Raw genomic sequence first — 51333 nt, forward strand, 5'->3', positions numbered from 1 at the left:
CCCGCTGTTTCGCAATCGCGTGATCAATGGCAGTATCGCCAGTGAGATTAGTGCTTCGACGTGAAGGGCTAGCTCGCTTACAGAAGGTTTACGGTATGACGCAGGGCAGTGTTAAGTGGTTCAACGGCGAAAAGGGCTTCGGCTTCATCGAGCAGGATGGTGGCGGACCTGACGTGTTCGTTCACTACTCGGAGATCCAGGGATCTGGCTTCAAGACGCTCGACGAGGGTCAGCGCGTGGAGTTCGAGGTTGGACAGGGCCAGAAGGGTCCTCAGGCAACGGGCGTTCGCGCTATCTGATCCCCTCAAGGATCGCCACCCGAAATTGCTGACGGCTTGACGCTGTCTTCAGTTCAGGTACCCGAAGAGGCCGGGCACACGGAGTTCGCTCCGAGTGCCCGGCCTCTTTGCGTGCCGACTTCGCTGTGGTGGCATTGTCATCGGGGACCGAATGAACCGTTCGGTCACTCCAAGTGACCGAACGTCACGTTCGGTCACCTCAGGCGATGAACCGACGGGGGACAGACGATGACGACGCAGAGTGCGCCGGTCGAGATCAAGCCGTGGCCTGCGCTGTGGGCGCTGTGTCTCGGCTTTTTCATGATTCTCGTCGACACGACGATTGTCGCGGTGGCGCAGCCGGCGATTCTCGACGGTTTGCAGACCGATATCAACAATGTCATCTGGGTGACCAGTGCGTACCTGTTGGCTTATGCCGTACCGCTTTTGGTGACCGGTCGGCTCGGGGATCGGTTCGGACCTCGGAATCTCTACATCGCGGGCCTTGTGGTGTTCACCCTGGCGTCGGTGTGGTGTGGTCTGTCGGGTTCGATCGAGATGTTGATCGCGGCTCGTGCGGTGCAGGGTGTGGGCGCAGCGATGATCACCCCGCAGACCATGGCGGTCATCACGCGAATCTTCCCTGCGGACAAGCGCGGGACGGCGATGGGCGCCTGGGGTGCGGTGGCCGGGGTCGCGACGCTCGTCGGGCCGATTCTCGGCGGCGTGCTCGTCGATTCGCTCGGGTGGGAGTGGATTTTCTTCATCAACGTGCCGGTGGGGGTCGTCGCCATCGTGTTGGCGCTGAGGTTCGTTCCGGTGTTGCCGACCAACGAGCACAAGTTCGACATCCTCGGTGTGGTGCTCAGCGCGGTGGCGTTGTTCGCCATCGTGTTCGGGATCCAGGAGGGGCAGCGGTTCGACTGGGACGGCCGCGTCTGGTCGTTGATCGCCGCCGGGACAGTGGTCTTCGCGGTGTTCGTGTACTGGCAGGCCAAGAACCGCAACGAGCCGCTGGTTCCACTAGCGCTGTTCAAGGATCGTAATTTCTCGCTGTCCAACATCGGTATCGCCGCAATGGGTTTCGCGACGGCCGGAATGATGTTGCCGTTCATGTTCTATGCGCAGAGTGTGACCGGACTGAGCCCGACGCGCTCTGCCATCCTGTTCGTTCCGATGGCCGTGCTGACGGGGGCTCTGGCGCCGAACGTCGGAAAGCTCGTGGACCGAACCCATCCCCGCTACATCGCGGGCACCGGTTTGTTGTTGCTGGCGATATCGCTGCTCGCATTGGCCGTACTCATGACGCCGACCACGGCAATCTGGAAGCTTCTGATTCCCATTGCGCTGATGGGTGTGGCGAACGCGTTGATCTGGTCGCCGTTGGCGGCCACGGCGACTCGTAATCTCCCGCTGTCCCAGGCAGGCGCAGGCGCCGGTGTCTACAACACGACGAGAATGATCGGATCGGTCCTGGGCAGTGCGGGTATCGGCGCCCTCATCCAGTCTCGGTTGGCTGTGGAAATTCCGGGTTCCGACGCGGCCGGTGCCAACGAGTTCAGCGGTCGTGTACCGGAAATGCTCCGTGACGGGTTCTCCACGGCCATGGCGCAGTCGTTGATTCTGCCGGCCATCGTGCTGCTGCTCGGCATGGTGGCGGTCTCGTTCTACGCCAGGCCTGCGTTCAAGCCTATGTGAGTGGAAATGACAGTCCCATCGGGTCGCTCCGCAGGCTCCGCTCCTGCCCCAGGGCCTACATTTCCACTCACACAAGCATTTCGACTCACACAGGTCAGAGCCCGAGATCGCGGCCGATGAGCTCTTTCATGATTTCGTTCGACCCGGCCCAGATCTTGCTGACGCGGGCGTCCTTCCATGCCCGGGCGGCGCGGTACTCGTTCATGAAGCCGTAGCCGCCGTGCAGCTGCACGCAGTGGTCCAGGATTTCGTTCTGCACCTGGGACGTCCACCACTTGGCCTTGGCCGCGTCGATGGCGGTGAGCTCGCCCTTGCCGTGCGCGACGATGCAGTTGTCCACGAATGCCTGTGCGACATCGAGTTTGGTGACCAGCTCGGCGAGCAGGAATTTGTTCCACTGCAGTGATCCGATGGGCTGACCGAATGCCTTGCGGTCCTTGGCGTACTGGATGGTTTCCTCCAGGATCGGCCGTGTCTGCCCGAGGTTGGCCACGGCGCAACTGATGCGCTCCTGCGGCAGCAGCTGCATCATGTGGATGAATCCACCGTCGAATTCGCCGATCATGTTCGACGACGGCACGCGGACGTTCTCGAAGAAGAGTTCCGCGGTGTCGGATTCCGGCTGGCCGACCTTGTCGAGTTTGCGGCCGCGAGAGAACCCTTCGGTGCCGTTCTCGACGGCGAAGAGCGTGATGCCCTTGGCCTTCTTCTCGGGCGTCGTGCGGGTAGCGACGATGACGAGGTCGGCGCTGTTGCCGTTGGTGATGAACGTCTTGGAGCCGTTGATGATGAAGTCGTCGCCGTCCTTGACGGCGGTGGTCTTCAATGCGGCGAGGTCCGATCCGCCGGACGGTTCCGTCATCGCGATGGCGGTGAGGAGTTCACCGCTGCAGAACCCGGGGAGCCAGCGCTTCTTCTGTTCCTCGGTGGTGAGCTTGACGAGGTACGGCGCGACGATGTCGTAGTGGATCCCGAAGCACGACGCGACCGCCGCGCTCGATCGTGCGAGTTCCTCGCCGAGGACCGCGTTGAATCGGTAGTCGTCGGCGCCGCTGCCGCCGTACTCTTCCGGTACTTCGAGGCCGAGGAAGCCGTTGCGTCCGGCTTCGAGCCAGATGTCACGGTCGATGAAGCGCTGCTCGATGAGCTTCTCTTCTCGGGGCGCGATCGTGCGGGTGACGAATTCTCGGGCGGATTCGCGGAACGCGTCGTGGTCGTCCTCGAACAGGGAGCGCTTCATGTGTGTTCCTTCCGGTAACGGTAATTCTCGTCTGCACAATACTCGCCGGTATAACGATCCAACAACACGCCTACTCGGTAAAAACCGCAGCTCAGGGCGCCCCTTCCACCGCGGGACACGATGTGGAAACGATGGAAAATAATTCTGGTGTGACGTCAAAATCCTCAGGTAAAGGTTTAGACATGAGCGATTCAGCGATCACCGGACACCTCGCCCACCTCCGCCGACAAGGCGCAAGCGAAGAGACCATCTATCAGAGACGCCGCATCCTCGGCCGCGTCAGCGACTACATCGGCAAGCCCATGGTCGACGCGACGTACGAGGATCTGGACCGTTGGCAGAGGAGTCTTCGCGTGTGCACATCGAGCATCGCCACCTACACGTCTCACGTGAGGGCCCTGTACGAATGGCTGTCGGACATGGACCACATCACGGTCAACCCGACCCGCAACCTCGTGATGCCGAAGATCAAACCACGTGTTCCTCGGCCGATACCTGAGAAGGATCTCGAGGTTGCGCTAGCCACTGCGCGTCACGACCATCAACTGTTTTGCTGGTTTCTTTTGGCAGGCTACAGCGGACTCCGTGCCGGCGAGATCAGCAGAATCGACCGCGGGGATCTACGCGAGGCCGACGACGGTGGCGCCTACCTGAAGGTCCACGGCAAGGGCGGCTACGAGCGGGTTGTGCGGATCGCACCCGAGGTGTACGCCGAGCTCGCACTCATCAGCTACCAGCGTGGTCGGCTGTTCCGGGGGCGTGACGGCGAGGTGCTCCGACCGCATCGGGTCTCCCAGGTTTCGTCTCGCCACCTCGCAGGCGTCGGTTTGCCGTACACGCTCCACACACTCCGTCACCGCTTCGCGACCGCACTGTGCGATCTCGGGGCCGACGTCCGAGACGTGCAGCACGCGCTCGGACATTCGAGCCTGGCGACCACGACTCAGTACGTCGCACACAGCGCACGGCGTGGCGCCGGCGACGTCGACAGGTTGGGCGCCGGTCTGGCGGCCATGAAGAAACGACAGACGGCGACGCGCAAAGCGAACGTGCCAACGTAGTACTCCGCGTCGGTTACGGTCGGCGCATGAAACGGACATTTATCGCGGCCGGGTTTGCGGCCCTCACGCTCGTCGCCGGATGCTCCTCGGGCTCGGACCGGAGCGTTGCCGAGGATCTCGCGAAGGCGAACGGGATGAGCGACGCGGAGTTCCTCGCGTGTGAGGACTACATCAACGGCCGCGATGACGTGAACGCCGACGACACGAGCTCGCGTGTCGATTTCGCGCGGACGGTGAACGAGTGGGCGGCACAGTCACGCCCCGACTTGAAGGACGCCGGTGAGGTGCTGGCCCGGGCGGCGAACACGAACGCCGAGGGCTGGCCGATGGGAACGGGCACGTTCGAGCAAGCGTGCCTGCGCGCGGGCTGGCCGACACAGCAGCAGATCGACGACGCGAAGTAGGGCAATCCGGGAAGGCGGTCTGCTTTACTGGGTCGTTACTGTCCGACCCAAGAAAGTGACCCCTTCAGTGAAAGCCGTAGTAGCAGTCATCGCCGCCGTCATGCTGATGTTCGGTGGCGCGTCCGTCGCCGCCGCAGAGCCCTTGCCCGCACCAGCCGCGGGTAGCAGTGTCCAGGTCAACCCGGTTGCTCTTCCCCCCGGCGACACCCTCGAAGCCCGCGCCGGGATAGGTGCTGCGATTGGTGTAGTGCTCGGCGGCCTCGCAGGCCTGCCGTTCGCTGTCGTCGGCGCCATCCCAGGTGCTGTAATCGGCGGCCTCGCTGGCGCTGGCATCGGCGCTGCATCGTGGAACATCGCGAACGCGTACTTCGGCTAGTTGCCCTGTACGCTCGACGAGCCCCGACGGGTTGGGTTTCCCTGACAAGTTTCCTTGTCCCGTCGGGGCTTTGTCGTGTCTAGCGTTTGATGTCTGTTCGCGCGCCGCGGCCGGGGCGGTTGGCGTGCCACTCGTCGATGCGCTCCTCGGTCCAGCCCTGCACGGTTCCTCGGGGCAGGGTGCCGTCGTCGTTGACGGGTCCGATGGTGACGTTGGGTGATGGGAGTTTGTATCCGCTGAGTGTGTGGTCGGCGGCTCCGATGCGTTCGGCGAACTGCCGTTTGGATAGGTAGCGCTTGGTCATGGGCGTGATCGTAACCCAGTTCCGGACGGATATATACCTATTCGTTGGCGCCGTGCGAATCACGTTCTGCCAGTTGTTGATAGGTGTTGCACTTATCCGTATTACACGGTAATGTTCTTGTTGTCAGGGAAACAGAAACAAGGAGACAACATGAACACCACCGCCCCCCGCACCGCCGCCCGCCTCACCACCTTCCTCTACCGAGCAGCAGCCGACCTCGACGCCGCCGCCAAGAACGCCCGGACAGCAGCCGAGACGGAGCACGCCACCACCGGACGCGAACTCTGCACCGCAATGTTCGCCCGCCTCGCCCCCAGATAGGGGGCGGGGCCTCCGGGCCGGAGGTGGCAACCCCAAGAGCAAGATCCACGACGCGAAATGAGGCAAAGGTACGGTGCTGGACATGAACCGACTACGTGAAGCTGTCCGTGTTGTCGTCGAGTCAGTGCGAGCTGTGGGCGGAGTGTTGTCCTTCGAGCTCGCGAAGGCGCGACGTCCGAGCCGGGAGATCTATCGCGGCGACTAGACCCAACTGCAGACGCGCCGAAAGCGCCCCACCCTCGGTTGAGGGTGGGGCGCTTTCGTCATGCTCGGATGATCTCGAGGAACGCATCAGCCGTGACCGTGCGGCGCGAAGCGGTTCCGTTGCCGAGGGCCTCGACGCGAACTATGCCGCCAGTGCCGACGAGACCTGTGAGGGTGATCGCCCCCGCGGTGCTGTAGCCGGTGTTGTAGACGACGGATCCGGGGATCTCGACGCCGTCGTTCGTCAACCGTGAGTACGTCCAGTTCGACGGCCCGGGCTGGGCGTCGAACGGAACCCGGTACGTGATGTTCACCGTCACTCCGGCGGGGACGCGTATGCCGTTGTCCTCGATCAGCGTCGTGCCGAACCCGGCGCGAATCGACCACGGCGTCAGGAGCGTGTACGCCATCGCCGACGAAGACGTGGACGCAACGAGCTGGGTTCCGTTCTTCGTCATGCCGCTGTTGTCGAACGCGAGACGCGCTGTAGCTGTCGGTGTGACTGTGATGTTGAGATCGGCCTTGACCGGCACCCGGACAGTCGCTGTGGCCGCGATCGCCACGTCCTGGACCGCTGCGGCGCGCATGCGGATGAGTCGTTCCGCTGTCGCGTCGACGGTCACGGTCGCGGCGGCGGCGCGGTAGATCCGTGCGAGCGCTGTGGCAGACGGTGTGACGGTCAGGTTGAGGACGGCGTCGACGGGGATCGATCCGCCGATTGCGACGATCTCGGCTGTCACTGTCGAGACGATGTTCAGCGCGGCCGCCACGTTGGCTTGTGTGTACTGCGTAGCGGCCGCTGTGACAGCGAGTGCGAGGTCTGCGCGTGCGAGTGCCACTGCGCGCGCTGAGGGGTCGACTGCGACGTTCACGGCCGCTGTGCGCCGGTACCGGACGCGGACTGTCGCCGAGACGGTGACGGTGACGGTGAGGTCTGCGTCGACGTCCTTCGTGCCGCCATCCGCGCGTGCCGTCGCCGAGGCGTCGACGTCGACAGTCAGGACTGCTGCGACGCGGGCGACGACCCGGAGCTCGACCTCTTGCCGGACGACGACGGCGAAGTCCGCTGCGACTTGGAACCTCAGCGCTGGCAGTGGTGGCAGGACGTCGCCGTACAGGACGCGCCGCGACGGTGTCGGTGGACCGCTTCGTCCACGTGACACCGTCGGCAGCCGTGCTCCACCGTTCCGTGTCGGCGCGGGCAGGGTGGCGATCATCGCCGTTACCCGGTCGCGTTGACCGTCGGTGTCACGACGATCTCGCCGGTGGCGCCGAGCTGCGTCGACGCGATGGGGATCGATCCGACGAATCGGCCGCCCGTCTGAGCTGACCAGATCCCGGCCCACGCGTAGGTGCCGGCCGCGACGGGAATGGTGACGGCGGATCCTGCGAGGGTGCCGTCGACTGCGCCGCCCGTCCACGTCGTCTGCTTGCGGGCGTATCCGCCGCCGGTGGCTTCGTTGGCGCCGGAGGTGCCGGGGTCGGCTGTGTGCAGCGAGATCCAGGTGCCGATCGTGCCGGTGTAGATCGCGATGTCTTCTCGGGTCTGTGGTGTCAGTGGCATTGCTGTGTCGTCCTTTTCAGTCGGTGCGGCGGACTTGGCCGAGGAACCACAGCCAGTCGTCGGTGAGCCCGCCTTCACGCGGGAGGGTGAGGTAGGCGCGGTACTCGGTGCCGTCGGGTACGAGTACCGCTGTGGTGCCGGTCGATTCGACGCGCCAGGTGATGAACCTGCCGGCGACGGTCGCGGACCAGACGGGGCCGTTGGCGAAGACGATGCGCGCCGAGGTGCCCGCCGGCCACTGCGTCGTCGGGTGTTCCTCCTCGTGGATGAAGTCCTGCTGCGCGGACAGGTGCAGTGGCAGCCCGCGTGGTGGTTGAAATCCGAGTCCGGTCGTCATGGGGTGGGACCTCCTACTCGTCTCTCAGGTCGTCGGGCTTGTCGGGTAGTGCGATGTTGTTGTCGGCGAGGCGGCCGGTGAGGCGGGCGACGTAGGTGCGGAAGGCGAGCACCAGTCGGTCGAGTTTGTTGATTCGCCGGTTGCGGTCGTCGACGTCGGCTTCGAGTTCGCGGACCCGGCCGCGGAGTCGGTCGATCTCGACGTCGTGATCGGCCCGCATTTCGGCGCGGTCGACCTTCCGGGCTTCCTTCTCTGCGGCGAGCTCCTCGCGGGCTTCGTCGCGTTCCTTGATCGCTTGGGCGAGGGCGTCGAGCTTGTTACGGCTGCGAGCTCCGATGATTGTCGCGACGCCGGCGAATACCGCCGTGATGAGCGCCGAGGCGACGCCGACGTTCTCGGCTGTCAGTACGGGCTCCGCGGCGATAACCACCGACGACGCGAAAAGCGCAATCACCTATATCCCCTCTCTGCTGCACCGAAGGCCAGTGCAGCGTTCATTAGTCCGACGAACACCGCGATGGTGGCTGCGAGGATCGGTGTCGGTGGTTCGGAGAACCAGGCGCCGGCGAAGATCGCGCCGCCGTAAAAGATCCACACGATTACGGACAGTCCGTGCGCGATGACGAACCCGGTTTTGCGGACTGCGCAGACGATGAGCCAGAGCCCGGTGAGTGCGAACAGGAGCACCCACCAGGGGCCGGCTTGCTCGACGTAGACGACGAGGTTGATCTGGTCGGGCGGGAGTGGGCGGCGGACGAGCTGCGACGGCCCGAGGTAGAGCGCGCCGACGCAGATCCCCATGATTCCGGCCGTTCCCGCCGCCAGTCGGGTGCCGAGCATCAGTTGTCCGCGGAGTGGCGGCCGCTGTCGTCGTACGGGACCGGGCCGCCGGGCTCGCCGAGGGTGCCCGCGTTGTACTCGGTGTCGGTGACAGTCTCAGGTTCGACGTCAACCACTACCGGCAGTGCGACGGGTGCTGTCGACGGGAGTCCTTTGGTGGCGCCGAGGTTGAACGATGCGAGTGAGGTCAGAGCCGAGATGACCGCTGCGGTAGCGGCGATTGTGAGCGCGTCTTTCCAGGCGACGTCGGCGAAGCCGCCGGTGGCAGGAATCGCGGCGACCAACGATCCGGCGAAGGTACGGGCAACGCGGTCGCCGAGGTCGATGAGGAAGTTGCCGGACGTGAGCTGTGTTGACGCGACGAACGCGAGCAGCACGGACACGAGGGTCGCGAGGCCGGCTGCGGACAGGGCCGTCGGCCACGCGACGGACACGAGGGTCGCGCCGGCGCCGAGGAACACGAGGACGTTCTGCAGGAACGTCTTGACGCCGCGGTCGAGGAGGTCGAGCCAGAACGCGCGGGTGTCGATCGAGATCGATCCGACTTCGGCGTGGACGGTGACCGTGGTTTCGGAATCAGGCATTGTTCGCTTCTCTCTCTTGAGTTGTGCCGGGTTGTGGATGCTGGGGTCAGACGGATTCGGCGGGCTGCTGCCGGGTGTCGCCGGATGCGAACCGGGACTGCAGTGACTCGACGAGCTCGCGTGTCTTGACGGCTTCGGCGTGGGTCTCGAGGACCCAGAACACGAGCGACGCCACGCGGTCGTCGCCCTCGACGTGAGACTTGTAGCCGTCCCACTTCACCTCGTTCCACACGTCGGCGAGCATCGCCCGACCCCATGCGTCGTTGCCGTCCTTCACCTCGGCGTGGTCGCGGTCGTTGATCTGGCGGACCTTGTGCGGTGCGCCCCACTGCAGTGCGGCGGCTTCTGCTGGTGTCATCGGTGCGTTTCCTCCTGGTGTGGTGGGTGTTCCGAGGCGCATGATCAGCGCCCACGTCTTCGGTCCGACGGTGCCGTCCGGCGTGAGCGTCGGGTCGGTGCGCTGCAGCGCCGAAATTGCGGGCTGGGCGTCACGCCAGCGGCCGGTCTGCGGTATCCCGAGCTTCGCCTGCATATGGCGGATCCCGGCGATCTGGTATTCGGGTTCGCCGGCCTCGCCGGACACGGACTGTTCGGGCCCTTCCTTCGGCCCGTACCACCAGCCAGCGGGCAGCGGGAAGTCGTCGGGGTTGCCGGCGCCGACGACGGCCGGCAGATACCAGAAGTCGTGGAACAGTGGGTCGTTCCACGCTCGGGCAGTGCCGGCGACGACGTGCCCGGAAACGTTGCGGTACATGCCGCGGGACTCGAAGTTGAGGCCGTCGAAGGTGCCGGCGACGTGAGAGTTGTAGCCGCCTCCGCCGTGCATGAATCCGAGTTTCACGAGTGCGTTCGCGGGGACGTCGGAGGCCTTCGCGACGTGGATGAGTCCGAGCTGCGCTGCGTCTCCGGTTGCGGTGGCGCCGTACCGGCCGGGGCGGTTGCAGTTCTCGGTGGACCCGTAGCGTCGGTTGGCTTTCATGCCCTGCACGTGCGCTGCGACAGCGAACGCGAACCAGGAGCAGTCACCGCCGGGGTTGCCGCTGCCACCGTAGGCGTAGGGCAGGCCGTTCTTCGACCAGATGTAGGCGCGGGTCGCGTCGACCTGCGTCCGTGAGATTGTGCGCATCAGTCCTCCTGTGCGGGGGTGGGTTCGACGACCTGGTAGCCGAGCTCGGCTAGCGCTTCGTCGTGCGGGGTGTCATCCGGGTAGTGGGCGAGAATCCACCAGCGGCCGGTAACGGGGTTTGGCAGTGCGCCGCCGGTCTCGGTGGCCGCGAAGACGTTTGTGTCGTCTGCACAGTGCGGCTCGGTGGACACGCAGACGGCAACGAATTCGTTTCCGTACAGGGGCGGGTCCAGACGATAAAGGTCTGTTGTTCGTTGCCAATTCGGAAGCGCCCTTGAGAGCAAGTACGCAGTTTTCATTGCTACCCTTACTTGTAGCTCGTGATGAATATTGCTCCGTGAGCACCATTTCCGCCCTGTCCGGCGAATCCGAAGGTGTTGAACGCCCCGCCGCCGCCACCCGGACCTCCGGGATTTGCGCCGTTTCCTCCGTTTCCTCCGTTGCCTGTTCCGCCCTTGCGTGCTCCACCGCCGCCACCTGTGCCGTACTCGGCGAGGGTCTCTGGGTTTGGACGATTACCTGGACCACCTGGATTGCCGGAATTGTTCGGCATTCCAGCGGCGCCACCGTTGGCGTAATCGTGTCCGGTTCCAGGACGCGCGGCATAGTCTTGTCCAGCAGTCACGAACCCGCCTGTTCCGCCGCGCAATTGACGAGTTTTCGCTCCGTAGCCAAACGCATTAGGAAGCGCACCACCTGCAGATCCGAACGGGCCGAAGCTGCTCAGTCCTCCGCCAGCGCCAGCTTGGTTGTCGGAGGTGGCACCTAAACCACCCATTCCGACAACGCAATTGACGGTGGCAGGCAAATCCGCGTCGAAGAATTCGAACTCATTGCATCCACCTGCGTAACCGCCTGCTCCCTCACCGCTTCCTCCGGCACGAACAGCAGGGTCCGTATCAAACACGCCATTGCTTCTCCCGCCACCTGACGCGGCGCCAATGATTTTCACGATATGTCTTGAATATCCTTCCGGCTTTGTCCAGGTTCCGTCCTGGAAAAAAGCAGCGCGGACAGCAGAGGATCCTCCCTCCGAGAATTGATCGATGCGATTATCTAATCGCGGGATTTCTTCGTTGACGACGTTTTCGACAGCGCCCGTCAATCCGCCCATCATCGTGGACAGTCCGCCGAGGTTGAAGAATCGGCCACCTGTAATTGCACCGACGATTTGGCCAAGCAGGCCACCTTCTCCCCGAAGATTGTCTTGAGCCCTGCCGTACCCGTTGAGCGGTGGATTTCGTGTCTTCTGTCGAACGCCGTCGGGGGTTTCGTCCTGGCCCCATCGTTGACCAGGGCGGACGGTGTACGAGCCGCCGGGTACCGGGACTCCGGGTGCACCTGTTGTCATTTTGCTACCTCCCGGGGTACTTCCTGAGGATCGACGTCCTCGGTTTCTTCGACGTCATCTCAAGGGCGAGCACTCGCCGGATCTCGGTCTCGTCCGCGTTGTGGAGGTAGCCGAGGACGTAGTTGACGTTGTGCTCTTTCGGGTTGAACGCCGGCCCGTTCCGCACGGCCGGCTCAGCGAGTTTCGGTGCCGAGCCAGGGTCGTGACTGATGCCCATGTTGTAGAGCTGCTCGGCGTGGAATTGGTTTTCGTACGCCGAGAACTGCGACATGTCGACTAGCTCCGTCGGCTCCGGATCCGGCTCGTCCTTGTCGACCCACCCGGCGGTGTAGTTCATCAGGTGCTGCGGGCCGCGGGGCGGTGGCCGGAACTTCTTCGTCGCCAGTTCCGGATGCCACCGCACGCCGCGTTCGTACAGCGTCTCCGACCAGTTGCCCATCGTGCCGCCCTCGGGGCCGTCGATCGGCGGGGTGATCGATTGACCCATCATCGGCAGATCGATCAGGACCGGCTGCAGTGCTTGCCGCGGGTTGTCCGGATCGATGTTCTCCGGTGTCGGCAGGGGGGGCTGTGTCATGCGTAATCTCTCCTGTGCGTGAGTGATTGACGGGTTAGAGCACACCGAGGTCCTGCAGGATCCCGAAGAAGTCCTGTAGGTCTTGGAATGCGCGGAGTATCGGATCCTCGGGTTCGCGGGATCCGATCTTGATCTGCCATGCCGGCGTCGTCTTCCGATCCCACGCGAGGGTGAGCTCGGATACCTGCTCGACGAAGATGCGGCCGTACAGCGATTTCGGGCCTCGGATGGTGAATCCGACACGGTCGCCGATCGAGAAGTCACCGAACCCGCGTTCACCGATACGCCACGGGCTGCCGTCGGTGATCGTGAGGGTGCAGCGTGTCTGCTCGCGGGATTCGTACATCGCCGCACGCTGAGCGATGACGTACGCCAGGGTGTAGGCCTTGTCGGCGCCCTGCGCGAACCTCTCGTGGTAGTGCGACCACCCGAGCCGTTGCGCGCGCTGTGGGCTTTTCCAGGCCCCGAACGCGAAGAACACGTCGGTGTACAGCGGAGCCAACAATGCGTCCGCGACCCCTCCGAGTGGAGGGACACCGGGGATCATCGCGGTCAGATCGCCGATCATGGTCACTGCCGCTTTGATGGCCTCGTTGACGCCGGGTGCCGACGACCCGCCTGCGACCGACTGGATATCGGTTGCGGGCTTGTGCTTGAACGACGTTCGGAACGTGCCGGTCTTCTCGGACTCGTAGAACACGACAGCGGGCATCGACGGGTGCGTGCCGCGGTGCTTCGGCTCGAAGTACGAATCGGGGACGTTCGGATCGGGGATCTGCTCGACGTTCTCCGTCAGACCATCCGAGCCGATCTTCAGGATCTCGGAAAAAATGCCGGAGAAGATGTTGCCGCGGAACGACGTCCCGGTGTTGAACCCGGACTTGTCGACGAGATCCCACACCAGGCAGCCGTGACGGAGGTTCGCTCCGGGCCACGGCGGCGGGTCACCTTCGAGGTAACGGCGCGCGACCCACGACAACTGCGCGTCGGCGACGATCTTCCGGGTCGCCTCGTGGATTGTCTTGAATCGGGAGTGGCACAGCGCCGGCAGTGACCGATCGACCTCACCGGGCAGGGTCGGTTTGACGACCATGCTCCATGTCGATTGGTTGAAGTTGAACCACTGCGATGCGTCGAGCGGATTGTCCGGCAGCATCCACGCCGACGATTCGAGCCGCATGATGTTCGCGAGGAGCGTTGTCTTGCAGACGAACTTCGCGGAACCGAACGCGAGCCACAGGCGGGGGAACTGCACCTCGGCCGGCAGCCACGGATTCGACCACGCCAGAATGTGTTTCAGGTGTTCGTAGTCATTCTTGAAGATGACCTTCACGAACGACTTGCCGATCTCGTCGTGGACGAGCTCGAACTCCTCCATCATCCCCGACCAGCGGAGACCGTCCTTGTCGACGGTAATGAACACGTTCGTCGTGCCGCGGGCATCGACGTCGACGAGCCAGTCCGACAGGTAGTAGCCCTCGGGCAGTTCGATTGACCCGATGCCGGTTTCGTTGTCGATGAGTTGGAACGAGGCGGCGTTCTCCTGGGTGCAGATGCCGCGGAGGTTCCAATCGCCGTCCCATAAACGAACGAGCGCCGGCCGTAGCCGACGCTCTTGGTCCGATTTGAGGTTGTCCGTGATCTCTTCGAAGATCCGGTCGTAGTCGAGGTCGTCGACGACTGCTGCTGTCATGATTGCCCTCCCCACGGCCGGGGCCACGGCTGAGGCACGATCAGTTCGATCGACACGCCTGCCGGTGCTTTGCTGAATGAGACGGGTAAGTCGATCGGCCCCATGCCCTTCGGGAACGGGTAGCAGAACTGGATCATCCTCATCCGGTACGAGTAGGGCGTCTTGCTGGCGGTGTTGTACATGCCGCCCCACGCGGCCCGGTCGGTGTCGATCCTGAGGTGCTCGCCGGCGACGAGCTCGGCGAGCTCGACGTTGCGGTGCGCGTCTTCGACGGCACGGTTTTCGCGATTGTCACCGAACGACCAGTCCGGGACCGTCGGAATGCCGGGGGCGATGATCTGCCACACGGGCCACGTCTCGATGCACGAGTTGTTGCGGACCCTGCGGAGCAGGTCGGTGTTCTGCTTGTATCCCGTCTCCGTTGTGGCGTCGAGAGCGAGTGTCGACGTCGGCGAAGTCCATTTGTACCGCAACGGATCCGAGTACCAGTACGGGTCCCCGGAGATCGTGGAGACGATGCAGCCTTCGCCCTGTGTCTGCTCCGGGTCGTCGAGAAACTTGGTGAGCAGCTCCTTTTCGAGCTGAGCTGTCAACCACCGTCGAGACCTGCGTTTCGTGACCCACAGTTTCCCGGGCCGGTCGATCGCCCAGGCCTTCCCCCACTCCGAGTCGTTGGTCTCCCAATCGAGACCGTTGTAGTCGGAAATATCGACCGAGAATTTCATCCGCCGAGCCGGTACGCGGTGCCCGCCGAAGCGAGCACCGCGCCCGAATGCGGTTTCATTCCAGATCGACTCCATACCGACGTCGTAGAAATTCTCGATGTCGGAGGTGAGGATCACGCCCCGGTCCCCAGCGTTGGGGCCCGTGAGCGTGAACCATTGACCGTCCGGGCTTTCGTACTCGATGACGGTCTTGCTCTTCCGATTGTCGATGTACACGGGCGCTATCCCCTCCGTCCGGTGTTGTAGCCGAGCGCCTTCTCGCGCTGCGCTGATGTGTGCTCGCGCACCGCTTCTCGTGCACTGTCGACGTGGTAGTGCACGTGCTCTTCGACGATGGGTCGAAGCTCGTCGACGGCCGCGATGAGACCGCCGAGCAAACCGCCCGGGCTCGACGACAATCCGAGATCCGAGAGGAACTGGTCGACGTTCGCCTTCGCGAAGTCCGTCCCGATCGCCCCGACGTCCTCTCCTGTCGGCCCCTGGTACTGCTCGTCCACGGACCCGCCACCGAGCGGAGCACTGTCGGGCGGAGCGACGTCGGCGATAGACGTCGAATTCATCTGCGCACCGTCGGTGGCCATCGGATCCACCGGAGCCGAGAACGAACCACCTGATGCCGGCCAGTTCGTGACCCACACCGGCTGCGCGTCACCGCCGGCGATCTTCACCTCGCCGGCGGTGCCGCCACCGAACGTGCCGCCGATACCCGTCGCACCACCGCCGCCGCCACCGGACAGCGAGCCTCCGCTGCCGACCGAACCCGACGGCATGCCTGCGAACGACCCACCACCGGCGCCACCCGACACGTTCGGGTCACCGCCGAGAAAGAACTCGGGAGGCAGATGCGCGTGATCGGTGAACATCGAGTCGGCCGCGCCGGCAGCCATGCCACCGACCTGACCGTCACCGCGTGCGCCACCCATCTCGACGTTCGTTCCGTCGGGCAGGGTTCCGGCCGTGTGGCCGCCGTACGGTCCGCCGTTGTACCAACCGAGGTTGAACGAACCCGCCGGCCCCAGACCAGGCTTGAACCCGCGCGCGGCGAGCTCCTCGGCCTGGTTGCCCGTCGCGAACCTCGAACCGAACGGATCCCGTCCGACTGCGAAGTTCGCGAGTGCCGACATAGCGCCCGAGCAATCGCCCCAGTTGACACCGCCCCAGTCGTAAACCGCTCCTTCCAAACCGTTCTCGCGGGGGAACTTGTTCAGCTGGTCGGCTGTGACGAGGCCGCCGTCTGCGAATCCGAGGAGCGATCGGAGGTCCAGCACACCGGAGACGATCGGGTGATCTTCTTCGATGCCGACCTTCGACAGTGCTCCGTCGTAGTCGCCTCGGGTGGCGAGTGCACCGAACCCGCCGACCATCGCGTGGAGGAATCCAGGCGACGGCACCCACCCGCCTCGAATCGCTTCGAGGAGCGGCATGGTCGCGTCGTTGACACCCCGTGCCGGGACGACGAACTCACCGTTCGACAACCGAGCAAGGATCGAGTCGCTACGCGAGGTGCCCGGACCGGACACCGGACCGCCGTCACGGAAGTACGGCAGGTCCGGCAGCCCGAGGGTGAATCCGTCCCACTTGACCGGTCCCACGGAGAACCCTGGGATTCGGAATTCGAGGGAGTTCCACGCGCGGATGATCCAGTTGATCGCGCCCTTGAACGCGTTCTGTATTCCGTCCCACATGCCGGCCGCGGCCGAGGAGATCTTCCCCGGGAGGCTGGTGACGAACCCGACCATGTCGTTCCACTTGCCGACGATCCAGTCCTTCACCTCGCCGGCTTTGCCGCCGAGCCAGCCGAGGGCGTCACCGACCGCGGTGATCCCGGTCGACAGGGCGGCGTACAGCCAGTCCCACCCGGTCTTGATCGCTTCCCACGCGCCGGTGACGATGTTGCGTCCGATCTCGGTCTGAGTGAAGAACCAGATCAGGCCACCGACGAGGGCCGCGATCGCGATGGTGATCAGGCCGATCGGGTTCGCGTTGAGTGCGGCGTTGAACAACCACTGCGCCGCGGTCATCGCGCCGGTGGCGACGGTCGCCGCGACCATCGCGCCTCGGGTGATGAGGAACGATGCGGCGATCCGGGCGTTCGCTGCGACCCATGCGCCGGCGGATGCGAGTGCCGCACCCACGGCTTGCGCCTGAGCTGTCAGCCACAGCACAGCAGCTTCGACGCGGAGGGACACCCACGCGGCCGCGGTCGTCGCGGTGGAGGTAACCCACGCTGCGGAGCTCGCGATCGCGGCGCCGACTGCCTGAGCCTGCGCCGTCACCCACAGTGCAGCGGCTTCTACACGGAGCGAGATCCACGCGCCGGCTGTGGTCGCTGCAGAACCAACCCATGCGGCCGCGGTACCTGCCGCTGCCACACCTGCGGCCGCCGCCGATGTGACCTGCACGCCGACCATGACGACCTTGTAGGCCAGCCAGGCCGCGCCGAGTGCACCAACACCGATCGCGAGGCCCTGTGCGAGGCCCTGGTTTTCGGTGATCCATACGGCCGAGTTCTGCAGTGCGCCAATGAAACCGGACTCGAGCTGACGCTTGACGGTTTCCAGTGAGGTTGCCGCGTTGTCGTTCAGCGTGTTTCCCATGTTGTCGGCCGCGCCTGAGACGTCTCCCATGTAATCGGGGATGCCGCCGAGGGTCGACAGGAACGCGGGGATCTGGTCGACCGAGAGATCTTCGATGGGGGTACCGAACAAGGCGATCGCGGTGTTCGCGCGCTGCGCCGGGTCCTCGATACCGAGGATCGCCTGAGCCGTCTCCTGCAGTGCAGCTTGCGCGCCGGGGCCGCCTTCGGCGATTCGAGCAGACATGAGCTCGGCGTTCAGGCCGACGGACTCGTACGCGGCGATCGAGTTCTTCGACATGTCGGAGCCGCGGATCGTGAATTCCTTCAGCGCGTCACCGGTCTTGTCGAGCGCGAACTTGCCTTCGAGGCTCGCCCCGATCAGAAGATTGAAAGCGTCCTGACCTTCGAAACCCAGTGCGCGGAAGTTGGTTCCGTACTCTGCGATGATCTCGGGCAGTTCACCCCGCATCGACTCGGGGACTTTCTGGTATGCCGCGGTCATCATGTCGAACGCGGATTCTGCGTCGGGTGCGAGACCTTGGTAGATCAGGTTCCTCGCGGCCGACACCGATTCGGAGATATCGGAGTCGAAGGCCTGCCCGAAGTTCATAGCTTTCGCGGCGATCGATTCGACCGCGGCTTCACCTTCGACACCGAAGTACTGCAGCTCGGACACGACCGTGCCGACGGAGCTGGACACGTCGGCCATGGATTCGCCGTACGCGTCGCTGTAGAGCCGGCCGGCGATCGATCCGTACTGCGCGGCCATCTCAGGCGTAGCGCCCAGAGACGCTGCGAGCTTGTCGTTGACCTTCGCGTTGTCCATCGCGGACATAGCGAGTTCCATCGCCGAACCGACGCCGGCGGTGGCGACAGCCATGCCGGCGAGCTTCTTGACGTTCGAGTCGATCGAACCACCGAGGTTGGACAGTCCAGTGCGGAACCTGCCCTGGCTTTCCTCGGCGTCGTCGGTGGCGTCGCGTGCGCGGCGGGTCGCCTCGGCATGATCGTTCTGGGCGCGCGTCGCGGTCTCGGTGGTGCGGAGCGCGTTACGGTTTGCGGTCGCCAGACGCTCGACTGCAGCGGTGTACTGCGATCCGCTGGTGATGCCACGTTCGCGGAGCTCGTTGACCTTCTCCTCGGCCACGCGGACTTTGCCGGCGGCGTCGGCTTCCTTGTCGCGGGCTCGGGCGAGAGCCTCGGATGCCTTCTCGACGTCGGCGCGGGCCGACGCCACACCGGATGCTGCGGCGCGGCCGGCGTCCTGCCCTGCCTGGCGGCCGGCGGACACGAACGGCGCGAACCCTGCTGTGAGGTTCCCGCCGATACCTTGCATCGACGGGATGATCTGCAGGGGTACGTAACCGATCGCGTCCGACACGGGACCACCACCAATCTCTATTCAGTTGTGCCGCGGCCTTTCCGGCCCGCCAGCTCGCGTTTGCGTTTCGCTTTGATGCGTTTCGCGCGGATCCGCGCGCGGTCCGCGGTTTCGCGGCGGTCGACGCCCTGCAGATGCTTCGGCGGTTTCGGCGTCAGCGGGTATTTCTTCCGCGTGAGGGCCTGCCAGATGTGCGACAGAATGTAATCGTTGTCGGTCCATCGGGGCTTGCCGTCGTTGTAGTGCTTGACGATTCGGGACGTCGGCGGAAGTTCCTGAATTCTGACCCAGATTTCGCGGACCGTAAGCCGCCGGTAGCCGTCCTCGTCGAACCTCCACCGATCCGAGTAGCGGATCCGGTGGTAGCGGGACAGGTCCGCTTCCACCAGATCCGCGTGTTCCTCGAGGAATCGGAGGAGGTTGATCAGTTTCCCGTGGACATCTCCATGACGGCCTTGTTGATCGTCTCGAACAGGTCCCGGGCTTCGGGGTTCGTCAGTCGAGGGAACGCGGCCCGTAGCCGCATTGCCTGCTGTCCGCCGAGGAGTCCGATCAGGCCGACGGCCGTGTTACCGGAGGCGAGGGGCTGCGTGACAGTCCAGAAGTCCCACTCGTCGGGGTCGGCGATGATCTCGAATTCGAGGCCCTCCCACTCGACGGTGACCGTCTCGACACCCTCAGCTTCACGCTGCGCTGCGGACTTCTTCCGGTCCTGCGGCTGCTTCACCCCGGCGGGCTTGTGCGGCTGCGCACGCTTGGTGGCGGCCTTCTTCGCGGGTGCGCGGCGACGAGCGACGGTCGGCTTCGTGATCTCAGTGTCGACGTCCTCGAACTCGTCGGCGTCGATCACTTCGGTGCTCTTACGTGTGGTCATGGTGTGCGGGTTCCTTTCGTGTGCAGGCCTTGCCGGCGGACGAGCGCCGGTGCGACTGCGAGGGTGAGTGCGCGCACGTCCTCTTCGGACAGGCGGGACTCGGTGAGTTCGTCGTGGAACGCGAGAAGCTGCTCGGCGGTGGTGCCGTTCGGCTGCGCCTTCGCGGTCGCGGCGAGTTCCTTGTCGGCTTCGACGACGGCCGCGGCGAGCTTCTTACGGATGCTCGGCGGGTAGTTGCCGGCGTCGTCGGTTGCGAGCCCCAGGCGCAACGCTGCGGCGCGTAGCTCGGACTCGGGTGGGATTGCTGGCATGCGGGTTCGTTTCTGTCGGTGTGCGGGCTCTGAGAGGGAGACAGGCGGCGCGGTGAACCCGCACAGGAACCCCGCGCCGCCTGTCGTCTATGCGCCCCTCGGCTTGCGGGCGGGCTTGTCCTCGACGACGTCAGCGGCCGGTTCGACCACCTCGCCGTCGACGGTCTGGATCGGCGGCGGATCCGCGGTCACAGTCTCGGTGACGCCTTGCTCGGCGACCGGCGTCAGCTCCTCGGGGACCGGGACCTCGTCGGCGGGATTCTCCCGGTCGAGGTACTTCGCGACCTTCAGGTCTTCGACGAGGACCTTCGCGGAATTGTCGTCGACGGCGATCTGCTCGCCGGCCTCACGCTTACCGCGTGCCTCCGTGTATTCGATTCGTACAGCCATGATCTACGCGGCCTCCAATGCCTGGCGATCGAACACGTCGTCGGCGCCATCCGCGAACACGTTCGCGTTGACTTCCCACTTCGTGATGTCGGTTTCGTTGCGGTTGTTCGCCGGCACCCACAGACGGGACCGGCGTGTGGTGAAGAGACGTTCCTTGTCGTCGAGATCCGAATCGGTCTCGAACGCAAGCCACGCGTGAACGGGCTTGGGCATCTTGACCTTCGTCGCCGTCGAGCCCGGGAAAATGATCTGCTTCGTCACGGCGTTGTTCTCCAACGGCGAGAACGTCCGAGCGAGCTCGAACTGACTTGTACCGATGCGGATCAGGCCGATGCCCCAGCCGTAATGCTTCGTCTCGTTGGACGAGCGTTCCTCACCGAAACCGTCTTCGCCGTCGAGGATGCCGACCTCGGGCCAATCGGTTTCGTCCCAGTCGTCGTCGATCGTCAGCGGAAGGTCGGGTCGAGTCAGACCGAACGCGACACGGACGGACGCGTTGATCCAGATCTTGGTGTTGTCGGGATTGCGCACAGCAATAGTCCCCTCTCGGGTTGGGATGATGAATCGGGAATGTGCGGGTTCGACCCACCCGAGAGACGGGCAGGGGATCGAGCGAATTACACCGTCGCGGTGCGGATTCGCGTGCGGGCAGTGAACGAAACCATCTGCCCACCGGTTCGGGAGTCGCGGGCGTCGAGCAGTGATGCGCCGGGAAGTACCTGAGCGATTCCGGGGATGCGCTGTGTCAGGACCAGGCCGAGGCAGAGTCCGGCGATGCGCCGTGCCTCGTCGTACCCGGCCGCCCACACAGTCACGCGGAGCTGCGGCTGTGTGGTGATCGGCCAGTCCATCGGGCCGGAGTCGTCGAACACGCCGACGTGCGGCGGATGCGCCGTCGTCCACCCGTCGAGTAGCCCGTGCCCGACGGTGACTCCGGCGCCGAACTTCGGCTGGTGCTCGTCGTAGAACTCGACGATCGGGCGGATCAGTTGCCCTGGGGTGCGGAGCTCTTCGGTCATCGCTGGCGCACCTCGAGCCCGACCCGCGCGGCGGCGCGTGTGAGTGCACCGTCGCGGGCCTGCGCTTCGGCCGGCACCCACACACTCGCTGCGGAGCGGTCGGTGCTGTACTCCTGCACTTCTATGTCGTCCTCGTCGACGTCCTCGATCGCGCCGGCGATGCTCCGCGCCGTCTGGTTGACGAGCGCTGCGACCGACGGCCACTTGAGGATCTCGCCGACGACTGCGCGGTTGAGCTGGACGCGAGGGGTTGCCATGCGATCACCCACTCTCGTTCGATGCGAGGACGACCATTCCTCGGCGGCGCGTCCGCGGGGACCGCCAGTCGAGGACCCGCACCGAGTACTCCTCGCCGCGGATCTCGATCCGGTCGTCGTCTTGGACGTTGACGGCGCCGACGAAATACAGGGTGAACTTGACGGTCTCGCCGTTGCGGCCTCGGTCGCGGTATTCGTCGTTGGCGCCAGGTTCGACGGCGTGTGGGTGCAGTGGGACGCGGGACGTGTCGGCCGGTAGCGGGTTCTGAAATCGGTCGAGGCCTCCACCGCGGCGGACGCGCGTGACGAGTTCTCTCACGCGCGACCACCGACCACGTACTTCGCGAGGGCGGCCCGGGCGGCACCCGACAATGCGGTACCTCCCTGCGAACCCTGCCATTCGAACGGCCCGATCTTCTCGGGTAGCTCGTCCGGCTGTGTCGCGAGGTTCTGCGCGACCATGTCGAGAACGACGCCGATGACGACGTCGGGGATCTCGGGGAACCCGTGGGTGAGGTCGACCAGGACGGCGCGTTTCCGTTCGGTCCATGGCCGGCCGCTCACGAGCTCGCCGGTTTGTGACCATTCGACGTCGCCGACTTCGGTCTCTGTCGGGTCGTCGATTCGGAGGATCGTCCCGGACTCGGACACGAGGTGCACGTCGGTGACGTGCAGAGACGGCAGGAGCAGAGTCCGCCGGCCGTTGCCGTCGACGACGAGCGTCTGCCGGAACGATGGGGCGATGTGCCATCCGCAGTAGTCGCGGATCGCGCCGATTGCCTGGTCGAGTCGGTACTGCGTGAAGTCGTCAGCGTCCGTGAACGCTTCGAACTCTTCGACGGTGACGATCGGCCCCAGCACGGTGGGCTCTGCTCCTGTCATTACTTCGTCTCCACTCCCTGCGACGCGCCCGCGCCGCCGGTCTCGTCAGGCTGGCGGGCCTTGTTCCGTGCGGCCGGCGCGGTCTTTTTCGCCGGTGCCGCCTTCTTCGGTTCGGTTGCCTCGGTCGACTTCTCGGTCACCGCGGTCGCCTCCTCCTCGGTGTCGCCGTCAGCCTCGGTCACGTCGCCGGCTGCGGGCGGGGTGCCGGCCGACTCGGTCTCGGTGGGCTCCGATGCGGTCGATACGGGGATCGTGCCGGTCGTCGACAGCACAGTCGTGGCGTCTTCCTGCTCGACCTCTGCGACGACGGGAACGACCCGACTTGGCTTCGGGGCCTCGTCGGACCGGTACCGGATCCCGTCGATGACGACCATCTTCGGCTTGCGTGCAACCATCTCGATCAGACCTCCGCACCGATGACGACGAGACGGTTCGGCTTCCAGATCGCCTGCGCCGCCCGGAGTTCCGCACGGACGTAGACCATGTTCCGCTGCGCGTAGTCCTTGTGCTGGTTGAAGGCCTGCACCGTGAGGCCCTCGCGGTCGAGGAGCGCGATCTGCTTGAAATCGCCGAGGATGCCCTGCTCGATTTCGAGGCGATCCGAGGTGACGCGGGGGCGGCCCCAGAGGGTGCCGGGGCCGGCGCCGAACGGGCCCTGCCCGTAGAACCGCTCGTTGGCGTCCTGCAGGAGGTCGATCGCCTCTTCCATCTCCGGGGAGATCAGGACGGCGTCGACCTTGCCGCCGACACCGCGGCGGGTGACGCGGGTGATTCCGCGGCGTGCGGCCTTCACGAACGCCATCGCGGCGGCCGGCGAGATCTCTCCGCCGGCGACGTCGCCGGCGGCGTAGTCGACCTCCTGGACGCCGGTGGTGTTGAGCAGTCCGCGGGGGACGCCGTTGACACCGGTTCCGTTGAGCAGCAGTTCCTCGATCACGTTGTCGATCGAGTACTCGAGCTCGGAGTCCATGTACGACGCGAACGCCGGACCGTCGGACAGGAGCTGGTTAGTGACGTCGTAGCCGTCTGCGTAGGTGTAGACCTTCGCGTCCTCGATCGAGGTCTGGAAGTCCGACAGCGGCTTCAGTCCACCCTCTGCGACGATCGCGGCGTTGCGGGTGACGGACTGGACCTGGACGTACTCGAAGTTGCCGCCGGTCGTTCCGCGGGCGATCAGGTCGAGCAGCGTCAACCGGTTCCGGTCGACGAGATCGACCATCGGCATGCGCACGGGCTGGATCCGCGCCAGGTCGACGTTGAGCGTCGCCTTGCGGCCAGCGAAGTACTCAGCCATGCTGCCGACCTTGATGCGGCCGGTGTCGATCGGCGTGCCGTTGCCGACGCCCGACGGGTGCGCCTTCTTGAATGCCCTGAACTGGTCGGACTTGGTGAACCGCTCACCGTAGGACTTGCGGTCACGGACTGCGATACGGCGGCCGCTCTTCACCGCGTCAGCGGTCGACTGGTCGTCGTCATCGTCGTCACCGCTGTCGTCGGAATCGTCGTCGTCCGAGTCAGCGTCCGCGGCGTCGTCCGAGATGCCCTTGAGCTTGGCGGCGATCTCGTCCTGCTTCGCGATTTTCTCGCGGAGCTCCTTGATGTTGTCGGCGAGCTCGCCGGCCTCCTTCAGCTCCTCGTCGGTGAATTCGCGTTCGCCGCCGATCTTCTGGAGTTCGGACTTACGTGCGAGCGCCTGCTTGAGTAGTGCCCTGAGATTCATTGCGAGTAAGACCCTTTCGTGTGGTCAGTCGGAGAGTGATAGCCGTGCGAGCGCCTGGGCGGTTCCGTTCGACGACTCCTGGGCGGACGACTTGGCGGAGGGATCAGCTCCGCTGTCGCTGGCCGGGTCGTCGGCGGCGTGGCCGGTCTTGCGGGCGTTCTTGCTATCCGGCGTACTGCCGGAAGATTTGTCGTCGGGCGTCGCCGACGCGAGTACTGCACCGATCGAGTCGTAGGCCTTCTGCAGGCTGTCGAAATTGGTTTGCGACAAGACGCGGCCGGTTTTGAAATGCCGCGCGAGCTCGGCGGATTTGACCTCAATCAGCTCGGTCTCCTGGTTCGCACCGACCAGCGTCGGCCCGACCTCGAACAGGTGGAGCTTTCGGAGCTCGAAAACCTCGTACTTCTTGCCGGTTTCCTTGTCCTCCCGCTCAACCCACCCAGCGTCGAGAATGTCGTACGCGAAGGATGACTGCGTGACGCGCCGCCCCTTCAGGAGCCGGTACACCTGCTCCGCTTTGGGGTTGTTCTCGAGGTCGATCTGGTAGAGCGTCTCGAGTCCCTTCTCGGTCTCGGATGCTTCGAGCACCGTCCCGATGTGGGAGAACGGGTCTCGCCAATCATGCGACCAGATCGCCGGGATCGGATCGCCCGATTCCTTCCACGCTTTGAGGTCCTCGTCGAACGCTCCGGGCATGACGACGTCGCCGTAGCTGTCGACGTTGCCGAACACCGACACGACGGCGAGGACCTGGCCGTCCTTCAGCCCGTCTGCGCTGCCGGCGGCTTTCACCTTGGTCTGGAATTCCTTGACGTACATCAGACCTCCTCGGTCGTCGGTGGTGCCGAATCTTGCGGCGAGGCTTGCCCACCGACGAGAACGTTGAGCGGGGTGATCAGTTCATCGCCGCCCTCGATGGCCGGCAGATTCATTCGCGCGCGGCCCTCGTTGCGGGTGAGCCACGGACCGCCGATCGAGGACTGCATGATGCGGGCTTGCTCCTCGAACGAGCCCTTGAGCTTGGCCTCGATGTTGGCTTCGACGTACAGCGGCTTACCGTCGTTGAACCGCGGGACGATGTGCGCGTTGATCGACTGCTCCCACGCGAAGATCCACGGACCGAGCGAGTCGCGGTACAGCATTTGCCGGAACGACTCGACGTTCGAGTACGTGCCCTCCCGGGCGCCGACGAGCTCCGGGGCGATGAAGTAGGCGGAGGCTGTCTCGGCGTCGGTGAGCTTGCGGCCTTCCAAGTCGAGGGTGTCCTTGGGGCGGAACGACGTGACCTCCTTGACGGTCATGCCGTCTTCGAGGACCGGTGTTCCACCCTCGGCGCCGCCGCCCTTCTTGAACGACTCCCACTGCGACTTGAAGCGTTTGTAGCTCTCGTCGGTCCACTTCGCCTCGGCCGGCCGCTCGATCACCTGCGGGATCCGCGCTGCGTTCTTCCACACCGACCGTCGATATTCGACGGCCTCCGATGACTCGGCGAGGATCTCGCGGAGCGTCTCGATCGGCGAGAGCCCGTTGTCGCCGCGCGGTGAGTAGCCGACGTCGAACATGCAGTCCGCCGGATCGAACTCCGTCCGCTCGCCAGCCTTCGACGTGTAGCGGACGGTGTGAATGTTGCCGAACTCGTCGGCCTTGAACCGGACCCGGCGAGCGGGTAGCCGGGTAAGCACGAGCTCGCCGGTGTCGGGGTCCTCGTGGCAGGTGACGCAATAGCGGTCGTAGAGGAGTTGATCCATGATGACCGCCCGCCAGAACCGGATCGGCGTCATCCCGGCTGCCGGCCGGCTCAGCATCGCTGCGAGCTTGCCGTCTGTGATGCGCTTGCGGTCGTTGTCGTCGATCCGCTCGAACAGGTGCATCGGGATCGTCGAGATGTTGCGGGCGATGAACGTCGTCACCTTGCGGACACTCGGCTGATTCCTGAACGCGCGGCCGGGGTTCATCTCGCCGGCGAGATCGTCGAGGGGGAACCCGGGATCCATCACCTCGACTCCGCCGGCGCCGTACTCCCGCTCGAAATGCGAGCCGAGGGCGCCGAGGGTCTGGAATACCGCCATCAGTCACCCACCGCCTGCACGTACCGAACCGACGAGCGAGCGATGCGGAGATGCCCGTCGACGGCCTTCGGTGCGTCGACGCCGGCCGTCGCCTTGCGGATCACGAGATACGAGCGGCCGGTGCCGGCGAGAGTGCCGACGATCGTCGCATCTTCGAGCTGCACGACGACCTTCTCCCCGACCAGGTCTCGCAACTCGTCGCGGCGCCGGCCCCGGTACGCGAGCACTGCTGCAAGCACCAGGATTGACGCGGCGATAATGACGGCCTCGGCCATTTCGAACCCCTCACACGATCATCAGATCGTTGTTCTCGTAGTAACTTTCGTTGGGCGGAACCTCGTCGATCGCACGAGAGAGAGCCATGATGAGAGCGGCCACGGCGTCGATCTTGTCCGCGGCCTTCGCCTTCGACGGCTTCACGTTGCCGGCGTCGTCCATCGCTACAGCGAAGTTGTCGACCATCCAGCGGACGGCCATGTTGCCGCCGTGCCGAGTGACCGGGTTCTCCTCGGTGCCGAGCAGCACCAGGCGTTGCAGTTCCTTCGTCGGCGACGACATAGACGCGTAGCCCTGACCCATCTGGACCAGCGGCGCCCCGTCTTTCACGAGGTCGTTCGCGAGCTGTGTTGCGTTCCATCGGTCGTACGCGATCTCGCGGACGTCGAACTGGTCTCGGTCCTTCTGGATCGTCGCCCGGATGAAGTCATAATCGGCGACGTTGCCCGGGGTCGTCGTCAACCATCCACGCTTGACCCACATGTCGGCCGATCCGGCGGTGCGCCGGTTCAACCAGTCGAGGTTCTCCTCCGGGATCCACGTCCGCCACAACATGTCGTAGCCGCCGCGCTCCTCGTCCGGGAACACCCAGCACAGCGACGTAAGGTCCGACGTCGCGCCGAGGTCCAGGCCGCCGTACGCGGCGCGGCCCTTGAGCCGGACCTCGTCGACGATCGACGCGTTCCGATCCCACGCACCGAGGTTGATGTACTTCGCGGACTGCTTCGTGCGAATCCCGAGGTGCAAACGCAGGTACGACGACAGTTCGATCGGCGAGTTCTGCGCCTTCTTCGCGGCGGTCCGCAGGAACGAACGTGTCGGCGACACACCGAATCCCGGGTTGGCTTTACGCTGCGTCTCCTCCGAGAACGGATCGTCGGATTCCTCGGCGCCGAACACCACGCCGTACGTCGACGAGTCCGTGAGTACCCCGCGGGCGAGCTGCTCGACGATGGTCCGCTTCCGGTCGTAGGCGGTGTCCTTCTTGCCCTCGTCGGCCGTGGTGATGAACACGATCAGCGGTTGCGAGCGGGATCCGGTGCCGGTCTCGATCGCTTCGACGAGCTCGTACGTCTTGTGCAGGTGCAACTCGTCGACGACAGCGCCGTGCAGGTCGGCGCCGTGCTGCGCGTCACCGACCGACGCGACGACCTGAAAATACGATCCGGTCTTCGGGTGCGTGACCCGATCCTTGAGCGGCTTCACATGCGGACGGAGCGACGGCGACTTCTTGCAGATGTCCTTGATCGGATCGAACACGAACCCGGCCTGCGCTTTGTTCGTCGCCGCGGCGATGACCTGCGCGCCGGCCTCACCGTCGGCCGTGGTCAGGTAGATCCCGATACCGCCGGCGATCGTCGACTTCCCGTTCTTACGAGGCAGGTCGATGTACGCGTTTCGGATGATCCGCACGTACTGCTCGAGATCCTCGTCGTACCGGATCCACCCGAAGATCGGGGCCACGATGTAGGCGACCTGCCACGGGTCCGGGATCAGCGGCTTGCCGGCCATGCGGCCCTTCGTGTGGCGGAGCCGGCGGAACACGTTCATGACCTTGTCGACCCGGTCCACGTCGAACCTGGCTCCCGGCTCGTCACGCGGCTCGGGTGTCTTGATCAGCGGCGGGCAGTCAGGCAGCGGGATACCGCGCGAAACCAGGTAGAACGCGACCTCGGGCGAGATCTTCAGTGCGGCGAGCTCATCGGCGTCCGGGATCTCTACGTCACGCGAACGGGTTTTCGTCGTCATCGGTCGAGCCCTCGGTCCGACCCATCCCGCCGGACAGCTTGCCCTCCGCCGACGGCGTCAACCCGAACTCCTGCGCCCACCCTCGGAGCTGATACGCGGCGCGCTCGGCGACGGCCATAGCTGGATTCTTTGTCTGCCATACCGATTCGGTCCCGTCCTTCCGAATCGAGCGGTTCTGAACGACGATGCCGTTCTTCCGAACCTGGCGGATCGCGTCGACCCACGTCGCCCACGTCTCGCAGTACGCGGCGAGCGACGATCGATCCTCTTCCTTCGTCAGATCCAGACGCGACAGCCCCGGAACGATCCGACGCCACTCCGCCTTCGCCTCACGGGACAGCCACGTCGGCGGCTTCGGCGGGATCCGCCGGAAGTCCGGCGGCGGCGCAACCTTCCGGCCGCCCGAATCGAGGCCTTCACCGCGGCCGTTGAGCAACCGGAGCTGCGCCGGCGCCTGCGCTGGACCTGACATCGTGACCCCCTTCGGGTTGATACCCCCCCATGCGCCCCAACCTGAGCGCGCACACGAAGCGCCACCGAGTCGGGCTCCGCTGGTCGATCGCGCTGTGGCGCTGACGCCCCTACCCCTGGGTGGGCTTGTGGGGCGCTGTGATGAGCCAGTGGCTTCCGCCTGCGCCGGTGACGTGGAGGTGGGGCTCGTTGGTCTCGGTGCAGTGGCAGATCCTCGGTGTGTCCATCAGTAGGTCTCGACGAACTGTGCGATGAAGAGGTCGCCAAGGCGTGTACGGACGACCTCCCACGCCTTGAGGTAGCCGCATATGCGGCGTCCGTCGTAGTCGACGGTGAGTCGGTAGTCGGTTTGGCTGCCTGGGTTGTGGTCGAGGATGAGTTTTGCGATGGGGTGCTCGCGGCTGAGTGTGAACGCGAGTGGTTGGTCTGCGCGCCAGCCTTCGTCAATGTCGCCAATGAGGTTCCAGTCCGAGTCCCACAGTCGGACGTGGGTGGCGCCTGTGTGGGGTCGTGCGGTGCCTGGTGTGGGTATGCCGCGGACGGTGATCTCTTCGGCGAACAGGGAGACGGTGACGGTGCCCATGGTGGAGTCGGGGTCGGCGTTGGCGGTGACGATGGGGCCGGGTGCGGCGAGCATCCATGGCAGGCGTGTGTTGTCGACGTCGACTGTGCTCGCGTCGTAGTCGACGGTGATGTTCTGCGCGAGTGTCTGTGTGTGCGGGTTCTTGGTCATCGGTGCTTCTTCCGTTGTCGTCCGGCTCGGGCTTCGGTCTGGGTCTTGTTGTCGTGGTGTGGCTGGCACAACGACTGGTAGTTGGCGGGGTCGTAGAGGTCGCCGCCTGCTGCTCGGTTGCGGATGTGGTCGGCTGTGACGGCGAGGTGTGCGCATCCGGGCCATTGGCAGATGGGGTGGTCGGCGAGCTGTTGGGCTCGGATCTTCTGTTGTCGGCGGGTGGTGCCGCTGTTGCCGTAGGAGGATCCGCGCCAGGGTTTCCAGCAGCGGGGGCAGTGCGCGCCGGTGAAGGCCTTCGAGCACTTGGGGCAGAGGCGAGCGGGTGCGTGTGGCATCAGCCGAGGTCTCGCGCGAAGATCTGCTCGTTGAGTTCGCGGAGGGCGGCTCGGCATGCGGTGCAGCGGTGGCTCTCGTCGTGGGTGCCGCGTGTGCATCCGTCGGTGATGCATCGCCAAGGCTGTCCACGCTCAACCATGGCGCTACTCCGAGGGTGGTCGGTTGTCGATGACAGCCTGACGCACGAAGCAGTCCTTCGCTTCGAGGAGCTTGCGGAGACCGGTGGTGAGCTCAGGACCGTCGCCGAGGGTGTCGGCCGTGATGTGTGCCATGCGCGAGAGCCGCGCCGGTAACCCTTGCAGGTGCTCCGGTAGGTGCTCGTATGCGAACAGGTCGAGCAGGTGTTGCGTTGATGGGTGCCGCTCGGCCATGTGTGGTCTCCTCGCTGAGTGGTGTGGGTTCCCGGTAGTCGTCAGCAGCTCGGCGTCCCCTGAAAGTGCTCAGGGGCCGATGGGTTGCTCTGCTTGGATTCCCAATGGGCGCGTAACGGAAATCAGGACCGTGCCGTGGGTGACTTTGACTGGCGACTGCCGGGAAGTTTTCGAGTCTGACGAGGATGCCCAGATTGTTTTGTGGGTCGGGTCGTCAGCGGTGGCTCCATGTTGACTGCTGGTCAGGGCATTTTCAAGTTGTTCGGGGTGTGGGTGTGGCGTGTTTTTGTGCGTGTGTTCCACTGTGTAACAGTCTTTTACGCGCCGATGTGGGGATTGGCTTTGTGGGCCGCTTTTTCCATTGCTTGGCGAGTTCGATGCCGTCGCCTACCCGGTAGAGGGGTTCGGCGTTGCGGTGGATCCAGAAGTCGTAGCGTTCGCCGTGCCAGAGCCATTGGCGGGGTCGGATGCGTTTCTGTGAGGCCCAGGATCGGAATGTGCCGTCGGGGATCTTCACGCCGAGGACCAGCTCGACGTGGTGCAGTACTCCGAACCGGTTGAGGTTCCATTCGTGCACTTGGTCCCACAGTCCGTCGCGGACTTCGCGTGCGTCGTAGCGGGTGTGGCAGCGTCCGCATTCGACGAGGGCGGCGTCTTCTTCGGCGGCCATGTTGGCGCCGCATTCGGCGCAGGGTCCGCGGTATGCGAGGGCGGGCATGCGGTCGATTGTGCGTCGGGCTTTGTCGAGTAGTGCGGTGATGTGGTCGTAGGTTTCGACGGGGTGGGTGAGGGTGCGGAGCCAGTGTGGGTGGTGTGAGAGCCAGACGGCGGCGATTTCGGCGGGTGTGGCGGGGATGAGGCTGATGGCGGCGTTGTCGGTGCGTCGGCCGGCGCGGAGTTCGTCGACGAGTTCGACGATGTAGCGACGGTTGGGTCGGAGGTTGCGTTGTTCGGCGATGGTGGTTGCGGTGGTGCGGAAGTAGCGGTCGAGTGCGTTGAGGAGGCTGCTGTCGATGGGCATGCCGTTTCGGTCGAGTCGGATAGGTAGGGGTGTTTCGGTGCCTTTGCTGCCGACGCGGGCGCGGCCCATTTTGTCGAGGCGTGCGCCGGTGAGTGTGAGTTCGGCGATGAGGCCTGGGATCTCGCGGAGGGTGACGGCGAGGGAGTGCGCGCAAGTTGTGCACATTGGGTAGCCGTCGGTGACGGGGCGGCTGCAGCGGCCGCACTCGACGCTCATCGCCGTTCCGCGATCGCATGGGCGACTGAGATCGTCGGAACGGACTCGAACGGCGCCAAGGCGAGGCCCCGGACACGCGCGAGCTTGGCACGGGCCTCGATCAGCTCCTCGAACATGCCCTGCAAGTACTCGTGGTGGTCTTCGTCGTAGTACGACGGGAACACGTGGCGGCTGCAGGGATCGGCCCATTCGGTGAGCTGTTCGTCGGTGGGTCGCTTCGCTGTGTCACTCATCGGGTGTCCATCCGTCGAGGTCGCCGCGGAGTGCGTGTACGGCGATGGTGAGTCGTTCGTGGTAGCGGCGGGGTGTGTTGCGGATCCGGCGGATTCGGCGTCGGATGCGTTCGCGGCGTGTGGGTGGCACATAGGGCCGGTTGTTGCGTGGACCGCGAATTCGGAGCCACGCTGTGACGACGTCGGCCATTTCTTCGGCATCGAGCGGGCTGTAGGTGGGGAGCACGAAGCGTCCGAGTTGGTCGTATGGGATTTGCAGGCCTGCAGGGTCGGGGCGGAAATGTTCGTTGTAGGTCATCGGTGTCGTCTCCTGGTGTTGCGGCGGCGTTCTCGGCCGGGGTTGACGGTCCACATGGGGGGTTGCTGGTGGCTGTCGCGGCGGCGCCAGTCATTGGCGAGCTCGCGGACGGCTTCTCCGACGGGTGGTTCGGTGTGGGCTGGTGTTTGGCCGCCGAGGGTGATCTGCCAGCCTTGCGAGGTCCGGCGGGGTGTGTCGGTGACGGTGCCGATCCAGACGTTGCCGTCGCCGTTGTCCCATCCGATGCGTGAGCCGACACCGATGTGAAAATCGCGGCCGTACGCGTAAGGGCGGCCGTCGGGGATCGTGGGGTGCGTGAGCGCCCAGCGGAGCTGTTCGGGGTCGGTGGCCCATCGCGGGATCGGTTCGAGCGTCGGCATGGTGGCGTCGACGAGCTCGGGACGGGTGCCGGTGATTCGGAGCTGCCGGATCTCGCCGGTGCAGTTGAAGTCACCGTCCCAGGTCTTGATGACGGGACCGGGTTCGATTGTGTAGGCGGGGATTAGGCGGCGCCGGGGCACGTACAGCCACGGGCGAGGTTCTCGTTGGGTTCGGGTCTCGAACGGGTTCGCGGGCAGCCAAGGATTGGGCCACACGTCGATGTTGCCGATCTCGTCGATGAACGAGTGTCTGACTTCGTGTCTGCCGCCCCAGTCGTACGGTCGGCCGTGCAGCCCTATTTGGAAACCTCGCGCCTCGGGTGGTGGGTCGCCTGTCAGCCAACGGCGGTGAGTGAAGGCGAGGTCGCCCATCATCGTCAGCAAGTTCGAGATCATCTCGATTGCCGTGGGCAGTGGTGCTCTAGTCGGCTCGGGGCCGTACTGCGAGACGTCGAACTGCCATGCCGACGGGTCGAACGGGTCGTCGGGTACCGACCACACCGGCGAAACGTTGGCGTAGATCTGCTCTCGCCAGGTCGGCACTCGTGGCCCGATGAACGTCGACCCCGGGCATGACGCCCAGCTAGCGTCCGCGTGCCATTCGTGGCCGCAGTGTGGGCACGGCGGCAGCTCTGGGCCTTCGACGCCGGATCCGGGGCAGCCATACTCGGTGGGTAGGCCGTGCCAGTGGCGGTGGCAGCGATGGCACCTGGGGTAGTCGGGGTCGCCGTAGTCGTATCCGCCGATGGGTTCGCCGGCGTCGAGCTGCTCGTCTATGAGGGCGTCGATCTGGTCGATGACGGACTGCTCCGGGTTGCTCACTGGTTCTCCTCCCTGTCGGTAGATGTGTGGTCGGAGTCGTTCTCGACGAGCAAGCGTTGGTAGTGGTCGGCGACCGAACCGCCTTTGAGTCGTGCGTCGAATGACGCCTGTGTCCAGCATTTTTCGCACGCGCTCATCAGGGGTTCCTCCAGGTGACCGTTACGTCGAATACGCCGGTGGTTTTTTCGTCGGCGTCTGCTGCTTGGCAGGAAATCTTGGTGCTGTGCGGCAGGTCGTACTTCGCGTGATCGGCGGGCAGTGTGCAGTAGCCGATGACGGATTCGGATACCAGTTCGGTGAGGTGGTGCTCGCATGTCTCGATGCGTTCGGCGGACTGCTCGGGGTTGGTCATTGATCGCCTTCCTTGGCGGTGCACTCCGAGCACCAGTTGCGGCGGGGTATTTGAGCGCTGTCGTGAGTCCAGCCGCGCAACGTTGCCTTGGCTTCTTCGGCGTCGGGGTTGCTGCTGTCGACGCCGAACACGCGACCGATACCGCACCCGTCGCAGACCAGTCGGGCGAGGTTGAGAGGTCCGTACTGGATGCTCATCGGAGTTGGCTCCAATCGACTCGGGGTGCGTAGTGGCAGGGCAGTTCGGGCTCGTACCAACCCAGGTGTTGGCTGAGGATTGTGGCGATGGCGAGGCCGTCGGATCGGTTGTCGTCGCCGTTGATCGGCGCTCCGGGCCACAGTTCGCGCATTGCGGCGAGGACCTGTGGTTTCTTCGCGGAGCCGTCGCCGGTGGCGAAGATCTTGATCGCTTGCACGCTGATTCCGACGACGGGGATGCCCTTGCTGGCGAGGTAGTGGGCGAGGTCGAGGATGAGTGCTCCGCGTTCGACGAACAGGCTCGCTTGTTTGGGTGTGGGGTTGACTTGTGGGAGGAGTTCGATGCCGACGGCTCGGGTGCCGGCGGGGAGTTTGCGGAGGATCCGGTCGCGTTGCCGGCGGACGCGGAGGGCGCGGCCGACGAGGGTGACGTCTTCCGGGCGGCTCTCGCCGACGGTGACGAGTTTTGGGACGTTCGGGGAGGGTGCGGTCGCCGGATCGTGGATTTGGGCGATTCCGGCGGCTGTGAGGGACGGGTCGATGCCGACGACGATGCTCACGACGTCCGGCCCTTCTCGACGATGACCCATCCGAGCTCGTCGAGATCTCGCACGACCGACTCGACGCACTCGGCCGAGCTCGGGACGTGTGGTGCAGCGGGCCAGTCCCAGGCGAGCGCCCGGGCGAGGGCGTCGTTGGCGCTCACTTGCCGGCCGCCTTGACTCGGACGGTCTCGCCGGCGCGGTACTTCGCGAACTTGACCCCGACGCCGGCTGCGTCGCGGCCGTACAGGTCGATGTACACGCCGTCTTCGTCGGCGCCGCGGCTGGTGCCGGTGAACGTGAACTGCTCGCCGTCGAGCTCGATGGTGCGGCCGCGTTCGAGGTCGCCGAGGTGGGTCACGGGAATGTCTTCCCATTCGGGTTCGGCTACTTCGAACAGTCCGTCGTCGTTCATGGTGAGGTTCTCCTCGGATGCCATGCGCTGCAGTCGTTGTGCTCGTTTGGTGCGGCGTATGTGGGCGGGCATGTTGGTCAGTTCGTGGCGGGTGCCGTCGTAGTCGACGCGTTGGCACGGTTGGCCTTTCGGCGCTCCGCAGTCCCGGCACGGGATCGTTTCGGCGAGGTCTTTCTCGGTGAGCTGCTCGAAGTCGGGGTTACGCATCGACGTCCTCCGGGATCAGTGCTCGCCAGTCCTCGATCGACATCGGTGTGTGGTCGCAGCGGATCGCCGGGAGGTCGTAGTCGTGGACGTCGCGGGGTTCTTCGCGGATGCCGTTGCGGTCGCACCACTCGCAGTCGTCGATGACCTGCCGGCGGGTGAGTTTCGCGTCGGCGGCCGCGGCGGCCTGGCGGCGGTTGAAGTCTTCGAGAGCGCGTCGGGCGTCGCCGCAGGCGCGGCACGGCGCCTCGGTCGGGTGGTTGATGTGTGTCGGGCAGCGTCCGGGTGGCGGAGTTCCCGCGCGCTCACCAACTAGAGATTCCCTCCCAACGTAATTACTTATTGGAATGGATTGGGTTGGGTTGGATTGGTACGCGCGCGTAGGGGGCTCGGACAACCCCTGTGACATTAGGGGGTCGTCACTTTGGGACACGGTGCCGCTGTCCCGCGTGACGTCCTCCGGCTGTCCCGACGTGACATTTTTCTTTTTCCGCTGCTCAGCCTTCCTGCGACGGTTCGCTTCTCGTACGGTCTCGACGTCTTCCTTCGTGCGGTTGCGTTCTCCGTATTCGTGAAACTCATAGCCTGTGGATAGTTGATTCCAAAGGCCCGCTGCGACGAGCGCGCGAGCCTGCGCGGGAGTGCCGAGCGAGCGCGCTATAGCCGTCGGAACGAACCCATTGGAGAGTGTCTGGGCGCACCAGGAGCCGGCGCGGACCCACAGTCCCATCGCCGGATTTCCGGCTCGGATCGTCTTCTGGTGGAACGCGAGGGTGTCGTCGACGTTGAACCACACCATGGGGTCAATTCCTCCTTTCTGGGGTCATTGCGGGCTCGAACAGGGTGTCCATGGACGCTTCGAGCTCGGCTCGTTTCGTGGCTGCCCGGGTCTCTGCGTGGTGTGCGAGGTCGTAGTGCAGGTGGCATGCCTGGCACATCGCGCGGAGGTTCGAGCTGCTGCAGTCTTCGGGTGTGTGGTTGAGGTGCGCGGTGGTGAGGACGACGGTCGAGCCGGTGCCGTAGGCCTTAGCGCCGTGGACGTTGGGGCAGCGTCCGGTGTGTGTGCCTCGGCCGCACTCGCCTTCGCATTCGCAGCGGCCGGATGCTCGGCCGAAGCGGATGCGGTGCGAGATTTGCTTCCAGTTCTCGGGGTAGCGGTCGCGGTTCTCAGGACGGATCGGCATTAGGTCACCTCCGAGAACTCGGAGCTGGGGTCGTACCCTTCGTCGTGCTCGGTGGTGCCTGATTCGACGTGGAGGTAGATGATCCCGCCGCCAGGAATGCGGCCCCACATGACGGCACCTTTGCACTTAATGCAGATGTCAGCGGGCATTAGACGAGGCTCGCGATCTTGTCGGTCATATTGGCGACGTACGTTTTCCGGGTGCCGGGTTCGATGCGTCGGTGATACGAGGTGTGGTCGCCGGTGCGGTAGCCGTTGAACTGCTGGCTTGCGCGGGTGTAGAGGTCGCGGACTGCTTCGCGGTTGCGCCAGTCGACGCCTATCTGTTGGAACTGCTGCAGTCGGATCTTGGCGGCCATGCCGAGGCCCCAGCCGACGAGATCGGTGAGGCTGAATCCGTCGGTCTGGTCGGCGAACGTGCGGAGCGGTGAGTCGGCGTCGCAGAACGGGATCATGTCGGCGGGATCGTTGGCACGGAACACGGGTGCCGCGGTGTGGATCAATCGGTTCCCGGCGACGCCCCACTGCTGCTGCCGTAGATCGCGGCGTGGGTTCTTCGGGTCGGCGATGAGCGCGACACCGAGCATCCTGTCGCGGAGGTACGGCCCGTGCAGACCACGGCCGATCTCGTCGGCAAGGTCGCCCATCGCGTCAGCACCGCCTGAATACCCGTCGAGGATGAACGGGCCGGTCACGCGGCGGTGGAGCTCGTCGAGACCGAGACGCATCGCCTCCTGCCGAGTCTTGATGTACGCCTGCCCCAGCGGGTTCGGGATCGGACCGTACTCCGAGCGGTGCGCCAGGTGCACGACACGAAACCGATTCTTCGGCAGCGGATCCGTGACGAGAGACAGGACCGTCGGGACGCCGAGGCCTTCACCAATACCGCGAGCGCAGACGATGGTGATGAGCTCGGACATCAGGAGAACACCTCGTCGAAGACGCGGCGCGCGAGCTCGGCGTCACCCATGGCGGTGTGCAGGTCGAGGTCGGAGTACGAGATCTCCATAACGTTCGCGCAGGACTGCAGCGATCCCAGTCGGTTGTCCTCGAGCAACTGCAACCGGCCGGCGACGAGGTTCTCGACGTCGACGAGACGATGGTGCCAGGACGGGCAGCCGCCGTGGTAGCGGATGCGGGATTCGAGCAGTGCGGCGTCGAATGCGGTGTTTGCGCCGACGAGTGTCGCGCCGCGCGTCCACTGCTCGACGAGCTGCATCGCTTCGATCTCTTCGTACAGATCGAAGTGCTTGAGTCCGGCGCCCAGCGTGTACAGGCCGCGGGGCTGCGGGTGCCGTTCGTAGAACTTGCCGACGTCAAGCGAGAACGGGTCTGCCTGGGATAGGTCGGGGTCGAGGATGAACATGCGGATCTGGCGTACCGAGGGGCCTTCGTCGAGCTCGTCGACGCGTATGAGCGCCACCTCCCACGGGAGGCGATCCGCGCGAAGCGATGTTGTCTCGCAATCTAGGAACACAATTGGGTTCGTCATGAGATAGCAGCCTTTCTGGATTGGTGGGCGCGACGAGCGATCTGTCGACAGGTTCGGCAGGCGCGACCACCGGCAGGAATTGGGTAGGTGTTCTCCGTCGTGAATTCGTGACCCCGGACGCAATGCGTCTTTCGGGCGTTGACGGCTGGGACTGACTCGCCTCGTAGGGTGTTCTCGCGCATGGTGACCGGGTCGAGGTGTGACGGGTTCACGCAGATGCGGTTGCGGCATGTGTGGTCCAAGGTGAGCCCTTCTGGAACTGGACCGACTACGAGCTCATAGGCGAATCTGTGCGCAAGAACGTGTTTCGTGGGCAGTCGGTAGCGCCCGTATCCGCCCGCGAGGGTGGAACGCAACCATGGCCAGCATTCATCGGCTGCGCGCCGGTCTACCTTTGACCAGAACCTTTCGGCCTGCGTCTGGGAGAGCTCCATTGGTGTTCCGTTCTGGTGGCGGGCCGGCGCCGCGGGTGGTCAGCGGCGCCGGCCCGCGCCCTGGGTGGGGTGGGTTAGTCCTGGGAGGAGAACGCGGGGTTGGCGAGCTTGGTGACGTTCGACGGCTCGTCGGCGTCCGGGTCCTCGTCGTCGTCGGTGGAATCCTCAGGCTCGTGGGCGACCTCGTCGGGATCGGTCGGCTCGTCCTCGTCCGGGTCCGCGTCGTAGAGCGACGGCTGGTCGTCGTCGTCCTCGAGCACCTTCTTGGTGACGCCTTCCATCACCTTCAGCACCTTCAGGTTTGCGGAGCGACGGACACCGGACTCGGCCATATCGACTGAGCTGAAACCCTTTACACGGCAGCGGACGGTGAAGACTCGGATCTCGCCGATGTTGTCCTCGCCGAGGTTTTCGAACGACTCCTCGGACATACCGGAGAAGTTCACGCGTGCGGCGTCGATGAGCGGGCGGTCAGACATTGCGAATCTCTTTTCTGTAGTGGGTTGTTCGTTTTCCGACTGTCACGCCGGCGAGGGGTTTACTTGGATCCGGCGGCCGGGGTTGCGCCGAGGAACTTGATCGCGTCGGCGGCCTGCTTCGACGTCATCTGGCGGGGATCGAGGTACGCCGTGGTGAACGTCGAGTTGATCCACTCGAGCTTCGCCTCGGGTGTTGTGGCGCCGCCGTCTTCGTCGAGCAACCGGCCGAGCTCCTTGATCTGCTCGGCTGTCGCGGCGTCCTTCGGGATCGTGTAGCTCGGGGCCTTGGCCTGCGCGGTGTCCTGTTTTGCGCCGTCATCGGAGGGCTCGGAGGCCTTCACGGGTTCCGTCTTCTCGGCGGGCTTGGCCTGCGTCTTCGCCGCAGGGGCGCGTTTCTTCGGCTCAGCCTTAGCGGGCTCGGGCTCTGTTGCCGCCTCGTCCTTCTCCGTCTTCTCGATCGGCGCGTCAGGCTCGGTCTCGTTGACGACGACCCGGTCCTTCCACGACTCGGGAGGCTTGACCTCGCTCGCGTAATCCTCACGGAACTTCGCTGGTTCTACACCGAGGCGGTCCTGCCAACCGGTGGACTGCGCCGGGCCGCGTGTCGACTGTGCCTGCACCGGCTCCTGCTCGGACTGCAGATCCTCCGCCGAGTGCGCGAGACCGAGCAGAACCTCGGGCGCGATCTTCCTGCACACCTCCGACGCGGCCTTCGCGTAGAGCATCGCCTGCGGGTCGGTGATGTACTTCATGTTCCCGACGAGCGACTCGTAGGACCGACCGTTGAACGTCTTGGTGACGGTCACCCAATCGGTCTGCACCTCGGGGCGACGTTGCGAATTATCACCTTTCGGGGTGGGAACGTAACCCGCTTTCTTCGCTCGCTCGATGGTCCACGTCGACGTCGTCACGTGCTCGTCGCCGCGCGCACGCCCGGACACTGTGACCGACTCATCCGACGACTCCTCGGTCCACACCGAGTAGCCCTTCGACTTCACGAGCGCGACCATCGTCCGGGCGTAGATCGCCGGAGTGCCGTGCACGACAAAAATGTTCTGCAGCGACTGGATCGGGTTGAGCCCGAGCTCCATCCCGTACAGGATCGCGGCGGTGCCGTTCTCGGCGTTGCCCTTGTACATCTTCGGGACGAGGTCGGTCCCACACATCGCCGTCGCGAGCTTGTGCGCGGTCGCCATTGCGCGGGCGTGCGCTTCGAGCTGCGCGATGGACGAGTCGACGGCCGAGCCGAGGACCTGTACTCCGCCGGGTGCCTCGTACGCTTCGAGTTCGTTGGTGGTCACAGGGTGCCTTCCATCTGGTGTTTGCTTGCCGCCCAGCGCGGCAAGCTGATTCGGTGAATGTCGATCGGGTGCGCCGGCCACTCGCCGGACTGTTGGCATTGCGCGTAGGTGCGGACACCGCGGCGGACGAGGTCTCGGCCGATCTGTTTCGCTTCCTCGTCGAGCTCGAACACGTTCACGAGGTACGGCGCGGACTTCGACTGGACGACGAACACGAACTGCGGATCGTCGGAGATGTCGAGGGCGCGGACGGCGTCGGTGTACCAGGCGTCCTGCACGTGGTAGCCGTAGTCGTCGACGGACTTCGAGAAGTGCTCGGGCGCCGCCGACGTCGACGTCTTGTAGTCGACGATGAATGTCCGGCCGCCGAGTGTGGTCATCCAGTCGGGGCGGGTGCGGAGCGATACACCGGTCTCGGGGTCCTGGTGGTACAGAGACAGTTCGGGAGTGCCGTCGGCGAACAGTGCCGCGGCGATCGGATGACCCTTGATCGCCTTCGCCATGGCGTGGACGTCGTCGTAGTCGGACGGTTTCAGTGGCAGCTTCCCGGCGGCCCGGACGTCGGCGACTTGAGCTTTCACCTCTTTCGTCAGCCACTTGTCGGCGTCGATGCGCACCAGCTCTGCGCCCTCGCCGAGGATGAGAGTGTGGGCGGCGTGGCCGACGTCGTACTCCGTCTTAGGTGCCTGCGGGTGATCCATCCCCCAACGGAATTCCGCCGGCGTCGACGGTGCGAGGAGTTTCCGTGCACCCGACGACGAGAGGGTCTGCCGGTCAGCGTGGTACGCAATGTCCGTGATGCCGCCGTAGATTCCGGGTGCGTCGACGACGTCCGACACGAAGCCGCTCATACGACGAGCCGATCGGTGACGGGCCCGAAGTAGGACAGAAGCTCAGCCCACGGTTCGGGATACTGGTGGGCGTCGGACTCCCACAGGTTCATGCCCTCTTGGTGTTCCCACCGGTGGCCGTCTTTGTCCCAAACTGTGTTGATGGGTTCCATCGGTTGCGGGTCGGACCCAGACCATGCGCGGTGGGTGCCGTCAGCGCTGAGCTTGCCCTGCTTCGGCTCCTCGGCGGGAACAGAGACGATGCCGGTTTTCGGGTCCGGGTGGTACTGCTGCGGCGGGTCGGGAATCTCGTCGAGCTGCTCGATCGAGTAGATCCGGTGGATCGCGATGTTCAGCACCGGGCCGTGCGGGATCGTCGAATTGAACGCTGCCCGCTTCGCCATGTCGGACAGTGCGTCGCGGGTGTCCTGGTCGAGGTGTACGGCAAGGAACTGCGCACCGAGCACGCTCGCCCCCGGACCTGTCTCGACGTCGCCGACTACGGCCTTGATGCCTAGCTCGTTCTCGTAGCGGACTTTCACGCGGTACGTAGGCACTGCGAATCCTCCTGTGTTGCTTGATAAACGTGAAGTGGTCTGGACGGGTATCCGGTGGCTCCGACGACGGCGATCCGCCCGGCCTTACGGGCACGGAGGAGAGCGCCGACGCGGGCTTTCATCGACCCAGACTCGGGAAGGTCTGCGGCGGAGAACGGACGCCCGGACTTGATGAGCTGCTCGAGACGCTCGTACGTGGGCCGCTCGTCCGCCTCCGGGACGTAGACGTTGAGGCGATTGAGGGAGCGGATCAGCGAGTCGTAGTCGACGCCGAGGTCCCGTGCGATCGCCTGGTGATCGAACCCGGCTGCGCGCATCGACCGGTACGAGGCGATCCACTCAGCTTGGCGGCGTCGCTGTCCGGCTCTCCTGCGGCGGAGGAGCTCGTCGCGGCCGATGTTGCTCTCGAATCGGTTCATGACTGCGACGCCTGAGGTTCGGCCGCGAAGTGCAGCACCGCGGACGGATCGAACTCGCCGCCGTTGGGGGTGATGATCTCGACGTACCCGGTGGCCCAACCTTCGCCGGCGGCGGTCTCCCATTTCTCGGGTGAGACGACACGCCACGGCCCGAAGGTCTCGGGTAGCGGGATGACGGCGAGTTGCTCGCCGATCTTCCGGCAGATCTCCTCGGCGGCCTTGTTGGCGGTTGCGCTCTTGCTCATGCTCCACCTGCCAGCACTGAGAGCAAGCCGAGGGCGAGCTGCGCGGCCTGGTCCACCGTGTAGTCGGTGTGCAGGACCAACGTTGCTTTGCCGAGGTCGTTGATCTCGACGACGTGGGCACGGATGACGTCGGGCTCGGGACGTGAGAACGAGATCCCGATCGGCTGCGTGGCGGGTGCGGTCATGCTGCACCTGCCGCGAAGTAGAGGACAGCTCCGAAGAACAGTCCGGCGACGACCAGCCAGGCGACGGCGCCGAGGTCCGCGCGGGTCACGACTTCTTCCCCTTGGTCATCTCGAGAATCGGGGCGCCGACGTTCTCGAACCACTGCGCGGCACCGGGGACGTTGCGGAACCCGAGGACGAAGTCCTGGATCCGGTCGAGTCGCTCGGAGTACTCGGCGGCCTGGTCGGAGATGAAGTCGCCGCGGTCGATGGGAGTGTGGTCGACACCGTTTGCCTCGGCTCGGTCGGCGAGCTTGTGGAACACCTCGGCGATCTGCACGCTCTGTCCGGCGTCGTAGATGTACGACTTCCGTTCTTGCATCTGTTGAACGAGGAGCTGCTGCTGCTCGGGTGTGCCGCCGGCGTACGGCGATTCGGTGGAACGTGCGGACGCGAGGTTGACGGCCCCGATCGCCATCGATTCGAGCACCTCCGCCGCCTCGCGTAGGGAGCTGACTACACTTGTCACTGTTGATCTCCTTCGGGTGATGACGGGCTCGCGACTGGTACTCGCGGGCCTGTCGCTTTTTGTGGGGGTCTTGGGCGGCCGGGGCTGCTACCCGGCGAGGGGGTGCGCCGCCGGCCGCCGTTGCGCCCCGCGCCTGCCGTCTTCCCTCGGCGGCTGCAGGGCGGGTCTCTCAGTGGGGGCCGAAGTGGTACCAGCCGGAGCCGATTAGCGGGGATGCGGCGAGGCCGCCGATAATGAGCCCGCCCAGGATGAAATGCATTCGGAGGTCGCGAATCGTGTTGCGCACCTTTGTTTGTCCCTTCATGACGCGACTGTTTCGGTAGGGGGATTCTTCGACTGGAATCGGTGAGGCGCTGGACGAAGTTCCTTGCGCTGCGGCGCATTTGGGAACCAGTTGCGTAGCGTCGAATGCGAGATCGGGTAGCCGGTGATCAGGGTGACTTCGTCTGCGATGTGTCGCCATCCCGCACCTGCGCGCCGTCGAGTTGCTACGAATCCGGCCAGGCTTGTTCCGGTCAGTCGAGACTCGATGAGTTCTCGTGCTGCGGTTGCCATGCGCTAAATGTTGCCCAGCAACATTCGAATGTCAAACACACTCGGGCGGCGTTTCGCGTAGATGTGCAGGTCGCCACGTAAAGAAATGTTGCAGTCCGGAGTGTGTGTCGCTAGGATTCACAGCATGACTACAGCGGCAGAGCGTGTGTCGGGTTGGCGACCGACTGACACCTTGGAGAACCGGTTGCGGCTCGTCCGCGCAGAGAAGAAGCTGACGCAGCGCGCGGCCGCTGAGCTCATCGGAATCTCTGCACGTGAGTGGCAAAGCATGGAGGAGGGTCGAGCAGCTCGACGCGTCGACCTCAAGGTTGCGAAGATCGCCGAAAAAATGGGCGTAGATCGCGAGTGGCTGATGTGGGGCGGAAACCTCTACGCGGCGAGTGATGACGCCGAGGTCAATAATCGCCGGTAACTTCGCCTTCGGCAGCGTATGGCACTCTGACAGTCATGGCTGACCAACCCACGTCCCTCGTCCGGTACACCACCGACGCCGGCGCCGAGGTCGCAGTGCTGACCTTCGACCACGGCCCCCTCAACCTGTTCGACCAAGCGATGTTCGACGCCGTGGCGGCCGATGTCGCCGCCCTCGTCGCCGATCCGCCTCGCGCGGTCCTGCTGCGCGCCGAGGGCAAGGTCAACTCGGCCGGGGTGGACGTGCATGTCTTCGAGGGGCTGACCGCTCAGCAGGGCGCTGATCTGTGGCGCACGCTCTTCGCGCAGATCGCGCATCCGCTCGAGGCGTTGCCGTGCCCGGTCGTGTATGCCGCGCACGGCATGACTCTCACCGCGGCCTTCGAGATCTCTCTTGCCTGCGACATCATCGTGGCGTCGCCGAGAGCGAAGTTCGGACTGGTCGAGACCGTCGTCGGGCTCACGCCGTCCATGGGCGGCCCGCAGCGTCTCGCCGAGCGCGCCGGTTCCGGACGTGCGCGCGAGCTCGTGATGACGGGTGATCTCTACGACGCGGCAACCCTGAAGGAGTGGGGCGTCGTCAACAGCATCCACGACGATGTCGACGCCTATGCCCGTTCCCTGGTGGAGCGGTTGGCCGCCGGTCCGACGGTGGCTCACGCTGCCACCAAAAAGATTGTGGCAGCGTGGCGTTCGGGTGGTGTTGCTCATGCGGACGAGGTGACGTCGGACGTGTCGGGGGCGTTGTTCGAGACCGATGATCTTCGCGGGGCGGTTGCGAGTTTTCTCGAGAACGGCCCGGGTAAGGCGACGTACACAGGCAAGTAAGCTGGTTCCAATGACCACGTTGCCCCTCGCAGAATTGCACATGCACATCGAAGGGTCCTTGGAGCCTTCGCAGATCTTCGAGTTCGCCGAGCGGAACGGTATTGCGTTGCCGTACAGCGATATCGGCGAGTTGGAGGCGCTGTACGAGTTCACGGATCTGCAGTCGTTCCTGGATCTGTACTACGCGAACATGTCGGTGTTGCGGACGGCGGAGGATTTCGCCGATCTTGCGCGGGCGTACTTTCGTCGGGCTGCGGCGGGTGGTGTGACGCGGGCGGAGATCTTCTTCGATCCGCAGGCGCACACGGATCGGGGTGTTCCGTTGGAGGCTGTCGTCGAGGGGTTGGCCGAGGCGTCGGCGTCGAGCGAGCGGGAGTTCGGCGTCACGAGTGGGTTGATCGCGTCGATTCTGCGGGACAAGCCGGTGTTGCATGCGAACAAGCTGCTGGATGATCTGCTGGCGATGAAGGCGCCGATCATCGGTCTCGGTCTGGATTCCGCGGAGGCGGGGTTCCCGCCGTCTCTGTTCGTGGACGTGTTCGCCAAGGCCAGGGCCGAGGGTTTGCACGTGGTCGCGCACGCGGGCGAGGAAGGTCCGGCGGAGTACATCTGGGAGGCTCTGGATCTGCTGAAGGTCGAGCGGATCGATCACGGTGTGCGGTGCCTCGAGGATGATGCGTTGGTGAATCGTCTTGTGAACGAAGAGGTTCCGTTGACGGTGTGCCCACTGTCGAATGTTCGGCTCAAGGTGATTCCCGACCTGAAGGACCATCCGATTCGGCAGATGATCGAGCGTGGCCTGGTGGTTACCGTCAATTCCGACGATCCGGCGTACTTCGGCGGTTACGTGGACGACAACTTCGCTGCGCTCACCGAGCAGGTGGGTCTCACCGAGCGCGAACGAGAGATCCTGTACGACAATTCGATCAAGGCGTCCTTCATCTGACGGTGACGAACGCCTTCGGGTAGCCGGTGGCGCCGTCGGGAACGGTGTCGGCCGTCATCGAGGTCTGGATGTCGCCGTCGGCGTCGGTGGCTCGTGCACGGATGGTGTGGTCGCCCGGTGCCGCGTCCCACTGGTACGTCCACTGGCGCCAGGTGTCCGTCGAGTACTCCTCGGACAGTGTTGCGGCGACCCAGTTTCCGTCGTCGATCTGGACGTCGACGCCGGAGATTCCGGTGTGTTGGCGCCAGGCGACTCCGGCGATCACGACGGTGCCGGCGTCGACCGCGGCACCCGAGCGTGGGGTGTCGATACGTGATGCGGTCTTGATGGGTCCACGTTCGCCCCAGCCTCGGTCGGTCCAGTAGGCGCTGGCCTTGTCGAAGCGGGTGATCTCGAGGTCGGTCACCCACTTGGTCGCGGACACGTAGCCGTACAGCCCCGGGACGACGAGACGAGCCGGGTATCCGTGTTCCACGGGCAACGGTTGACCGTTCATGCCGACGGCGAGCAGCGCGTCCCTACCGTCGAGCAACACGTCCAGCGGCGTTCCGGCGGTGAAGGCGTCGTGGCTGGAGGACAGCACCATGTCCGCATCGTCGTGAATGCCGGCCTCCTCCAGGAAGTCTCGCAGCGGGTAGCCGATCCACGTCGCATTGCCGACGAGGTCACCGCCGACGATGTTGGACACGCACGTCAGCGTGACCGTCCGCTCCACCGCTTGCCTCGACATCAGGTCCTCGAACGTGATCTCGATTTCACGGTCGACCATCCCGTGGATGCGTAGTGACCAGTCCTCGGACGACACCTGCGGCACCACGAGTGCAGTGTCGATGCGGTAGAAGTCCTCGTTCGGGGTGATGTAGGACGCCAAGCCGTCGATCCGCAGGTCGGCGCCGTCGGGAATCGGGGTCTGCGGAGTCGGTACCGGGAGGCGGAAACCGAGCCGGTTGGCCGTGACATCGCGTGCGTGGCCGATCAACCGGCCTGCCGTTCCCGCGGCGACGGCAACCACACCTGCGGCGAGCGCGAGTCCGAGAAAGCTGCGCCGGGATACACCACCTGCGACCGGGTCCTTCGTTTTCAGGAGGGCGTTCAGGACGACGATGCCGGCTGCGACGCCGAGGATCGTCGGCAGCGCGGTGAGCGGGGTCGCGGTCGAGCGAGTGACCGCGGCGAGCACGCCGATCACGCCCAGGACACCGAAGAGCACGGCGCCGAGTGGCCGACGCAGCATGCCCGCTCCGGCTGCAATAGCAGCGATGACCAGTGCCATTCCGATGAAGAGGGCGGTCTTGTCGGCTGTGCCGAACGTGTCGATGGCCCATTCGCGTACGGCTTCGGGGGTGTTGTCGACGACGGCCGATCCGACGGCGAAGAAGGGCGATGCGTTCGGCCCGAACGGTACGGCGACGAGTTCACCGACGCCGAGAACAACTCCGGCAGCGATGATCCCGGCGAGTGGCTTTTCGATCATCACTCCAAGATAGGCGCCTCACATAGGGAGGGTGGTGCGCAGATACTCGTTGCCGAAGATACGGTCCGGGTCCATTCTGTTGCGCACCGCGACGAAGTCCTCGAACCGCGGATACATCTCGGCGAAATCGTCGGCGCGCATCGAGTGCAACTTGCCCCAGTGCGGGCGACCCCCGACGCTGCGGGCGATGGCTTCGACGGCATCGAAGTAGTCGCGATGATCACGGCGGTGGTACTGATGCACGGCGATGTAGGCGGTGCCGCGGCCGTAGGCGGTGGAGAGCCAGATGTCGTCGGAGGCTGCGAAGCGAACCTCGACGGGGAATGCGACGACCAATCCCGACGATCGTTGCCACCGATCGATTTCCCGTATCACCGACGCCACCGTGTCCGCGGGGACCGCGTATTCCATCTCGCGGAATTTGACGGTGCGCGTCGACGCGAACACCCGGTAGCTGCGATCGGTGAACTCGCGGGCGGACAGCGCCCGGGACGACAACGCGTTGACGCGCGGAATGGCCGACGGGAATCGCGTCACGGCGCGGTTGACCAGCTCGAATGCCCGGTTGGCGAGCAGGTCGTCGTCGACGAACGCCCGCAGGCGAGAGAGTGGCCTCGTGGCGTCACCGGGCACGCGCGTGTTCGTTTTGGTGAGTACGCGGTCGGTGTGCGGGAACCAGTAGAACTCGAAGTGGTCGGCGTCGTTCCACGCCTGAGAGTCGAGCGTTCCACCGAGCGTCGCGGGTGCTTCGGCAGCGTGCAGCACGTACGCGGGCTCGCATCGCAACGTCACCTTCGTGATGATTCCGAGAGCGCCGAGCCCGACGCGTGCGGCGTCGAACACGTCGGTTTCGGTCTCCCGGGAGCAGTGCACGATGCTGCCGTCGGCGGTCACCAGTTCCAGCGCGAGAACCTGAGTCGAGATGCCACCGAAGCGCTGTCCCGTCCCGTGAGTACCGGTCGAGAGTGCACCGGCGATCGATTGTTCGTCGATGTCGCCGAGGTTCGTCATCGCCAGACCCAGATCCCACAACGCGGCCGACAATGCGCGGAGGCGAGTGCCCGCGAGGACGGTGACGGCGGAACAACCGTCGGGCAAGGGATGTACGGACTCGATGCCCTGCATCAGGTCCAGGCTCATCTGCACCCCGTCGGTGACCGCGATGGATGTGAACGAGTGCCCGGCGCCGACGCACTTCACCGTCGCCCCGCGCTGCAGAGTCCGTATCACGTCCTGCACCGATCTCGGCCGCACCACATCCGCCGGATGTGCGACTTGGTTGCCTGCCCAGTTACGCCACTCGCGCCCCGTCATCGACCCACTATGGCACTCGAGGGAATCCGACCACCGGGTCCGACACGCGGGCCTACTATCGGACGCATGCAGACCCGGCTGCCCGTCGATGCTCGGCGTGCACACCTGGTCCACGCGGCGTTGAACCTAGCCGAACGGGTCGGTGTGGACGCGTTGACGGTCCGTGCCGTCGCCGAGGAGGCGTCGGTTCCCCGCGGAGCCGTCTACTACTGCTTCGAATCCAAGGAAGATCTGGTCATCGCCATGGGCGAGGGCTTGGTGGTCGATGTCACGGCGGCGCTGTTCACCGCGTTCGAGCATCCGAGTCACGTCGGCGGGGTGCGTGGGCTGCGGATGTTGGTGCACAGCGGTCTGACGGCGATCTGGCCACTCGTGGAGGAGACGGCCGATCGGCAATTGCTGTCCTACGAGATCAAGACGTATCTGCTTCGGCACCGCGCGCTCGGCTCGGAGGTCGCCGCGACCATCGCATCCGGTCAGTATCGGATTCGCGACACCGACACGTTCGCGTTCCTGGACAGGTGCGCGCGGATCACCGGCACCCGCTGGCTGGAGCCGACGTCGGCCGTCGCGCATTTCGGGATGGCCACGGTCGACGGGCTGATTCTGCGGTGGCTGGTCGACAGGGACGACATGGCAGTGATCACTGCACTCGACGATCTGTCCGGTGTCATCGCAGGCAAGGCCGTCGAAATCTGACGGGGAGGGCGATCGGTGGTTAGCTGACCGGGTGCCGACCGACCGTATGCCCTCTCTGAATCTTCTCGCCGACGCCACCGCGCATCTCGAGCCGCCGTTCGCCGTCGTCGATGCGGGGGCTCTGGACGCGAACGCTGCTGATCTTCGGCGGCGGGCGGGGTCGACGCCGATTCGTGTCGCCAGCAAGTCGGTCCGTTCCCGGGCGATTCTGGAGCGTGTGCTGGGTCCGAATCTCACTGCAGCACAGCAGTTCGAGGGAATCATGGCGTACTCGCCGGCCGAGGCGATCTGGTTGGCGAGGGCGGGGGCGGAGGACGTTCTGGTCGGGTATCCGACGGTGGACAGGGTCTCGTTGGAGGAGATCACCCGAGATCGGGTGCTGTCGGGGCGCATCACGCTGATGATCGACGATCCCGCCCATCTCGATGTGATTCGCGAGGCCGCCGGTTCGGATCGGCCTCGGCCGCGCGTGTGCATCGACGTCGACGCCTCGCTTCGTCTGGGGCCGATCCACCTCGGTGTCCGACGGTCACCGCTGCGGGAGCCTGCGCAGGTGGCGTCGTTCGCGAGGACGGCCAAGGACCGAGGATTCCGGGTTGTCGGTGTCATGTTCTACGAGGCGCAGATCGCGGGACTGCCGGATTCCAACGCGGTGGTCGAGCTGATGAAGAAGGCGTCGGCTGCAGAGTTGCGGACCCGCCGGTCGACGGTTGTCGACGCGGTCGTCGATGCCGTCGGCCCGCTGGAATTGGTCAACAGCGGTGGCACCGGGTCGCTCGAAGTCAGCTCCGCGGCGTCCTCGGTCACCGAGGTGACGGCCGGGTCGGGGTTGTTCGCGCCGACGTTGTTCGACCGCTACCGGGCATTCACGCCGGAGCCTGCGCTGTACTTCGTGTTGCCGGTCGTTCGTACGCCGACGCCGACGATCGCGACGGTGTTCGGTGGGGGATACGTCGCGTCGGGTCAGGCATCGAGGTCGCGTCTGCCCGCCCCGGTGGCGCTCTCCCGAACTGCGCAGGGAATCCTGCGGGGAGGGCTGAAGCTTCTGCGCAACGAAGGCGCCGGTGAGGTGCAGACTCCCGTCGCCACCAGCGGTGCGCGTATCGGTGATCGCATCTGGTTCCGTAACGCGAAGGCCGGAGAGCCGTGTGAGCGGGTCGATACGCTGCATGTCGTCGAGTCCGACGGCAGCGTCAGCGTGGTCCCGACGTACCGCGGCGAGGGCAAGAACTTCGGCTAGGCGCGTCGCCTCGGTCTGTGGAGCCGGGTCGTCTCGAACTATATGAACGCAAGTCGGGGCCGGGAAGGCATTAACTTAGCATTGCCTAATGCATCTGAAGAATGGGTTGTCTCGACGGTCGTTCATGGTCGGGAGTGTGTCCTTGCTGGGCTTGGCTGGGTGCGCTCGCGCAGAATCGTCGGTCACGCAGGACAGTTCGGAGTCCGCGGCGAGGGTGACCGTGCGAGGTGACGGATTCGAGTCGACAATTCCGCGAGACCCTGCTCGTGTCGTCGTGATGGAGGGTCGTGGCGACCTCGAGTTCGCTCTGCTCGCCGGGTATCCGCTTGTCGCAACGGGCAACACGGCCGCGCCGGGATCTCTTCCGGCCGGTCAGTACGACGGACGGATAGGGAGGGACGTGCAGTCCATCGGCGGTCCGGACGGTCCGAGCATCGAGGAAGTCTCAGCGCTCGCTCCCGATCTCATCGTGATGCGCGCCAACGGGTGGCGGCTGGACTGGTACGGCAACGAGCTGTTGTCGCAGGTTGCTCCCGTGCTGCCGGTCGAGGTGAACGAACCGGATTTCCGAGCGCAGATGTCGAGCCAGTTCGACGCTCTCGGGAGGGGATCGGACGCAGCGGTGCTGCTCGACGCCTACGATGCGACCGTCGCCGATGCGCGCTCCGAACTGGGAGACGCGTTGGTGGGCAGAAGGATTGCGTTGGTCACGAGCGAACCTGCCGCGAAGGGCTACGTCAACTTGTGGACCAATCAGATCGGCACCACCGTGGCCCGAGATCTCGGGTTGGACGTGCTGTACTTCGACCCCGCGGACGAGAAAGGCAATCAGCAGCTGTCGCTCGAGAACCTGTCCTCGCTGGCGGATGCGGACTACATCTTCCACCAGACGACGGACCCTGCGGTTGTCGGTGCGGCGGGAACATGGCAGGCGCTCCCTGCGGTCGCCGAGGGTAGGACCGCTGTGCTCGATCCTCGATTGAACAACGGGCTGGTCATCACCGCGTCGGCCATTGCCGACACGATCGCCGGTTCGATCGGCTCCTGGACGAGGGCGTCGTAGCGGCTGCTATTCGGTCAACGCCATGAACGCCCCGAGGGAGTCCAGGCCGTCGGGGGTGGCGGGGAGGTAGTGGGTGAGGGTTCGGGACTGGATGATCATTGCTGCCCATTGCCCGCGAGAGAGGGCCACGTTCAACCGGTTTCGGGACAGCAGAAATCCCGCTCCGCGGGGTGAGTCACCGAGGTTGGACGCGGTCATCGACAGGAGGGCGACTGCGGCTTGTCTGCCTTGGAACTTGTCGACGGTTCCGACGAGGACGTCGGCCAGTCCGGCGCGGTCCAATGACTCTCGGATGCAGGCGACCTGGGCGTTGTACGGGGCGACGACGATGAAGTCGGTCGGCTCGAGTGCGCGGGGGCCGGAGTGCGTGTCGGGGTTGGTCCACGGCAG

76 protein-coding genes (1 of these 76 cut by a window edge) are annotated in these 51333 nt (G+C 65.0%); 13 read left to right on the plus strand and 63 right to left on the minus strand.

What is annotated here, in order from left to right; genetic code table 11:
• Positions 1 to 95: 95 nt before the first annotated feature.
• Together CH289_RS15880 and CH289_RS15885 are read left to right on the plus strand one after the other, a co-directional pair.
• Positions 96 to 299: a cold-shock protein gene (locus CH289_RS15880; protein WP_019665340.1), complete on the plus strand. Its 204-nt coding sequence runs from the start codon at positions 96 to 98 to the stop codon at positions 297 to 299.
• 228 nt (positions 300 to 527) lie between these two features.
• Positions 528 to 1976, plus strand: coding sequence for an MFS transporter (locus CH289_RS15885; protein WP_019665339.1), 1449 nt, complete (start codon positions 528 to 530; stop codon positions 1974 to 1976).
• A 94-nt stretch (positions 1977 to 2070) separates the two neighbouring features.
• Here the strand turns inward: CH289_RS15885 and CH289_RS15890 are convergent, their stop codons facing one another.
• A complete protein-coding gene (locus tag CH289_RS15890; RefSeq protein WP_019665338.1) occupies positions 2071 to 3216 on the minus strand; it encodes an acyl-CoA dehydrogenase family protein in 1146 nt (381 codons plus the stop codon).
• Between the two features lie 182 nt (positions 3217 to 3398).
• Here CH289_RS15890 and CH289_RS15895 point away from each other — a divergent pair, with 182 nt between their 5' ends.
• From CH289_RS15895 to CH289_RS15905, 3 genes are read left to right on the plus strand one after another with little or no spacing between them, the layout of a single operon-like run.
• Positions 3399 to 4277, plus strand: coding sequence for a tyrosine-type recombinase/integrase (locus CH289_RS15895; protein WP_179276816.1), 879 nt, complete (start codon positions 3399 to 3401; stop codon positions 4275 to 4277).
• A 26-nt stretch (positions 4278 to 4303) separates the two neighbouring features.
• Entirely contained in the window at positions 4304 to 4681 is a 378-nt protein-coding gene (locus CH289_RS15900; RefSeq protein WP_037106109.1) for a hypothetical protein, read from the plus strand.
• Positions 4682 to 4736: 55 nt separating this feature from the next.
• Positions 4737 to 5057 (plus strand): hypothetical protein, encoded by a 321-nt coding sequence (locus CH289_RS15905; RefSeq protein WP_141216838.1) that lies wholly within the window; start codon positions 4737 to 4739, stop codon positions 5055 to 5057.
• A gap of 79 nt (positions 5058 to 5136) precedes the next feature.
• Here the strand turns inward: CH289_RS15905 and CH289_RS15910 are convergent, their stop codons facing one another.
• Positions 5137 to 5361, minus strand: coding sequence for a hypothetical protein (locus tag CH289_RS15910; RefSeq protein ID WP_037106115.1), 225 nt, complete (start codon positions 5359 to 5361; stop codon positions 5137 to 5139).
• Between the two features lie 150 nt (positions 5362 to 5511).
• On the opposite strand from CH289_RS15910, the gene CH289_RS28315 reads away from it, so the two are divergent.
• Positions 5512 to 5682, plus strand: a complete 171-nt coding sequence (locus CH289_RS28315) for a hypothetical protein (protein WP_170945272.1) — start codon at positions 5512 to 5514, stop codon at positions 5680 to 5682.
• A gap of 82 nt (positions 5683 to 5764) precedes the next feature.
• Positions 5765 to 5887: a hypothetical protein gene (locus CH289_RS28750; RefSeq protein ID WP_255032885.1), complete on the plus strand. Its 123-nt coding sequence runs from the start codon at positions 5765 to 5767 to the stop codon at positions 5885 to 5887.
• A 58-nt stretch (positions 5888 to 5945) separates the two neighbouring features.
• Here the strand turns inward: CH289_RS28750 and CH289_RS15920 are convergent, their stop codons facing one another.
• The 58 genes from CH289_RS15920 to CH289_RS16185 all read right to left on the minus strand — a co-directional run bounded on the left by CH289_RS15920 (position 5946) and on the right by CH289_RS16185 (position 42968).
• Positions 5946 to 7103: a hypothetical protein gene (locus CH289_RS15920; RefSeq protein WP_094728133.1), complete on the minus strand. Its 1158-nt coding sequence runs from the start codon at positions 7101 to 7103 to the stop codon at positions 5946 to 5948.
• 5 nt (positions 7104 to 7108) lie between these two features.
• The gene (locus tag CH289_RS15925; RefSeq protein WP_052059145.1) at positions 7109 to 7450 is read right to left on the minus strand and encodes a phage tail fiber protein; all 342 of its coding nucleotides are present in this window, start codon (positions 7448 to 7450) and stop codon (positions 7109 to 7111) included.
• A gap of 16 nt (positions 7451 to 7466) precedes the next feature.
• Positions 7467 to 7787 (minus strand): LtfC-like domain-containing protein, encoded by a 321-nt coding sequence (locus CH289_RS15930; RefSeq protein WP_037106124.1) that lies wholly within the window; start codon positions 7785 to 7787, stop codon positions 7467 to 7469.
• A 13-nt stretch (positions 7788 to 7800) separates the two neighbouring features.
• Complete coding sequence (locus CH289_RS15935) at positions 7801 to 8241, minus strand: hypothetical protein (RefSeq protein ID WP_094728134.1); 441 nt, start codon at positions 8239 to 8241, stop codon at positions 7801 to 7803.
• Positions 8238 to 8627, minus strand: coding sequence for a hypothetical protein (locus tag CH289_RS15940; RefSeq protein ID WP_037106129.1), 390 nt, complete (start codon positions 8625 to 8627; stop codon positions 8238 to 8240). Before CH289_RS15940 ends, CH289_RS15935 begins: the two co-directional genes overlap by 4 nt.
• Positions 8627 to 9211 (minus strand): holin, encoded by a 585-nt coding sequence (locus CH289_RS15945; RefSeq protein WP_094728135.1) that lies wholly within the window; start codon positions 9209 to 9211, stop codon positions 8627 to 8629. The genes CH289_RS15940 and CH289_RS15945 overlap by 1 nt, the downstream gene beginning before the upstream one ends.
• 46 nt (positions 9212 to 9257) lie before the next feature.
• On the minus strand, positions 9258 to 10337 hold the full coding sequence (locus CH289_RS15950; RefSeq protein WP_094728136.1) for a hypothetical protein: 1080 nt from the start codon (positions 10335 to 10337) through the stop codon (positions 9258 to 9260).
• On the minus strand, positions 10337 to 10636 hold the full coding sequence (locus tag CH289_RS29030) for a DUF7572 family protein (protein WP_462052402.1): 300 nt from the start codon (positions 10634 to 10636) through the stop codon (positions 10337 to 10339). Before CH289_RS29030 ends, CH289_RS15950 begins: the two co-directional genes overlap by 1 nt.
• A gap of 8 nt (positions 10637 to 10644) precedes the next feature.
• Positions 10645 to 11688 (minus strand): hypothetical protein, encoded by a 1044-nt coding sequence (locus CH289_RS28020; protein WP_143545086.1) that lies wholly within the window; start codon positions 11686 to 11688, stop codon positions 10645 to 10647.
• Positions 11689 to 11692: 4 nt separating this feature from the next.
• Entirely contained in the window at positions 11693 to 12265 is a 573-nt protein-coding gene (locus CH289_RS15965; protein ID WP_094728139.1) for a phage gene 29 protein family protein, read from the minus strand.
• Positions 12266 to 12299: 34 nt separating this feature from the next.
• Positions 12300 to 13958 carry a Gp37-like protein gene (locus CH289_RS15970; protein WP_094728183.1) on the minus strand — a complete coding sequence of 553 codons (1659 nt, stop codon included), beginning with the start codon at positions 13956 to 13958 and terminating at the stop codon, positions 12300 to 12302.
• Entirely contained in the window at positions 13955 to 14899 is a 945-nt protein-coding gene (locus tag CH289_RS15975; protein WP_094728140.1) for a hypothetical protein, read from the minus strand. Before CH289_RS15975 ends, CH289_RS15970 begins: the two co-directional genes overlap by 4 nt.
• A 5-nt stretch (positions 14900 to 14904) precedes the next feature.
• A complete protein-coding gene (locus CH289_RS15980; RefSeq protein ID WP_094728141.1) occupies positions 14905 to 18642 on the minus strand; it encodes a phage tail tape measure protein in 3738 nt (1245 codons plus the stop codon).
• A 17-nt stretch (positions 18643 to 18659) separates the two neighbouring features.
• Positions 18660 to 19028, minus strand: coding sequence for a hypothetical protein (locus CH289_RS15985; protein WP_094728142.1), 369 nt, complete (start codon positions 19026 to 19028; stop codon positions 18660 to 18662).
• A gap of 38 nt (positions 19029 to 19066) precedes the next feature.
• Positions 19067 to 19516, minus strand: coding sequence for a hypothetical protein (locus CH289_RS15990; RefSeq protein WP_094728143.1), 450 nt, complete (start codon positions 19514 to 19516; stop codon positions 19067 to 19069).
• Positions 19513 to 19827: a hypothetical protein gene (locus CH289_RS15995; RefSeq protein ID WP_037106156.1), complete on the minus strand. Its 315-nt coding sequence runs from the start codon at positions 19825 to 19827 to the stop codon at positions 19513 to 19515. The genes CH289_RS15990 and CH289_RS15995 overlap by 4 nt, the downstream gene beginning before the upstream one ends.
• Before the next feature lie 87 nt (positions 19828 to 19914).
• On the minus strand, positions 19915 to 20217 hold the full coding sequence (locus CH289_RS16000) for a hypothetical protein (RefSeq protein WP_037106158.1): 303 nt from the start codon (positions 20215 to 20217) through the stop codon (positions 19915 to 19917).
• 3 nt (positions 20218 to 20220) lie between these two features.
• Positions 20221 to 20748, minus strand: coding sequence for a hypothetical protein (locus CH289_RS16005; protein WP_052059148.1), 528 nt, complete (start codon positions 20746 to 20748; stop codon positions 20221 to 20223).
• A gap of 86 nt (positions 20749 to 20834) precedes the next feature.
• Entirely contained in the window at positions 20835 to 21236 is a 402-nt protein-coding gene (locus CH289_RS16010) for a hypothetical protein (RefSeq protein WP_052059149.1), read from the minus strand.
• Positions 21233 to 21493 carry a hypothetical protein gene (locus CH289_RS16015; protein ID WP_037106400.1) on the minus strand — a complete coding sequence of 87 codons (261 nt, stop codon included), beginning with the start codon at positions 21491 to 21493 and terminating at the stop codon, positions 21233 to 21235. The genes CH289_RS16010 and CH289_RS16015 overlap by 4 nt, the downstream gene beginning before the upstream one ends.
• 4 nt (positions 21494 to 21497) lie before the next feature.
• Complete coding sequence (locus CH289_RS16020; RefSeq protein WP_037106161.1) at positions 21498 to 21812, minus strand: hypothetical protein; 315 nt, start codon at positions 21810 to 21812, stop codon at positions 21498 to 21500.
• A complete protein-coding gene (locus CH289_RS16025; RefSeq protein ID WP_094728144.1) occupies positions 21809 to 22375 on the minus strand; it encodes a hypothetical protein in 567 nt (188 codons plus the stop codon). Before CH289_RS16025 ends, CH289_RS16020 begins: the two co-directional genes overlap by 4 nt.
• The gene (locus CH289_RS16030) at positions 22375 to 22770 is read right to left on the minus strand and encodes a hypothetical protein (protein ID WP_037182574.1); all 396 of its coding nucleotides are present in this window, start codon (positions 22768 to 22770) and stop codon (positions 22375 to 22377) included. The genes CH289_RS16025 and CH289_RS16030 overlap by 1 nt, the downstream gene beginning before the upstream one ends.
• A gap of 5 nt (positions 22771 to 22775) precedes the next feature.
• Positions 22776 to 24095 (minus strand): phage major capsid protein, encoded by a 1320-nt coding sequence (locus tag CH289_RS16035; protein WP_037106172.1) that lies wholly within the window; start codon positions 24093 to 24095, stop codon positions 22776 to 22778.
• Positions 24096 to 24119: 24 nt separating this feature from the next.
• Positions 24120 to 24914: an HK97 family phage prohead protease gene (locus CH289_RS16040; protein WP_052060056.1), complete on the minus strand. Its 795-nt coding sequence runs from the start codon at positions 24912 to 24914 to the stop codon at positions 24120 to 24122.
• Positions 24914 to 26164, minus strand: coding sequence for a phage portal protein (locus CH289_RS16045; RefSeq protein ID WP_094728145.1), 1251 nt, complete (start codon positions 26162 to 26164; stop codon positions 24914 to 24916). Before CH289_RS16045 ends, CH289_RS16040 begins: the two co-directional genes overlap by 1 nt.
• Positions 26164 to 26439: a hypothetical protein gene (locus CH289_RS16050; protein WP_037106175.1), complete on the minus strand. Its 276-nt coding sequence runs from the start codon at positions 26437 to 26439 to the stop codon at positions 26164 to 26166. Before CH289_RS16050 ends, CH289_RS16045 begins: the two co-directional genes overlap by 1 nt.
• 10 nt (positions 26440 to 26449) lie before the next feature.
• Positions 26450 to 28189, minus strand: coding sequence for a terminase large subunit (locus tag CH289_RS16055; protein WP_052060054.1), 1740 nt, complete (start codon positions 28187 to 28189; stop codon positions 26450 to 26452).
• Positions 28164 to 28661 carry a phage terminase small subunit P27 family gene (locus tag CH289_RS16060; protein WP_037106412.1) on the minus strand — a complete coding sequence of 166 codons (498 nt, stop codon included), beginning with the start codon at positions 28659 to 28661 and terminating at the stop codon, positions 28164 to 28166. The genes CH289_RS16055 and CH289_RS16060 overlap by 26 nt, the downstream gene beginning before the upstream one ends.
• A 225-nt stretch (positions 28662 to 28886) precedes the next feature.
• The gene (locus CH289_RS16065) at positions 28887 to 29393 is read right to left on the minus strand and encodes a hypothetical protein (protein ID WP_094728146.1); all 507 of its coding nucleotides are present in this window, start codon (positions 29391 to 29393) and stop codon (positions 28887 to 28889) included.
• A complete protein-coding gene (locus CH289_RS28755) occupies positions 29390 to 29728 on the minus strand; it encodes an HNH endonuclease signature motif containing protein (protein ID WP_256977251.1) in 339 nt (112 codons plus the stop codon). The genes CH289_RS16065 and CH289_RS28755 overlap by 4 nt, the downstream gene beginning before the upstream one ends.
• Positions 29728 to 29868: a hypothetical protein gene (locus CH289_RS28320; protein ID WP_170945274.1), complete on the minus strand. Its 141-nt coding sequence runs from the start codon at positions 29866 to 29868 to the stop codon at positions 29728 to 29730. The genes CH289_RS28755 and CH289_RS28320 overlap by 1 nt, the downstream gene beginning before the upstream one ends.
• Before the next feature lie 4 nt (positions 29869 to 29872).
• Positions 29873 to 30100 carry a hypothetical protein gene (locus tag CH289_RS16075; protein ID WP_037106183.1) on the minus strand — a complete coding sequence of 76 codons (228 nt, stop codon included), beginning with the start codon at positions 30098 to 30100 and terminating at the stop codon, positions 29873 to 29875.
• A gap of 253 nt (positions 30101 to 30353) precedes the next feature.
• Complete coding sequence (locus CH289_RS16080) at positions 30354 to 31337, minus strand: hypothetical protein (protein ID WP_094728147.1); 984 nt, start codon at positions 31335 to 31337, stop codon at positions 30354 to 30356.
• Positions 31334 to 31570: a hypothetical protein gene (locus CH289_RS16085; RefSeq protein ID WP_094728148.1), complete on the minus strand. Its 237-nt coding sequence runs from the start codon at positions 31568 to 31570 to the stop codon at positions 31334 to 31336. The genes CH289_RS16080 and CH289_RS16085 overlap by 4 nt, the downstream gene beginning before the upstream one ends.
• Complete coding sequence (locus CH289_RS16090; RefSeq protein ID WP_094728149.1) at positions 31563 to 31868, minus strand: hypothetical protein; 306 nt, start codon at positions 31866 to 31868, stop codon at positions 31563 to 31565. Before CH289_RS16090 ends, CH289_RS16085 begins: the two co-directional genes overlap by 8 nt.
• Complete coding sequence (locus tag CH289_RS16095; RefSeq protein ID WP_094728150.1) at positions 31865 to 33070, minus strand: hypothetical protein; 1206 nt, start codon at positions 33068 to 33070, stop codon at positions 31865 to 31867. Before CH289_RS16095 ends, CH289_RS16090 begins: the two co-directional genes overlap by 4 nt.
• The gene (locus tag CH289_RS28325; RefSeq protein WP_179276817.1) at positions 33067 to 33207 is read right to left on the minus strand and encodes a hypothetical protein; all 141 of its coding nucleotides are present in this window, start codon (positions 33205 to 33207) and stop codon (positions 33067 to 33069) included. Before CH289_RS28325 ends, CH289_RS16095 begins: the two co-directional genes overlap by 4 nt.
• Entirely contained in the window at positions 33207 to 33422 is a 216-nt protein-coding gene (locus CH289_RS16100; protein WP_094728151.1) for a hypothetical protein, read from the minus strand. Before CH289_RS16100 ends, CH289_RS28325 begins: the two co-directional genes overlap by 1 nt.
• Positions 33419 to 33619, minus strand: coding sequence for a hypothetical protein (locus CH289_RS16105; RefSeq protein WP_094728152.1), 201 nt, complete (start codon positions 33617 to 33619; stop codon positions 33419 to 33421). Before CH289_RS16105 ends, CH289_RS16100 begins: the two co-directional genes overlap by 4 nt.
• Positions 33616 to 34179, minus strand: a complete 564-nt coding sequence (locus CH289_RS16110) for a RuvC family protein (RefSeq protein WP_094728153.1) — start codon at positions 34177 to 34179, stop codon at positions 33616 to 33618. Before CH289_RS16110 ends, CH289_RS16105 begins: the two co-directional genes overlap by 4 nt.
• Positions 34176 to 34325: a hypothetical protein gene (locus CH289_RS28330; protein ID WP_179276818.1), complete on the minus strand. Its 150-nt coding sequence runs from the start codon at positions 34323 to 34325 to the stop codon at positions 34176 to 34178. Before CH289_RS28330 ends, CH289_RS16110 begins: the two co-directional genes overlap by 4 nt.
• The gene (locus tag CH289_RS16115; RefSeq protein WP_094728154.1) at positions 34322 to 34783 is read right to left on the minus strand and encodes a zinc finger domain-containing protein; all 462 of its coding nucleotides are present in this window, start codon (positions 34781 to 34783) and stop codon (positions 34322 to 34324) included. The genes CH289_RS28330 and CH289_RS16115 overlap by 4 nt, the downstream gene beginning before the upstream one ends.
• The gene (locus tag CH289_RS16120) at positions 34776 to 35579 is read right to left on the minus strand and encodes a hypothetical protein (RefSeq protein ID WP_094728155.1); all 804 of its coding nucleotides are present in this window, start codon (positions 35577 to 35579) and stop codon (positions 34776 to 34778) included. Before CH289_RS16120 ends, CH289_RS16115 begins: the two co-directional genes overlap by 8 nt.
• A 4-nt stretch (positions 35580 to 35583) precedes the next feature.
• Positions 35584 to 35964 carry a hypothetical protein gene (locus tag CH289_RS16125; protein ID WP_094728156.1) on the minus strand — a complete coding sequence of 127 codons (381 nt, stop codon included), beginning with the start codon at positions 35962 to 35964 and terminating at the stop codon, positions 35584 to 35586.
• 148 nt (positions 35965 to 36112) lie between these two features.
• Positions 36113 to 36883, minus strand: coding sequence for a hypothetical protein (locus tag CH289_RS16130; protein WP_094728157.1), 771 nt, complete (start codon positions 36881 to 36883; stop codon positions 36113 to 36115).
• The gene (locus tag CH289_RS16135; protein WP_143545087.1) at positions 36883 to 37455 is read right to left on the minus strand and encodes a 3'-5' exonuclease family protein; all 573 of its coding nucleotides are present in this window, start codon (positions 37453 to 37455) and stop codon (positions 36883 to 36885) included. The genes CH289_RS16130 and CH289_RS16135 overlap by 1 nt, the downstream gene beginning before the upstream one ends.
• Positions 37452 to 37889, minus strand: a complete 438-nt coding sequence (locus CH289_RS29035) for an HNH endonuclease signature motif containing protein (protein WP_094728159.1) — start codon at positions 37887 to 37889, stop codon at positions 37452 to 37454. The genes CH289_RS16135 and CH289_RS29035 overlap by 4 nt, the downstream gene beginning before the upstream one ends.
• A 74-nt stretch (positions 37890 to 37963) precedes the next feature.
• Positions 37964 to 38368 (minus strand): hypothetical protein, encoded by a 405-nt coding sequence (locus CH289_RS16145; protein ID WP_094728160.1) that lies wholly within the window; start codon positions 38366 to 38368, stop codon positions 37964 to 37966.
• A 59-nt stretch (positions 38369 to 38427) separates the two neighbouring features.
• Complete coding sequence (locus tag CH289_RS16150; protein ID WP_094728161.1) at positions 38428 to 39669, minus strand: hypothetical protein; 1242 nt, start codon at positions 39667 to 39669, stop codon at positions 38428 to 38430.
• Entirely contained in the window at positions 39666 to 40520 is an 855-nt protein-coding gene (locus tag CH289_RS16155; protein WP_094728162.1) for a PD-(D/E)XK nuclease-like domain-containing protein, read from the minus strand. Before CH289_RS16155 ends, CH289_RS16150 begins: the two co-directional genes overlap by 4 nt.
• The gene (locus CH289_RS16160) at positions 40517 to 41056 is read right to left on the minus strand and encodes a hypothetical protein (RefSeq protein WP_143545088.1); all 540 of its coding nucleotides are present in this window, start codon (positions 41054 to 41056) and stop codon (positions 40517 to 40519) included. The genes CH289_RS16155 and CH289_RS16160 overlap by 4 nt, the downstream gene beginning before the upstream one ends.
• Entirely contained in the window at positions 41038 to 41475 is a 438-nt protein-coding gene (locus CH289_RS16165) for a hypothetical protein (protein WP_094728164.1), read from the minus strand. Before CH289_RS16165 ends, CH289_RS16160 begins: the two co-directional genes overlap by 19 nt.
• A complete protein-coding gene (locus CH289_RS16170; protein WP_094728165.1) occupies positions 41472 to 41720 on the minus strand; it encodes a hypothetical protein in 249 nt (82 codons plus the stop codon). Before CH289_RS16170 ends, CH289_RS16165 begins: the two co-directional genes overlap by 4 nt.
• Positions 41717 to 41905, minus strand: coding sequence for a hypothetical protein (locus CH289_RS16175; protein WP_037106231.1), 189 nt, complete (start codon positions 41903 to 41905; stop codon positions 41717 to 41719). The genes CH289_RS16170 and CH289_RS16175 overlap by 4 nt, the downstream gene beginning before the upstream one ends.
• Positions 41906 to 41990: 85 nt before the next feature.
• Positions 41991 to 42413 carry a hypothetical protein gene (locus CH289_RS16180; RefSeq protein ID WP_143545089.1) on the minus strand — a complete coding sequence of 141 codons (423 nt, stop codon included), beginning with the start codon at positions 42411 to 42413 and terminating at the stop codon, positions 41991 to 41993.
• Between the two features lie 169 nt (positions 42414 to 42582).
• Positions 42583 to 42717, minus strand: a complete 135-nt coding sequence (locus CH289_RS28760; RefSeq protein WP_256977259.1) for a hypothetical protein — start codon at positions 42715 to 42717, stop codon at positions 42583 to 42585.
• Positions 42714 to 42968 (minus strand): hypothetical protein, encoded by a 255-nt coding sequence (locus tag CH289_RS16185; RefSeq protein ID WP_037182521.1) that lies wholly within the window; start codon positions 42966 to 42968, stop codon positions 42714 to 42716. The genes CH289_RS28760 and CH289_RS16185 overlap by 4 nt, the downstream gene beginning before the upstream one ends.
• Before the next feature lie 124 nt (positions 42969 to 43092).
• Between CH289_RS16185 and CH289_RS16190 the strand changes: the two genes are divergently transcribed.
• From CH289_RS16190 to CH289_RS16200, 3 genes are read left to right on the plus strand one after another with little or no spacing between them, the layout of a single operon-like run.
• The gene (locus CH289_RS16190; protein ID WP_080738103.1) at positions 43093 to 43380 is read left to right on the plus strand and encodes a helix-turn-helix domain-containing protein; all 288 of its coding nucleotides are present in this window, start codon (positions 43093 to 43095) and stop codon (positions 43378 to 43380) included.
• 35 nt (positions 43381 to 43415) lie between these two features.
• Positions 43416 to 44207, plus strand: a complete 792-nt coding sequence (locus CH289_RS16195; RefSeq protein WP_094728167.1) for an enoyl-CoA hydratase/isomerase family protein — start codon at positions 43416 to 43418, stop codon at positions 44205 to 44207.
• Between the two features lie 10 nt (positions 44208 to 44217).
• Positions 44218 to 45153, plus strand: a complete 936-nt coding sequence (locus CH289_RS16200) for an adenosine deaminase (RefSeq protein WP_037182517.1) — start codon at positions 44218 to 44220, stop codon at positions 45151 to 45153.
• Here CH289_RS16200 and CH289_RS16205 read toward each other — a convergent pair.
• Together CH289_RS16205 and CH289_RS16210 are read right to left on the minus strand one after the other, a co-directional pair.
• Entirely contained in the window at positions 45146 to 46627 is a 1482-nt protein-coding gene (locus CH289_RS16205; RefSeq protein WP_019665335.1) for a molybdopterin-dependent oxidoreductase, read from the minus strand. The genes CH289_RS16200 and CH289_RS16205 overlap by 8 nt on opposite strands.
• 18 nt (positions 46628 to 46645) lie before the next feature.
• On the minus strand, positions 46646 to 47941 hold the full coding sequence (locus tag CH289_RS16210; protein WP_019665334.1) for a D-arabinono-1,4-lactone oxidase: 1296 nt from the start codon (positions 47939 to 47941) through the stop codon (positions 46646 to 46648).
• Between the two features lie 66 nt (positions 47942 to 48007).
• Here CH289_RS16210 and CH289_RS16215 point away from each other — a divergent pair, with 66 nt between their 5' ends.
• The 3 genes from CH289_RS16215 to CH289_RS16225 all read left to right on the plus strand — a co-directional run bounded on the left by CH289_RS16215 (position 48008) and on the right by CH289_RS16225 (position 50943).
• Positions 48008 to 48640 carry a TetR/AcrR family transcriptional regulator gene (locus CH289_RS16215; RefSeq protein WP_019665333.1) on the plus strand — a complete coding sequence of 211 codons (633 nt, stop codon included), beginning with the start codon at positions 48008 to 48010 and terminating at the stop codon, positions 48638 to 48640.
• Between the two features lie 46 nt (positions 48641 to 48686).
• Positions 48687 to 49880 (plus strand): alanine racemase, encoded by a 1194-nt coding sequence (locus CH289_RS16220; RefSeq protein ID WP_170949159.1) that lies wholly within the window; start codon positions 48687 to 48689, stop codon positions 49878 to 49880.
• An 88-nt stretch (positions 49881 to 49968) separates the two neighbouring features.
• Positions 49969 to 50943 (plus strand): ABC transporter substrate-binding protein, encoded by a 975-nt coding sequence (locus CH289_RS16225; protein ID WP_230595619.1) that lies wholly within the window; start codon positions 49969 to 49971, stop codon positions 50941 to 50943.
• A 6-nt stretch (positions 50944 to 50949) separates the two neighbouring features.
• Here CH289_RS16225 and CH289_RS16230 read toward each other — a convergent pair whose 3' ends face one another.
• Positions 50950 to 51333, minus strand: partial view of a TM0106 family RecB-like putative nuclease gene (locus CH289_RS16230; protein WP_094728168.1) — the 3' end only. The gene runs 3039 nt beyond the window's last position; only the last 384 of its 3423 coding nucleotides appear in the window; its start codon lies beyond the right edge, outside the window; its stop codon occupies positions 50950 to 50952.

The sequence above is a fragment of the Rhodococcus sp. RS1C4 genome, from assembly GCF_002258225.1.
In the GTDB taxonomy this organism is placed as follows: domain Bacteria; phylum Actinomycetota; class Actinomycetes; order Mycobacteriales; family Mycobacteriaceae; genus Rhodococcoides; species Rhodococcoides fascians_E.

Excerpts from the sequence above, each read along its gene's own strand:
- CH289_RS16105 (WP_094728152.1), bottom strand. The coding sequence starts at position 33,619 with ATGAGCATCCAGTACGGACCTCTCAACCTCGCCCGACTGGTCTGCGAC.
- CH289_RS16135 (WP_143545087.1), bottom strand. The coding sequence starts at position 37,455 with ATGACGAACCCAATTGTGTTCCTAGATTGCGAGACAACATCGCTTCGC.
- CH289_RS16215 (WP_019665333.1), top strand. The coding sequence starts at position 48,008 with ATGCAGACCCGGCTGCCCGTCGATGCTCGGCGTGCACACCTGGTCCAC.
- CH289_RS16015 (WP_037106400.1), bottom strand. The coding sequence starts at position 21,493 with ATGGCAACCCCTCGCGTCCAGCTCAACCGCGCAGTCGTCGGCGAGATC.
- CH289_RS16165 (WP_094728164.1), bottom strand. The coding sequence starts at position 41,475 with ATGAACCGATTCGAGAGCAACATCGGCCGCGACGAGCTCCTCCGCCGC.
- CH289_RS28760 (WP_256977259.1), bottom strand. The coding sequence starts at position 42,717 with ATGAAGGGACAAACAAAGGTGCGCAACACGATTCGCGACCTCCGAATG.
- CH289_RS16115 (WP_094728154.1), bottom strand. The coding sequence starts at position 34,783 with ATGCGTAACCCCGACTTCGAGCAGCTCACCGAGAAAGACCTCGCCGAA.
- CH289_RS16045 (WP_094728145.1), bottom strand. The coding sequence starts at position 26,164 with ATGGCGGTATTCCAGACCCTCGGCGCCCTCGGCTCGCATTTCGAGCGG.
- CH289_RS16170 (WP_094728165.1), bottom strand. The coding sequence starts at position 41,720 with ATGAGCAAGAGCGCAACCGCCAACAAGGCCGCCGAGGAGATCTGCCGG.
- CH289_RS28755 (WP_256977251.1), bottom strand. The coding sequence starts at position 29,728 with ATGCCACACGCACCCGCTCGCCTCTGCCCCAAGTGCTCGAAGGCCTTC.
- CH289_RS16200 (WP_037182517.1), top strand. The coding sequence starts at position 44,218 with ATGACCACGTTGCCCCTCGCAGAATTGCACATGCACATCGAAGGGTCC.
- CH289_RS28315 (WP_170945272.1), top strand. The coding sequence starts at position 5,512 with ATGAACACCACCGCCCCCCGCACCGCCGCCCGCCTCACCACCTTCCTC.
- CH289_RS16130 (WP_094728157.1), bottom strand. The coding sequence starts at position 36,883 with ATGTCCGAGCTCATCACCATCGTCTGCGCTCGCGGTATTGGTGAAGGC.
- CH289_RS16040 (WP_052060056.1), bottom strand. The coding sequence starts at position 24,914 with ATGTACGTCAAGGAATTCCAGACCAAGGTGAAAGCCGCCGGCAGCGCA.
- CH289_RS16025 (WP_094728144.1), bottom strand. The coding sequence starts at position 22,375 with ATGACAGGAGCAGAGCCCACCGTGCTGGGGCCGATCGTCACCGTCGAA.
- CH289_RS16225 (WP_230595619.1), top strand. The coding sequence starts at position 49,969 with ATGCATCTGAAGAATGGGTTGTCTCGACGGTCGTTCATGGTCGGGAGT.
- CH289_RS16175 (WP_037106231.1), bottom strand. The coding sequence starts at position 41,905 with ATGACCGCACCCGCCACGCAGCCGATCGGGATCTCGTTCTCACGTCCC.
- CH289_RS16030 (WP_037182574.1), bottom strand. The coding sequence starts at position 22,770 with ATGGTTGCACGCAAGCCGAAGATGGTCGTCATCGACGGGATCCGGTAC.
- CH289_RS16035 (WP_037106172.1), bottom strand. The coding sequence starts at position 24,095 with ATGAATCTCAGGGCACTACTCAAGCAGGCGCTCGCACGTAAGTCCGAA.
- CH289_RS15965 (WP_094728139.1), bottom strand. The coding sequence starts at position 12,265 with ATGACACAGCCCCCCCTGCCGACACCGGAGAACATCGATCCGGACAAC.
- CH289_RS28750 (WP_255032885.1), top strand. The coding sequence starts at position 5,765 with ATGAACCGACTACGTGAAGCTGTCCGTGTTGTCGTCGAGTCAGTGCGA.
- CH289_RS16195 (WP_094728167.1), top strand. The coding sequence starts at position 43,416 with ATGGCTGACCAACCCACGTCCCTCGTCCGGTACACCACCGACGCCGGC.
- CH289_RS29030 (WP_462052402.1), bottom strand. The coding sequence starts at position 10,636 with ATGAAAACTGCGTACTTGCTCTCAAGGGCGCTTCCGAATTGGCAACGA.
- CH289_RS16065 (WP_094728146.1), bottom strand. The coding sequence starts at position 29,393 with ATGACCAAGAACCCGCACACACAGACACTCGCGCAGAACATCACCGTC.
- CH289_RS16155 (WP_094728162.1), bottom strand. The coding sequence starts at position 40,520 with ATGAGCGGCTTCGTGTCGGACGTCGTCGACGCACCCGGAATCTACGGC.
- CH289_RS16190 (WP_080738103.1), top strand. The coding sequence starts at position 43,093 with ATGACTACAGCGGCAGAGCGTGTGTCGGGTTGGCGACCGACTGACACC.
- CH289_RS15925 (WP_052059145.1), bottom strand. The coding sequence starts at position 7,450 with ATGCCACTGACACCACAGACCCGAGAAGACATCGCGATCTACACCGGC.
- CH289_RS28325 (WP_179276817.1), bottom strand. The coding sequence starts at position 33,207 with ATGAGCGCGTGCGAAAAATGCTGGACACAGGCGTCATTCGACGCACGA.
- CH289_RS16120 (WP_094728155.1), bottom strand. The coding sequence starts at position 35,579 with ATGGTGTGGTTCAACGTCGACGACACCCTCGCGTTCCACCAGAAGACG.
- CH289_RS15995 (WP_037106156.1), bottom strand. The coding sequence starts at position 19,827 with ATGCCAGCAATCCCACCCGAGTCCGAGCTACGCGCCGCAGCGTTGCGC.
- CH289_RS16075 (WP_037106183.1), bottom strand. The coding sequence starts at position 30,100 with ATGGCCGAGCGGCACCCATCAACGCAACACCTGCTCGACCTGTTCGCA.
- CH289_RS16205 (WP_019665335.1), bottom strand. The coding sequence starts at position 46,627 with ATGATCGAAAAGCCACTCGCCGGGATCATCGCTGCCGGAGTTGTTCTC.
- CH289_RS16085 (WP_094728148.1), bottom strand. The coding sequence starts at position 31,570 with ATGAGTGACACAGCGAAGCGACCCACCGACGAACAGCTCACCGAATGG.
- CH289_RS16210 (WP_019665334.1), bottom strand. The coding sequence starts at position 47,941 with ATGACGGGGCGCGAGTGGCGTAACTGGGCAGGCAACCAAGTCGCACAT.
- CH289_RS16145 (WP_094728160.1), bottom strand. The coding sequence starts at position 38,368 with ATGTCTGACCGCCCGCTCATCGACGCCGCACGCGTGAACTTCTCCGGT.
- CH289_RS28320 (WP_170945274.1), bottom strand. The coding sequence starts at position 29,868 with ATGGTTGAGCGTGGACAGCCTTGGCGATGCATCACCGACGGATGCACA.
- CH289_RS15885 (WP_019665339.1), top strand. The coding sequence starts at position 528 with ATGACGACGCAGAGTGCGCCGGTCGAGATCAAGCCGTGGCCTGCGCTG.
- CH289_RS16080 (WP_094728147.1), bottom strand. The coding sequence starts at position 31,337 with ATGAGCGTCGAGTGCGGCCGCTGCAGCCGCCCCGTCACCGACGGCTAC.
- CH289_RS15945 (WP_094728135.1), bottom strand. The coding sequence starts at position 9,211 with ATGCCTGATTCCGAAACCACGGTCACCGTCCACGCCGAAGTCGGATCG.
- CH289_RS15990 (WP_094728143.1), bottom strand. The coding sequence starts at position 19,516 with ATGACCACACGTAAGAGCACCGAAGTGATCGACGCCGACGAGTTCGAG.
- CH289_RS15890 (WP_019665338.1), bottom strand. The coding sequence starts at position 3,216 with ATGAAGCGCTCCCTGTTCGAGGACGACCACGACGCGTTCCGCGAATCC.
- CH289_RS15970 (WP_094728183.1), bottom strand. The coding sequence starts at position 13,958 with ATGACAGCAGCAGTCGTCGACGACCTCGACTACGACCGGATCTTCGAA.
- CH289_RS16220 (WP_170949159.1), top strand. The coding sequence starts at position 48,687 with ATGCCCTCTCTGAATCTTCTCGCCGACGCCACCGCGCATCTCGAGCCG.
- CH289_RS15940 (WP_037106129.1), bottom strand. The coding sequence starts at position 8,627 with ATGCTCGGCACCCGACTGGCGGCGGGAACGGCCGGAATCATGGGGATC.
- CH289_RS15910 (WP_037106115.1), bottom strand. The coding sequence starts at position 5,361 with ATGACCAAGCGCTACCTATCCAAACGGCAGTTCGCCGAACGCATCGGA.
- CH289_RS16090 (WP_094728149.1), bottom strand. The coding sequence starts at position 31,868 with ATGACCTACAACGAACATTTCCGCCCCGACCCTGCAGGCCTGCAAATC.
- CH289_RS15920 (WP_094728133.1), bottom strand. The coding sequence starts at position 7,103 with ATGATCGCCACCCTGCCCGCGCCGACACGGAACGGTGGAGCACGGCTG.
- CH289_RS29035 (WP_094728159.1), bottom strand. The coding sequence starts at position 37,889 with ATGGAGCTCTCCCAGACGCAGGCCGAAAGGTTCTGGTCAAAGGTAGAC.
- CH289_RS15895 (WP_179276816.1), top strand. The coding sequence starts at position 3,399 with ATGAGCGATTCAGCGATCACCGGACACCTCGCCCACCTCCGCCGACAA.
- CH289_RS16100 (WP_094728151.1), bottom strand. The coding sequence starts at position 33,422 with ATGACCAACCCCGAGCAGTCCGCCGAACGCATCGAGACATGCGAGCAC.
- CH289_RS16125 (WP_094728156.1), bottom strand. The coding sequence starts at position 35,964 with ATGCCGATCCGTCCTGAGAACCGCGACCGCTACCCCGAGAACTGGAAG.
- CH289_RS16055 (WP_052060054.1), bottom strand. The coding sequence starts at position 28,189 with ATGACGACGAAAACCCGTTCGCGTGACGTAGAGATCCCGGACGCCGAT.
- CH289_RS15930 (WP_037106124.1), bottom strand. The coding sequence starts at position 7,787 with ATGACGACCGGACTCGGATTTCAACCACCACGCGGGCTGCCACTGCAC.
- CH289_RS16000 (WP_037106158.1), bottom strand. The coding sequence starts at position 20,217 with ATGGCTGTACGAATCGAATACACGGAGGCACGCGGTAAGCGTGAGGCC.
- CH289_RS16060 (WP_037106412.1), bottom strand. The coding sequence starts at position 28,661 with ATGTCAGGTCCAGCGCAGGCGCCGGCGCAGCTCCGGTTGCTCAACGGC.
- CH289_RS16010 (WP_052059149.1), bottom strand. The coding sequence starts at position 21,236 with ATGACCGAAGAGCTCCGCACCCCAGGGCAACTGATCCGCCCGATCGTC.
- CH289_RS16185 (WP_037182521.1), bottom strand. The coding sequence starts at position 42,968 with ATGGCAACCGCAGCACGAGAACTCATCGAGTCTCGACTGACCGGAACA.
- CH289_RS15900 (WP_037106109.1), top strand. The coding sequence starts at position 4,304 with ATGAAACGGACATTTATCGCGGCCGGGTTTGCGGCCCTCACGCTCGTC.
- CH289_RS15950 (WP_094728136.1), bottom strand. The coding sequence starts at position 10,337 with ATGCGCACAATCTCACGGACGCAGGTCGACGCGACCCGCGCCTACATC.
- CH289_RS15880 (WP_019665340.1), top strand. The coding sequence starts at position 96 with ATGACGCAGGGCAGTGTTAAGTGGTTCAACGGCGAAAAGGGCTTCGGC.
- CH289_RS28020 (WP_143545086.1), bottom strand. The coding sequence starts at position 11,688 with ATGACAACAGGTGCACCCGGAGTCCCGGTACCCGGCGGCTCGTACACC.
- CH289_RS16050 (WP_037106175.1), bottom strand. The coding sequence starts at position 26,439 with ATGGCCGAGGCCGTCATTATCGCCGCGTCAATCCTGGTGCTTGCAGCA.